This window comes from Embleya sp. NPDC005575, from assembly GCF_040605455.1.
GTDB lineage: Bacteria > Actinomycetota > Actinomycetes > Streptomycetales > Streptomycetaceae > Embleya.
On record NZ_JBEXCV010000028.1, the window covers coordinates 1 to 54,938 of the forward strand.

Annotated in this window: 60 protein-coding genes; 21 read left to right on the forward strand and 39 right to left on the reverse strand. The window is 70.7% G+C overall.

All coding sequences use genetic code 11. From position 1 onward, the window contains the following. Nucleotides 1-26: 26 nt before the first annotated feature. From ABZS54_RS12425 to ABZS54_RS12450, 6 genes are all read right to left on the reverse strand, one after another. The gene (locus ABZS54_RS12425; protein ID WP_355533960.1) at nucleotides 27-1,310 is read right to left on the reverse strand and encodes a TQO small subunit DoxD; all 1,284 of its coding nucleotides are present in this window, start codon (nucleotides 1,308-1,310) and stop codon (nucleotides 27-29) included. An 83-nt stretch (nucleotides 1,311-1,393) separates the two neighbouring features. Then, nucleotides 1,394-2,371, reverse strand: coding sequence for a 23S rRNA (guanosine(2251)-2'-O)-methyltransferase RlmB (gene rlmB, locus ABZS54_RS12430; RefSeq protein ID WP_355533962.1), 978 nt, complete (start codon nucleotides 2,369-2,371; stop codon nucleotides 1,394-1,396). Nucleotides 2,372-2,506: 135 nt separating this feature from the next. Further along, complete coding sequence (gene cysS, locus ABZS54_RS12435; protein WP_355533964.1) at nucleotides 2,507-3,916, reverse strand: cysteine--tRNA ligase; 1,410 nt, start codon at nucleotides 3,914-3,916, stop codon at nucleotides 2,507-2,509. Nucleotides 3,917-3,996: 80 nt separating this feature from the next. Continuing rightward, a complete protein-coding gene (gene ispF, locus ABZS54_RS12440) occupies nucleotides 3,997-4,494 on the reverse strand; it encodes a 2-C-methyl-D-erythritol 2,4-cyclodiphosphate synthase (RefSeq protein ID WP_355533966.1) in 498 nt (165 codons plus the stop codon). Continuing rightward, nucleotides 4,484-5,281, reverse strand: coding sequence for a 2-C-methyl-D-erythritol 4-phosphate cytidylyltransferase (gene ispD, locus ABZS54_RS12445; RefSeq protein ID WP_355533968.1), 798 nt, complete (start codon nucleotides 5,279-5,281; stop codon nucleotides 4,484-4,486). The genes ispF and ispD overlap by 11 nt, the downstream gene beginning before the upstream one ends. A gap of 57 nt (nucleotides 5,282-5,338) precedes the next feature. After that, nucleotides 5,339-5,821: a CarD family transcriptional regulator gene (locus ABZS54_RS12450; protein WP_020552233.1), complete on the reverse strand. Its 483-nt coding sequence runs from the start codon at nucleotides 5,819-5,821 to the stop codon at nucleotides 5,339-5,341. A 386-nt stretch (nucleotides 5,822-6,207) separates the two neighbouring features. Here ABZS54_RS12450 and ABZS54_RS12455 point away from each other — a divergent pair, with 386 nt between their 5' ends. Then, nucleotides 6,208-6,882 (forward strand): hypothetical protein, encoded by a 675-nt coding sequence (locus tag ABZS54_RS12455; protein WP_355533970.1) that lies wholly within the window; start codon nucleotides 6,208-6,210, stop codon nucleotides 6,880-6,882. 115 nt (nucleotides 6,883-6,997) lie between these two features. Here ABZS54_RS12455 and ABZS54_RS12460 read toward each other — a convergent pair whose 3' ends face one another. The 5 genes from ABZS54_RS12460 to mshA form a co-directional block, all read right to left on the reverse strand. Next, entirely contained in the window at nucleotides 6,998-7,678 is a 681-nt protein-coding gene (locus tag ABZS54_RS12460) for a response regulator transcription factor (protein ID WP_020552235.1), read from the reverse strand. Beyond that, complete coding sequence (locus ABZS54_RS12465) at nucleotides 7,675-8,865, reverse strand: ATP-binding protein (RefSeq protein ID WP_355533972.1); 1,191 nt, start codon at nucleotides 8,863-8,865, stop codon at nucleotides 7,675-7,677. Before ABZS54_RS12465 ends, ABZS54_RS12460 begins: the two co-directional genes overlap by 4 nt. Nucleotides 8,866-9,218: 353 nt before the next feature. After that, a complete protein-coding gene (locus tag ABZS54_RS12470; RefSeq protein WP_355533974.1) occupies nucleotides 9,219-9,977 on the reverse strand; it encodes a phosphoglyceromutase in 759 nt (252 codons plus the stop codon). Nucleotides 9,978-10,044: 67 nt separating this feature from the next. Beyond that, nucleotides 10,045-10,563 carry a YbjN domain-containing protein gene (locus ABZS54_RS12475; protein WP_355533976.1) on the reverse strand — a complete coding sequence of 173 codons (519 nt, stop codon included), beginning with the start codon at nucleotides 10,561-10,563 and terminating at the stop codon, nucleotides 10,045-10,047. Between the two features lie 19 nt (nucleotides 10,564-10,582). Continuing rightward, entirely contained in the window at nucleotides 10,583-11,902 is a 1,320-nt protein-coding gene (gene mshA / locus ABZS54_RS12480) for a D-inositol-3-phosphate glycosyltransferase (RefSeq protein ID WP_355533978.1), read from the reverse strand. A 228-nt stretch (nucleotides 11,903-12,130) separates the two neighbouring features. On the opposite strand from mshA, the gene ABZS54_RS12485 reads away from it, so the two are divergent. Together ABZS54_RS12485 and ABZS54_RS12490 are read left to right on the forward strand one after the other, a co-directional pair. Continuing rightward, entirely contained in the window at nucleotides 12,131-13,015 is an 885-nt protein-coding gene (locus ABZS54_RS12485; RefSeq protein WP_355533980.1) for a class I SAM-dependent methyltransferase, read from the forward strand. Between the two features lie 290 nt (nucleotides 13,016-13,305). Further along, nucleotides 13,306-14,652, forward strand: a complete 1,347-nt coding sequence (locus tag ABZS54_RS12490) for an NlpC/P60 family protein (RefSeq protein ID WP_355533982.1) — start codon at nucleotides 13,306-13,308, stop codon at nucleotides 14,650-14,652. A gap of 61 nt (nucleotides 14,653-14,713) precedes the next feature. Here ABZS54_RS12490 and ABZS54_RS12495 read toward each other — a convergent pair whose 3' ends face one another. Further along, on the reverse strand, nucleotides 14,714-15,229 hold the full coding sequence (locus ABZS54_RS12495) for an O-acetyl-ADP-ribose deacetylase (protein ID WP_355533984.1): 516 nt from the start codon (nucleotides 15,227-15,229) through the stop codon (nucleotides 14,714-14,716). Nucleotides 15,230-15,290: 61 nt separating this feature from the next. Between ABZS54_RS12495 and ABZS54_RS12500 the strand changes: the two genes are divergently transcribed. The 4 genes from ABZS54_RS12500 (at nucleotide 15,291) to ABZS54_RS12515 (ending at nucleotide 19,302) form a co-directional block, all read left to right on the forward strand. Continuing rightward, a complete protein-coding gene (locus ABZS54_RS12500) occupies nucleotides 15,291-15,755 on the forward strand; it encodes a MarR family transcriptional regulator (protein ID WP_355533986.1) in 465 nt (154 codons plus the stop codon). A 117-nt stretch (nucleotides 15,756-15,872) separates the two neighbouring features. After that, complete coding sequence (locus ABZS54_RS12505) at nucleotides 15,873-17,195, forward strand: SpoIIE family protein phosphatase (protein WP_355533988.1); 1,323 nt, start codon at nucleotides 15,873-15,875, stop codon at nucleotides 17,193-17,195. Nucleotides 17,196-17,233: 38 nt separating this feature from the next. Then, the gene (locus tag ABZS54_RS12510) at nucleotides 17,234-18,862 is read left to right on the forward strand and encodes an ATP-binding protein (RefSeq protein WP_355533990.1); all 1,629 of its coding nucleotides are present in this window, start codon (nucleotides 17,234-17,236) and stop codon (nucleotides 18,860-18,862) included. Then, complete coding sequence (locus tag ABZS54_RS12515) at nucleotides 18,859-19,302, forward strand: response regulator (protein WP_355533992.1); 444 nt, start codon at nucleotides 18,859-18,861, stop codon at nucleotides 19,300-19,302. Before ABZS54_RS12510 ends, ABZS54_RS12515 begins: the two co-directional genes overlap by 4 nt. A gap of 15 nt (nucleotides 19,303-19,317) precedes the next feature. Here ABZS54_RS12515 and ABZS54_RS12520 read toward each other — a convergent pair whose 3' ends face one another. From ABZS54_RS12520 to ABZS54_RS12535, 4 genes are all read right to left on the reverse strand, one after another. Beyond that, nucleotides 19,318-19,638 (reverse strand): DUF2516 family protein, encoded by a 321-nt coding sequence (locus tag ABZS54_RS12520; RefSeq protein ID WP_355534078.1) that lies wholly within the window; start codon nucleotides 19,636-19,638, stop codon nucleotides 19,318-19,320. A gap of 142 nt (nucleotides 19,639-19,780) precedes the next feature. Continuing rightward, nucleotides 19,781-20,278: a hypothetical protein gene (locus ABZS54_RS12525; RefSeq protein WP_355533994.1), complete on the reverse strand. Its 498-nt coding sequence runs from the start codon at nucleotides 20,276-20,278 to the stop codon at nucleotides 19,781-19,783. A gap of 8 nt (nucleotides 20,279-20,286) precedes the next feature. After that, on the reverse strand, nucleotides 20,287-20,727 hold the full coding sequence (locus tag ABZS54_RS12530; RefSeq protein ID WP_355533996.1) for a helix-turn-helix transcriptional regulator: 441 nt from the start codon (nucleotides 20,725-20,727) through the stop codon (nucleotides 20,287-20,289). A gap of 123 nt (nucleotides 20,728-20,850) precedes the next feature. Further along, on the reverse strand, nucleotides 20,851-21,372 hold the full coding sequence (locus ABZS54_RS12535; protein WP_355533997.1) for an ABC transporter substrate-binding protein: 522 nt from the start codon (nucleotides 21,370-21,372) through the stop codon (nucleotides 20,851-20,853). An 82-nt stretch (nucleotides 21,373-21,454) separates the two neighbouring features. Here ABZS54_RS12535 and dtd point away from each other — a divergent pair, with 82 nt between their 5' ends. Together dtd and ABZS54_RS12545 are read left to right on the forward strand one after the other, a co-directional pair. Then, complete coding sequence (dtd, locus tag ABZS54_RS12540) at nucleotides 21,455-21,880, forward strand: D-aminoacyl-tRNA deacylase (protein WP_020552251.1); 426 nt, start codon at nucleotides 21,455-21,457, stop codon at nucleotides 21,878-21,880. 122 nt (nucleotides 21,881-22,002) lie between these two features. Further along, nucleotides 22,003-22,191 carry a hypothetical protein gene (locus ABZS54_RS12545; protein ID WP_355533999.1) on the forward strand — a complete coding sequence of 63 codons (189 nt, stop codon included), beginning with the start codon at nucleotides 22,003-22,005 and terminating at the stop codon, nucleotides 22,189-22,191. A 43-nt stretch (nucleotides 22,192-22,234) separates the two neighbouring features. On the opposite strand, the gene ABZS54_RS12550 is transcribed toward ABZS54_RS12545, so the two are convergent. The 3 genes from ABZS54_RS12550 to ABZS54_RS12560 all read right to left on the reverse strand — a co-directional run bounded on the left by ABZS54_RS12550 (nucleotide 22,235) and on the right by ABZS54_RS12560 (nucleotide 24,245). After that, the gene (locus ABZS54_RS12550) at nucleotides 22,235-23,182 is read right to left on the reverse strand and encodes a glycine cleavage T C-terminal barrel domain-containing protein (protein WP_355534001.1); all 948 of its coding nucleotides are present in this window, start codon (nucleotides 23,180-23,182) and stop codon (nucleotides 22,235-22,237) included. A 46-nt stretch (nucleotides 23,183-23,228) separates the two neighbouring features. Further along, complete coding sequence (locus ABZS54_RS12555) at nucleotides 23,229-23,654, reverse strand: Fur family transcriptional regulator (protein WP_355534003.1); 426 nt, start codon at nucleotides 23,652-23,654, stop codon at nucleotides 23,229-23,231. Nucleotides 23,655-23,729: 75 nt separating this feature from the next. Then, nucleotides 23,730-24,245 carry an FABP family protein gene (locus tag ABZS54_RS12560; protein ID WP_355534005.1) on the reverse strand — a complete coding sequence of 172 codons (516 nt, stop codon included), beginning with the start codon at nucleotides 24,243-24,245 and terminating at the stop codon, nucleotides 23,730-23,732. Between the two features lie 241 nt (nucleotides 24,246-24,486). Between ABZS54_RS12560 and ABZS54_RS12565 the strand changes: the two genes are divergently transcribed. Next, nucleotides 24,487-24,849 (forward strand): DsrE family protein, encoded by a 363-nt coding sequence (locus tag ABZS54_RS12565; protein WP_355534007.1) that lies wholly within the window; start codon nucleotides 24,487-24,489, stop codon nucleotides 24,847-24,849. Nucleotides 24,850-24,873: 24 nt separating this feature from the next. Here the strand turns inward: ABZS54_RS12565 and ABZS54_RS12570 are convergent, their stop codons facing one another. The 7 genes from ABZS54_RS12570 to ABZS54_RS12600 form a co-directional block, all read right to left on the reverse strand. Further along, nucleotides 24,874-25,197, reverse strand: a complete 324-nt coding sequence (locus ABZS54_RS12570; protein WP_355534009.1) for a multidrug efflux SMR transporter — start codon at nucleotides 25,195-25,197, stop codon at nucleotides 24,874-24,876. 231 nt (nucleotides 25,198-25,428) lie between these two features. Continuing rightward, a complete protein-coding gene (locus ABZS54_RS12575; protein ID WP_020552259.1) occupies nucleotides 25,429-25,722 on the reverse strand; it encodes a DUF1416 domain-containing protein in 294 nt (97 codons plus the stop codon). Nucleotides 25,723-25,764: 42 nt separating this feature from the next. Continuing rightward, complete coding sequence (locus ABZS54_RS12580) at nucleotides 25,765-26,604, reverse strand: sulfurtransferase (RefSeq protein ID WP_355534011.1); 840 nt, start codon at nucleotides 26,602-26,604, stop codon at nucleotides 25,765-25,767. Nucleotides 26,605-27,027: 423 nt separating this feature from the next. Beyond that, complete coding sequence (locus ABZS54_RS12585; protein ID WP_355534013.1) at nucleotides 27,028-27,873, reverse strand: zf-HC2 domain-containing protein; 846 nt, start codon at nucleotides 27,871-27,873, stop codon at nucleotides 27,028-27,030. Beyond that, entirely contained in the window at nucleotides 27,870-28,502 is a 633-nt protein-coding gene (locus ABZS54_RS12590; RefSeq protein ID WP_355534015.1) for a sigma-70 family RNA polymerase sigma factor, read from the reverse strand. The genes ABZS54_RS12585 and ABZS54_RS12590 overlap by 4 nt, the downstream gene beginning before the upstream one ends. A 134-nt stretch (nucleotides 28,503-28,636) precedes the next feature. Continuing rightward, the gene (locus ABZS54_RS12595) at nucleotides 28,637-30,247 is read right to left on the reverse strand and encodes a hypothetical protein (protein ID WP_355534017.1); all 1,611 of its coding nucleotides are present in this window, start codon (nucleotides 30,245-30,247) and stop codon (nucleotides 28,637-28,639) included. Further along, a complete protein-coding gene (locus ABZS54_RS12600) occupies nucleotides 30,244-30,504 on the reverse strand; it encodes a MoaD/ThiS family protein (RefSeq protein ID WP_355534019.1) in 261 nt (86 codons plus the stop codon). Before ABZS54_RS12600 ends, ABZS54_RS12595 begins: the two co-directional genes overlap by 4 nt. 686 nt (nucleotides 30,505-31,190) lie before the next feature. Between ABZS54_RS12600 and ABZS54_RS12605 the strand changes: the two genes are divergently transcribed. The 10 genes from ABZS54_RS12605 to pstB all read left to right on the forward strand — a co-directional run bounded on the left by ABZS54_RS12605 (nucleotide 31,191) and on the right by pstB (nucleotide 42,557). Then, nucleotides 31,191-31,904: a response regulator transcription factor gene (locus tag ABZS54_RS12605; RefSeq protein WP_355534021.1), complete on the forward strand. Its 714-nt coding sequence runs from the start codon at nucleotides 31,191-31,193 to the stop codon at nucleotides 31,902-31,904. Nucleotides 31,905-32,100: 196 nt separating this feature from the next. Next, entirely contained in the window at nucleotides 32,101-33,120 is a 1,020-nt protein-coding gene (locus tag ABZS54_RS12610; RefSeq protein WP_355534023.1) for a LacI family DNA-binding transcriptional regulator, read from the forward strand. Between the two features lie 44 nt (nucleotides 33,121-33,164). Further along, nucleotides 33,165-34,106 carry a mycothiol synthase gene (gene mshD / locus ABZS54_RS12615; protein WP_355534025.1) on the forward strand — a complete coding sequence of 314 codons (942 nt, stop codon included), beginning with the start codon at nucleotides 33,165-33,167 and terminating at the stop codon, nucleotides 34,104-34,106. Between the two features lie 84 nt (nucleotides 34,107-34,190). Then, complete coding sequence (locus tag ABZS54_RS12620) at nucleotides 34,191-36,368, forward strand: RNA degradosome polyphosphate kinase (protein WP_355534027.1); 2,178 nt, start codon at nucleotides 34,191-34,193, stop codon at nucleotides 36,366-36,368. After that, nucleotides 36,355-37,338, forward strand: coding sequence for a CHAD domain-containing protein (locus tag ABZS54_RS12625; protein ID WP_355534029.1), 984 nt, complete (start codon nucleotides 36,355-36,357; stop codon nucleotides 37,336-37,338). Before ABZS54_RS12620 ends, ABZS54_RS12625 begins: the two co-directional genes overlap by 14 nt. Next, nucleotides 37,331-38,143 carry an NUDIX hydrolase gene (locus ABZS54_RS12630; RefSeq protein ID WP_355534031.1) on the forward strand — a complete coding sequence of 271 codons (813 nt, stop codon included), beginning with the start codon at nucleotides 37,331-37,333 and terminating at the stop codon, nucleotides 38,141-38,143. Before ABZS54_RS12625 ends, ABZS54_RS12630 begins: the two co-directional genes overlap by 8 nt. A 287-nt stretch (nucleotides 38,144-38,430) precedes the next feature. Beyond that, nucleotides 38,431-39,576 carry a phosphate ABC transporter substrate-binding protein PstS gene (gene pstS / locus ABZS54_RS12635; protein ID WP_355534033.1) on the forward strand — a complete coding sequence of 382 codons (1,146 nt, stop codon included), beginning with the start codon at nucleotides 38,431-38,433 and terminating at the stop codon, nucleotides 39,574-39,576. Nucleotides 39,577-39,613: 37 nt separating this feature from the next. Then, the gene (gene pstC, locus ABZS54_RS12640; RefSeq protein WP_355534035.1) at nucleotides 39,614-40,609 is read left to right on the forward strand and encodes a phosphate ABC transporter permease subunit PstC; all 996 of its coding nucleotides are present in this window, start codon (nucleotides 39,614-39,616) and stop codon (nucleotides 40,607-40,609) included. Beyond that, on the forward strand, nucleotides 40,606-41,715 hold the full coding sequence (gene pstA, locus ABZS54_RS12645; protein WP_355534037.1) for a phosphate ABC transporter permease PstA: 1,110 nt from the start codon (nucleotides 40,606-40,608) through the stop codon (nucleotides 41,713-41,715). Before pstC ends, pstA begins: the two co-directional genes overlap by 4 nt. A 65-nt stretch (nucleotides 41,716-41,780) precedes the next feature. Beyond that, nucleotides 41,781-42,557, forward strand: a complete 777-nt coding sequence (pstB, locus tag ABZS54_RS12650) for a phosphate ABC transporter ATP-binding protein PstB (RefSeq protein WP_355534080.1) — start codon at nucleotides 41,781-41,783, stop codon at nucleotides 42,555-42,557. A gap of 143 nt (nucleotides 42,558-42,700) precedes the next feature. Here pstB and ABZS54_RS12655 read toward each other — a convergent pair whose 3' ends face one another. Both ABZS54_RS12655 and ABZS54_RS12660 read right to left on the reverse strand, forming a co-directional pair. Continuing rightward, nucleotides 42,701-43,696 carry an inorganic phosphate transporter gene (locus tag ABZS54_RS12655; RefSeq protein ID WP_355534039.1) on the reverse strand — a complete coding sequence of 332 codons (996 nt, stop codon included), beginning with the start codon at nucleotides 43,694-43,696 and terminating at the stop codon, nucleotides 42,701-42,703. Nucleotides 43,697-43,700: 4 nt separating this feature from the next. Beyond that, a complete protein-coding gene (locus ABZS54_RS12660; protein WP_020552276.1) occupies nucleotides 43,701-44,321 on the reverse strand; it encodes a DUF47 family protein in 621 nt (206 codons plus the stop codon). A gap of 395 nt (nucleotides 44,322-44,716) precedes the next feature. Here ABZS54_RS12660 and ABZS54_RS12665 point away from each other — a divergent pair, with 395 nt between their 5' ends. Beyond that, on the forward strand, nucleotides 44,717-45,097 hold the full coding sequence (locus ABZS54_RS12665; RefSeq protein ID WP_355534041.1) for a metal-sensitive transcriptional regulator: 381 nt from the start codon (nucleotides 44,717-44,719) through the stop codon (nucleotides 45,095-45,097). On the opposite strand, the gene ABZS54_RS12670 is transcribed toward ABZS54_RS12665, so the two are convergent. From ABZS54_RS12670 to ABZS54_RS12720, 11 genes are all read right to left on the reverse strand, one after another. Next, nucleotides 45,054-45,296, reverse strand: a complete 243-nt coding sequence (locus tag ABZS54_RS12670; protein ID WP_355534043.1) for a hypothetical protein — start codon at nucleotides 45,294-45,296, stop codon at nucleotides 45,054-45,056. The genes ABZS54_RS12665 and ABZS54_RS12670 overlap by 44 nt on opposite strands. A 121-nt stretch (nucleotides 45,297-45,417) precedes the next feature. Next, a complete protein-coding gene (locus ABZS54_RS12675) occupies nucleotides 45,418-46,290 on the reverse strand; it encodes a hypothetical protein (protein ID WP_355534045.1) in 873 nt (290 codons plus the stop codon). Nucleotides 46,291-46,379: 89 nt separating this feature from the next. After that, nucleotides 46,380-47,093, reverse strand: coding sequence for a GntR family transcriptional regulator (locus ABZS54_RS12680; protein ID WP_355534047.1), 714 nt, complete (start codon nucleotides 47,091-47,093; stop codon nucleotides 46,380-46,382). A gap of 28 nt (nucleotides 47,094-47,121) precedes the next feature. Continuing rightward, on the reverse strand, nucleotides 47,122-47,757 hold the full coding sequence (locus ABZS54_RS12685) for a phosphatase PAP2 family protein (RefSeq protein ID WP_355534048.1): 636 nt from the start codon (nucleotides 47,755-47,757) through the stop codon (nucleotides 47,122-47,124). Nucleotides 47,758-47,806: 49 nt separating this feature from the next. Further along, the gene (locus ABZS54_RS12690) at nucleotides 47,807-48,652 is read right to left on the reverse strand and encodes an ABC transporter ATP-binding protein (protein ID WP_355534081.1); all 846 of its coding nucleotides are present in this window, start codon (nucleotides 48,650-48,652) and stop codon (nucleotides 47,807-47,809) included. 13 nt (nucleotides 48,653-48,665) lie between these two features. Then, the gene (locus ABZS54_RS12695; protein WP_355534050.1) at nucleotides 48,666-49,586 is read right to left on the reverse strand and encodes an ABC transporter permease; all 921 of its coding nucleotides are present in this window, start codon (nucleotides 49,584-49,586) and stop codon (nucleotides 48,666-48,668) included. Nucleotides 49,587-49,643: 57 nt separating this feature from the next. Beyond that, nucleotides 49,644-50,480: a glycosyltransferase family 2 protein gene (locus tag ABZS54_RS12700; RefSeq protein ID WP_355534083.1), complete on the reverse strand. Its 837-nt coding sequence runs from the start codon at nucleotides 50,478-50,480 to the stop codon at nucleotides 49,644-49,646. A gap of 80 nt (nucleotides 50,481-50,560) precedes the next feature. After that, a complete protein-coding gene (locus ABZS54_RS12705; RefSeq protein ID WP_355534052.1) occupies nucleotides 50,561-51,343 on the reverse strand; it encodes a CDP-alcohol phosphatidyltransferase family protein in 783 nt (260 codons plus the stop codon). Continuing rightward, on the reverse strand, nucleotides 51,321-52,391 hold the full coding sequence (locus tag ABZS54_RS12710) for an iron-containing alcohol dehydrogenase family protein (protein ID WP_355534054.1): 1,071 nt from the start codon (nucleotides 52,389-52,391) through the stop codon (nucleotides 51,321-51,323). The genes ABZS54_RS12705 and ABZS54_RS12710 overlap by 23 nt, the downstream gene beginning before the upstream one ends. Then, complete coding sequence (locus ABZS54_RS12715) at nucleotides 52,379-53,146, reverse strand: phosphocholine cytidylyltransferase family protein (RefSeq protein WP_355534056.1); 768 nt, start codon at nucleotides 53,144-53,146, stop codon at nucleotides 52,379-52,381. Before ABZS54_RS12715 ends, ABZS54_RS12710 begins: the two co-directional genes overlap by 13 nt. Next, nucleotides 53,143-54,915, reverse strand: coding sequence for a DUF5941 domain-containing protein (locus tag ABZS54_RS12720; RefSeq protein ID WP_355534085.1), 1,773 nt, complete (start codon nucleotides 54,913-54,915; stop codon nucleotides 53,143-53,145). The genes ABZS54_RS12715 and ABZS54_RS12720 overlap by 4 nt, the downstream gene beginning before the upstream one ends. Nucleotides 54,916-54,938 lie beyond the last annotated feature (23 nt).

Genomic DNA, 54,938 nt, shown 5'->3' on the forward strand with positions numbered 1-54,938 from the left:
CCCTGCGGCACGTCGTGCTTGCGAGGTCAGCCGAGCAGGCCGCCCAGCGGCCTGCCGCCGCTGCCGGCGGGCCGGGGCGCGCCACCGGAGGAACCGGCGGTCGAGCCCGTGGAGCCGGCCGACCCGGCGACCGACGTCGAGGGACGGGCCGACTTCTTCTCCGTGCCACCCTCGGGCGAGGCCGACCTGGCCGCGCCCGTGCCGGTTTTGCCGGTGGGCGAGGGCGTGCTCGTCGCGCGCGGCGCGCTCTGCGGCTGCGCGTTCTCCCGGCCCGGCACGGGCGCCGTCGAGGGCTCGGTCACCGGCGGACGCGGCTGGGTGGCCACCGCACCGCCGTGCTGCCCGGCCTCGGGAGCGAGCGGGGCGGTGGAGGCGGCGGGCTGCTCCAGGTCGCCGACCCGCCCGGTGTCCGACTCGTCGAGATGCCGGTGACCGCCGCCGAGCAACGAGCCCGCGAGCAGCGTCGTGCCGACCCCCGCGCAGGCGAGCATCGAGCCGTAGCCGAGCTTGCGTCGCCGGGCCCGCACCGGCGTGATGATCGGACCGCGCCAGGTGCGCAGCGACAACCACGCGTCCGCCGAGTACATCGGCGCTCCCGCCAGCGCCAGCGGGCTGAACGCGGCCAGGAACACCACGTAGGGCGCGTGATAGGGCGAGGACCCGGTGCCCACCGCGATCAGCACGCCCAGCGACAGCAGCATGCCGAGCAGGCCCACGAGCCGGGTCCACAGCCCCAGCACGATCGCGAAGCCGACCACCACCTGCCCGAAGGCGAACAGCAGGCCGGCCCCGATCGCGTGGTCGGCGGCCAGGTCCATCACGGACGGCGACAGACTGCCGTCGCGCAGCACCCCGATCCGATGCCCGAACGAGTCGGTCGAGCTCGGATCCAGGAAGCCCGGCGCGTAGAGCTTGCGCAGCCCCTCGACGAGGAATGCCCCGCCCAGGAACAGCCGCAGCGGCAACAGCACCGTGCCGCCCTGGAGGGTCGCCCGGCGCCCGTGCGCGGGCACCGGCGTCGCGGTGCCGTCCCGCTCGCGCCCGGCGCCCGGGTCGCGACGCGCGGGCGGCACCCGCCGCCGGGGTGCGTCGTCCCGGATCACCGGCAGTCGCGTGGTGGCGTCGTCCGCCGGCCCACGCACTCCGGGCACGGGTTTGCCGGTGCCGCCGGTTCCGGGACCGGCGATCACCACCCGCAGGGTCTTCGAGGGGGTGGCGACCGACGCCGGATCGCCGGGGTCGCGCACCGCCGAGGGCGAGGGCAACAGCCCGACAGCACCGCCGAAGCTGCCTTCCGTTCTGGTGTCCACGCATCAATAACCGCGCGAGGTCCCCCGAGGATGCGGTCCTTCGCGTATTACCCGATGCGGGCCCGCTCAGCCCCCGCGCGGCGCTACACTGCGCGGCGCCTGGCCACCTCGTAGAGCACGATGCTCGCCGCGACACCGGCGTTGAGCGACTCGTTGCCGCCCGCCATCGGGATCCGCACGGTGATGTCACAGGTCTCCTGGACCAGCCGGCCCAGGCCCTTGCCCTCGGAACCGACGACCACCACGATCGGGTCGGTCGCCGCCGCCAACTCCTCCAGCGAGATGTCCCCGTCGGCGGCGAGGCCGACCACGGTCAGGCCCGCCTTCTTGTAGGCCTCCAGGGCGCGGGTGAGGTTGGCCGCCCGGGCCACCGGCACCCGCGTGGCCGCACCCGCCGAGGACTTCCAGGCGCCCGCGGTCATCCCGGCCGCACGCCGCTCCGGTACGACCACGCCGTGGCCGCCGAAGGCCGCCGCGGAGCGGATCACCGCCCCGAGGTTGCGCGGGTCGGTGACGCTGTCGAGCGCCACGATGATCGGCGTCTCGCCCCGGTCGTGCGCCTCGACCACCAGGTCGTCCGGATGCGCGTACTCGTACGGCGGCATCTGCAGGACCAGGCCCTGGTGGATCGCGCCGTCGGTCATCCGGTCCAGTTCGGGACGCGGGATCTCCATCAGCGGGATGCCCCGGACGTTGGCGATCTTCATCGCCTCGCGCACCCGGTCGTCGCTGTCGATGTACTGCGCGATGAACAGCGACGTGGCCGGCGCGTCGGCGCGCAGCACCTCGAGCACCGAGTTGCGGCCCGCGACCAGCTCGTTCGAGCTCTTGCCGCCGCGCCCGGGACGGCCACCGGGGGCTCGTCGAGCGGCCGGCGTCGCGGCCTTGCGCTTGGCGGCGGCGTTGGCGGCGCGCTGCTTGGCATGCCCCTTGCGCATCTCCGCGGGCGGCGTCGGCCCCTTGCCCTTGAGCGCCCGGCGGCTGTGCCCACCAGTACCGACCGAGGGCCCCTTCTTGCTTCCCTCGTTGCGCTTGTTACGGCGCTCCGTGTTGCCGGCCATGACGGGTACATCCCTTCGTTGCGATCCCCGGCCGCTCCGGAGGGCGACCGCACTACAACCGTACGGCCGGCCCGCCACCTCGTGGCGATCCGGCCGTACGGCACGTTCTCGTCGGGCGCTGGGGCCCTTGCGGACTCAGTCCCGGTGCAGCGTCCACCGGGGGCCGTTGGGGGTGTCCTCCACCACGATCCCGGCGGCCGTGAGGCTGTCCCGGACCGCGTCCGCCGCGGCGTAGTCCTTGCGGGCCCGCGCCGCCTCGCGCTGCTGGAGGGCGAGCTTGACCAGGTGGTCGACCACCCCGCGCAGCTCGTCCGAACGGCCGGCCGAGGCGCCCGCCGTCCACTGCTCCGACAGCGGGTCCATGCCGAGCACACCCAGCATCGCCCGGACGTCCGCCGCATGCCGCACGACGGCGTCCTTGTCACCCGCCGCCAGTGCGGTGTTTCCGTCGCGCACGGTGTTGTGCACGACCGCCATCGCCTGCGGCACGCCCAGGTCGTCGTCCATCGCCGCCGCGAACACCGCCGGCACCCGCGCCGCCGGTTCGATCGCCCCGGTCTGCTCGCCCGCGCGCTCCAGGAATCCCTCGATCCGCCCGAACGAGACCTCGGCCTCGCGCAGGGCCTCCTCGCTGTACTCGATCATCGACCGGTAGTGCGGGGTGGCCAGGTAGTACCGCAGGACCAGCGGCGACCAGCGCTTGAGCATCTCCGTCACGAGCACGGAGTTCCCGAGCGACTTGCTCATCTTCTCACCGCTGAGGGTGACCCAGGCGTTGTGCATCCAGTAGTTGGCGAACGGGTCGCCCGCCGCCTTGGACTGGGCGATCTCGTTCTCGTGGTGCGGGAACACCAGGTCCAGCCCGCCGCCGTGGATGTCGAACGCGGGCCCCAGGTACTTGTGCGCCATCGCGGAGCACTCCAGGTGCCACCCCGGACGACCCTGCCCCCACGGCGTCTCCCACGAGGGCTCGCCGGGCTTGGCCGACTTCCACAGCGCGAAGTCGCGCCGATCCCGCTTGCCGGCCGCCCCCGCGCCCGCGTCCTCCGCCTCGCGCATCGCGTCCGGCTTCTGCCCGGAGAGCGCGCCGTAGGCGGGGAACGAGGAAACGTCGAAGTACACGTCGCCACCGGACGGGTAGGCATGCCCTGTCGCGATCAGCCGCTCCATCATCGCGATCATCTCGGGGATGTGCCCGGTAGCCCGGGGCTCCACCGTCGAGGGCAGGCAGCCGAGCGCGGTGTAGGCGTCCGCGAAGGCGCGCTCGTTGGTCTGCGCGAGCTGCCAGGACGGAATCTCCTGCGCGCAGGACTTCGCGATGATCTTGTCGTCGATGTCCGTGACGTTGCGGCAGAACACGACGTCGTTGCCGCGGTGGGCGAACCACCGGCGCAGCACGTCGAAGTTCAGCCCCGATCGAATGTGCCCGATGTGCGGCGGCGCCTGCACGGTGGCACCACACAAGTAGATCGAGACCTGTCCCTCGACAAGCGGCACGAAGTCCCGGACCGTGCGGGTGCTGGTGTCGTACAGGCGCATGCTCACACGCGCAAGCTTAGAGCGTCGCGGCGGCGTGGCGTTCCCCGTTATCCCTCGGTTCGGACAACGATCACGGCCGGTGCGGCTCAGGCCGCGACCACGAGCGCGGTGGCGATCGCGGCCACCCCCTCGGCCCGCCCGGTCAGGCCGAGCCCGTCGGTGGTGGTGCCGGACACCGACACCGGCGCACCGACCGCGGCCGACAGCGCGGCCTCGGCCTCGGCCCGGCGCCGGCCAACCTTCGGCCGCACCCCGATCACCTGCACCGCGACGTTGCCGATCTCGAACCCGGCCGCGCGCACCAGCCGCGCCGCCTCGGTCAACAAGGTCACCCCGGACGCCCCCGACCACTGTGGCCTCGAGGTACCGAAGTGCGCACCCAGATCGCCGATCCCGGCCGCCGAGAACAACGCGTCACACGCGGCGTGCGCGACCACGTCGGCGTCCGAGTGTCCGGCCAGCCCGGTCTCCCCGGGCCAGTGCAGACCGGCCACCCACAGCTCGCGGCCCTCCTCGAAGGCGTGCACGTCCACCCCGATCCCGGTGCGGGGCAGCACGACGCGGGGAGTGTGTTCACCGGGCAACGTCGATCTCCGTACTCTCCACGCCGGTCGCCGGCCCGTCCGCCGCCTCCGCGCGGCGGGCCAACAGCGCGCCGGCGAGCAACAGGTCGAACGGGCGGGTCACCTTGAACGCCTCTTCGGAACCGGGCACCACCACGACCGTGCCGCCGAGGCGTTCGACCATGCCCGCATCGTCGGTCGCACCCTCCCCGCCGAACTCTCCGGCCTCGGCGTGCGCGCGCGCCAGCACGGCCCGCCGAAAGCCCTGCGGGGTCTGAACGGCGCGCAGCAGCGACCGGTCGACCGTGCGCACCACCGTCTCCGCGCCGTCGGCCGAGGAAACCTCTTTGACCGTGTCCACCACGGGCAACGCGGGCACCACCGCGTCGGCCCCGTCGGTGACGGCGGCGATCACCGCCTCCACCACCCGGGCCGGCACGAACGGCCGCGCGGCGTCGTGCACGAGCACGACGTCGTACTCGGGCGACACGGCAGCCAGCGCCAATCGCACCGATTCCTGGCGTGTCGCACCGCCGGCAACCACCCGAACGGGTGATTTCGCCGGCAAATGCGCACGCAAAAGATCCCCGACACCGGCGACACCGTCCGGCGGTGCGGCGACCACGACCGCGGTTACCCCGCGGGCGGCCAACAGCGACCGGACGGCGTGCACCAGCATCGGGATGTCCCCAAGCTCACGCAACGCCTTGGGCGCACCGGGACCGAGCCGTTCACCACGCCCTGCAGCGGGCACAAGGACCGCAGCGTTCAACGAAGTCCCCTCAAACCACCCGGGCGCCGACGCCACATGGCGTCGACACCGCACCGGCGGATTCGTCCGTCATCGACGGGCGGATCCTACGGCTCAGGAAGCCAGAACCTCGTCGAGAATGGCCTCGGCCTTGTCCTCGTTCGTGTTCTCGGCAAGCGCCAACTCGCTCACCAAGATCTGCCGAGCCTTTGCCAGCATGCGCTTTTCGCCTGCCGACAGGCCGCGGTCACGCTCGCGGCGCCATAGATCGCGCACGACCTCCGCGACCTTGATAACGTCACCGGAAGCGAGCTTTTCCAAGTTCGCCTTGTAACGTCGTGACCAGTTCGTCGGTTCTTCGGTGTGCGGAGCGCGCAGCACCTCGAAGACGCGGTCGAGCCCTTCCTGGCCCACCACGTCCCGGACACCGACGAACTCCGCGTTGTCCGCAGGCACGCGGACGGTCAAATCACCCTGGGCGACCTTCAGCACCAAATAGGTCTTGTCCACACCCTTGATCGTGCGCTGCTCGATCGCCTCGATCAGCGCGGCCCCGTGATGGGGGTAGACCACGGTGTCGCCAACCTTGAACGTCATGTGACAGGTACCCCTTCCGTGGCTTTCTAGGGTAACACGGGACACGCCCCTACTGAATGACGTTTGCGCAGGTCAGAGCCTTAGCCGGGGCTTGACAAGGGGCCCGTGGCCGTGCTGGGACAGGGAACCCCACACCCGCAGGACTCGAACAAGTAGGACAAATAGCTTTTCCTGGTCGCGAGCCGGCCGCTCTCGGGCGACCCATATGTCACACGGGTCCCAGTGGTGTCGATCCCGCGTTCGAGGTCATCGCGCCGACCCGGCCAGGTCGAAGCCGAACTGCGGCGCGGTGAGCCGCGTACAAGTCGTCAGCTCGGGCTGAGTACGCTGTCCCCGGTCGTCCTGACCGGTCCTCGATCCAAGATCTTCAAGGAGATGCCGCCGCCGTGAGCCGCAGCCTTCGACGCGGCGCCCTCGCCGCCACCGTCGCCGTCGTCCTTCCCCTGGCCGCGGGCTGCGCCAGTGGCAAGGACGCCGAGACCAACAAGATCCAGCCCGACACCGTCAATGCGGCGTTCGGCTCGCTCAAGATCCAGAACGTCCAGCTGGTGACGGGCGACCCGGGCAAGCGCTTGGTCGCGCTCGGTGGTGCGCTGTTCAACGAGGGCACCACGCCCGAGACGGTCACCAAGGTGACGGTCGACGGCGCGGGTCAGGCGCTGGGCGGTCCGCTGACCATCCCGGCCGGCGGCGCCGTGTACATGGTCGACCCGCCCAAGGGTGTGGCCCCGAACAGCCCGCAGGGCAAGGCATACCTCGGCCCGTTGGTCTTCCCGAACGCCAATGTGGAAGCCGGCACGTTCCGCCGGGTGACCTTCGCGTTCGGCGCCGCCGGCGAGACCTCGGTGGACGTGTCGGTGCACTCGCCGTCGAGCTACTTCGCGCAGCTCAAGCCGACCCCGGCGTTCACCTCGCCGCCGCCGGCCCCGCCCGCCCTGCCGACCCAGGCGGCACCCACCACAGGTGCTCCCGGCACCGGGGCTCCCGCCAACAGCGCGGGCAACGTTGGTGCGACCGGCACCCCGCCGCGCAACAGCTCGTCGGCCCCGGCCGGCGGCTGACCGCACCCCGTACTCGTACGACGGGCACATACGACGGCGCCCGCGCTGCCCCCCGGACAACGGTGGGCGGCGCGGGCGCCGTCGTATGGAGGGGGCGGTGCCGCCCCCGGCCCGGTCAGGGCTCGAACTTGTACCCCAGACCGCGCACCGTGACCAGGTAGCGCGGGGCACCCGGGTCCGGCTCGATCTTGGCGCGCAGCCGCTTCACGTGCACGTCCAGCGTCTTGGTGTCGCCGACGTAGCCGACACCCCACACCCGGTCGATCAGCTGCATCCGGGTCAGCACTCGGCCGGCATTGCGCAGCAGCACTTCGAGCAGGTCGAACTCCTTGAGCGGGAGGTCGATCCGCCGACCCTCCACGGTGACCCGATGCGCCTCCACGTCGAGCCGCACCGGCCCGGCCTCGATCGCCCGGGGCTCGTCGGTGGGTTCGCCGCCCTGGCGCCGCAGCACGGCGCGGATCCGGGCGATCAGCTCGCGCGTGGAATACGGCTTGGTGACGTAGTCGTCGGCGCCGATCTCCAGGCCGACGACCTTGTCCACCTCGCTGTCCTTGGCCGTCACCATGATGACCGGCACGTTGGACTTGGCCCTGAGCCCGCGGAACACCTCCGTGCCGGGCAGCCCGGGCAGCATCAGGTCGAGCAGCACCAGGTCGGCGCCGCCCTGGTCGAACAGCTCCAAGGCCTCGGGTCCGGTGGCGGCGACGGCCACCTCGAAGCCTTCCTTGCGAAGCATGTACGACAGCGCGTCGCTGAAGGACTCTTCATCTTCGACGACGAGCACACGGGTCATCGTGAAGCCTCCATGGATGGGGTCGACGATGTCATCGACATCGATTGAGAGGTACTGGACTTGAAAGGCAGCACCAGGGTGAAGGTGGAACCCACACCCTCCAGGCTGCGCACGGTTACCTCTCCCCCGTGGCCCGCCGCGATGTGCTTGACGATGGACAGACCCAAACCGGTACCGCCGGTGGCCCGCGAACGGGCCGGATCGACGCGGTAGAACCGCTCGAAAATTCGGTCCAGGTCGCGCTGGGGAATGCCCAGCCCCTGGTCGGAAACGGTGATGACGGCCATCCGCGCCTCGGCTCTGACCTCGATGTCGACCCTCGTCCGCGCGGGACTGTAGTTGACCGCGTTCTCGACGAGGTTGCCCACCGCCATCACCAGTTGATTGTGGTCCCCCGGCACGATCAGCTCGCGATCTCCGCCGATGGCCAGGGTGATCTGCTTGGATTCGGCGGCCTGTCGGCAGCGGTCGGCGGCCTCGGCCACCAACTCGTCGAGCGGCACCGGACCCACGTGATGCAGCGGATGGTCGTTCTGCACCCGGGACAGATCGATCAGCTCCTGCACCAGGTTGGTCAGCCGGGCCGACTCGATCTGCATGCGACCCGCGAAGCGGATGATCGCCTCGGGGTCGTCGCTGGCGTCCATGACAGCCTCGGCCAGCAGCGACAGCGCGCCGACCGGGGTCTTGAGCTCATGGCTCACGTTGGCCACGAAGTCGCGGCGCACCGCGTCCACCCGGCGGGCCTCGGTACGGTCCTCGACCAGCAACAGCACCAGCCGCGACCCCAGCGGCGCGACCCGGGCGGACACCTCGAACTCGTGCGCCTCGCCGTCGGCGCGGGCCAACAACAGATCGCGCTGCCTTATCTCGCCGTCGCGTCTGGTCTCCTTCGCCATCGCGAGCAGATCGTCGGGCACCAGCTGGTCCCCGCGGACCAGGCCGAACTTGTAGGCCGCCGAACTCGCCTTCACGACGGTGTCGAACTCGTCCAGGACCACCGCCGAGGAGCGCAGCACGGACAACACCGTGGCCACTCCGGGCGGCAGCGACGTGGCAGCGGCGGCCGCCGCGGCCGTGCCTCTGCCCTGGGCTCGCTCACTCCAGCGGAAGGCCAGGGTGCCGGCCACACCCACGGCCAATCCGGATACAGCGGCCAAAGCAGCAGCAGCAACGTTCACGTCCACGTGTTCCAGGGTAGAGCTGCCCCGAACGGGTGAAACCGTCCAGAGGGTCCATCGTGCAGATCTTCATGTGTCGTTCATCCGTGCGCCACGCCTGTCACCGGTGATCGTTCGGAGGTCGTCATGTCCGACCCGCAGACCCCACCCCAGCCGCAGGCCCCCGCGCCGGGCTGCAACTGCCCGTCCAGCTGTGGCTGTGGCTGTAAGTCCGGTTCCGCATGCAATTGCGGAGGCAGTTGCGGTCGCTGAACCGGCGCTCGGGCCCACAAGCCCGGCGCGTGCGGGGCGCCCGACCCCTTCCGTGACAGGTGGGCGCCCCGTACGGAGCCGATGGGATGTTCACCCGATGTTCGTGTCTACTTGCGGCCCTGGTTCTTGACCGCCTCGATCGCGGCCGCGGCGGCCTCGGGGTCGAGGTAGCGCCCGCCCGGGGTGAGCGGGCGCAGGTTCGCGTCCAGCTCGTACAGCAGTGGGATGCCGGTGGGGATGTTCAGGCCCGCGATGTCGGCGTCCGAGATCTTGTCCAGGTGCTTGACCAGGGCGCGCAGCGAGTTGCCGTGCGCGGCGACCAAAACGGTGTCGCCGGCGAGCAGGTCCGGCACGATCGCGTCGTACCAGTACGGGAGCATGCGCTCGACGACATCCTTGAGGCACTCGGTGCGCGGCCGAATCTCCTCCGGCAACGACGCGTACCGGCGGTCGGCGAACTGCGAGTACTCGTCGTCGTCCGCGAGCGGCGGCGGCGGAGTGTCGTAGGAGCGACGCCAGAGCATGAACTGCTCCTCGCCGAACTCCTCAAGAGTCTGCTTCTTGTCCTTGCCCTGGAGGGCACCGTAGTGCCGCTCGTTGAGCCGCCACGAGCGACGCACCGGCAGCCAGTTCAGGTCGGCCACGTCCAGCGCGAGCTGGGCGGTGCGGATCGCGCGGCGCTGCAGGGAGGTGTGCAGAACGTCCGGCAGCACGCCCGCGTCGAGCAGCAGCTGCCCGCCGCGCGCGGCCTCCTTCTCACCCTTGTCGGTCAGGTCGACATCGACCCAGCCGGTGAAAAGTCCGGCTTCGTTCCACTTGCTTTCGCCATGCCGCAGAAGGATCAGTTTGTAGAGAGCATCAGCCATGCCCAGGAGCCTAATCGAGGCGATCGGGCACCCGGGCACGACCTTTGTGCCGTGGTCGGGCGGTTCGCTATTCGCGGTTCTCCGGGGCCGCGAAGCGGGCGAAGGCTTCCAGGTTGCGCAGGGACTCGCCGCGTTCGACGCGCCAGTCCCATTCGCGGCGGATCGAACCGGCGAAACCGATCTCCAGAAGGGTGTTGAAGCTGTCGTCGGCGGCTTGGAGCACGACGCCCAGGATCCGGTCGACCTCGTCGACGCTGACTGCGGCCAGTGGCAGCCGGCCGTTCAGGTAGACGTCGCCGAGGTTGTCCACGGCGAAGGCCACGCCGTACATCCGCACGTTGCGCTCGAGGAGCCAGCGGTAGAAGGCGGCGTGGTTCTCGTCCGCGTGCCGGATCACGAACGCGCTCACCGCCAGGGTGTGTGCGCCCACCGTGAGCGAGAGCGCCGTCTTGAGCTTGCGTGTGCCCGGCAGCACCGCGACGAACGTGGTCGGCGCGGACTGCTCCCATTCGATGCCGGCGTCCTTCAGGGCCGCGCGGACGGTCTCCGCGGCCCGATCCTGTTCGGCTTCCACGACGTACCCCATTCGTCTCGACGCCTCGACGCTACTGCCCGCCCACGACCCGCCCACGCGGGGCCGCGCTGCGGGCCAGCGTGTCGGCGTAGACCTCGGCCATCGAGGCCGCCGCCGAGGACCACCCGAAGGCCGCCGCGTGCCGGACCGCGCCGTCCGAGTAGTCCTCGCGCAGTCGGGGGGCGCGGATCAGGTCGCGCAGGGCCAGGCCGTAGTCCACCGGGTTGTGGCCGCGGACCAGGGTGCCGGAGACGCCGTCGCGCACGGCGGTGGGCAGGCCGCCGACCGCCGCCGCGACCACGGGGGTCCCGCAGGCCTGGGCCTCGATGGCCACCAGGCCGAAGGATTCGTTGTAGGAGGGCACCACCGCGACGGTGGCCGCGCGGTACCAGTCCGCCAGCACGTCCTGCCGGACCGGCCGCTGGAACCGGACCACGTCGTGGATGCCCAGCGTCGCGGCCAGTTTGTGCAGGTGTTCCGGCGCCGCCATGCCGTTGCCGCTGGGCCCGCCGACCACCGCGACCACGAGCGAGTCGCGCAGCGCGGGGTCGGCCTGCAACAGGTGGGCGATCGCGTACAGCAGTACGTCGGGGGCCTTGAGCGGCTGGATGCGACCGGCGAACAGGATCACCGTGGCGTCCACCGGCACCCCCAGCCGGCGGCGCGCGTCGGCCATGTCACCGGGGCGAAACGTCTCCAGGTCCACGCCCGGGTTGACCACCGCGACCTGCTCGGGGGCCGCGTCGTAGAGGTCGATCAGTTGATCGGCCTCCTCGATCGTGTTGGCAACCAGCCGGTCGGCCGCCTCGACCACCTGGGACTCGCCGATCACCCGGGCCCGGGGCTCGGGGGCGTCGCCGCCGGCCAGCGAGGCGTTCTTGACCTTGGCCATCGTGTGCATGGTGTGCACGAGCGGCACACCCCAGCGTTCCTTGGCCAGCCAGCCGACCTGACCGGAGAGCCAGTAGTGCGAGTGCACGAGGTCGTAGTGCCCCGGGTCGCGCATCGCCTCGGTGCGCAGCACCCCGGAGGTGAACGCGCACAGCTGGGCCGGCAGGTCCTCCTTGGACAGGCCCTCGTACGGCCCGGCGGTGACGTGTCGGACCAGGACCCCCGGTGCCATCTCGACCACCGGCGGCAGGTCGCTGCCGGTGGCGCGGGTGAATATCTCCACCTCGATGCCGAGCGCGGCCAGCCGCTTGCTCAGTTCGACGATGTAGACGTTCATGCCACCGGCGTCGCCGGTGCCGGGTTGGTGCAGCGGGGAGGTGTGAACGCTCAGCGTCGCGATTCGACGAGGTGCCCCCCGGCGCGCTCCCAATGTGATCGCGCGCTGGACGTGGTGGCTCACTCGTTGACCTCCCAGGCCGGCCCCGTGTCGTGTTGTCCGGTGTACAGAGCTACCACGTGTACACAGAGCTACTAGTTGTACCGAGCTACTACCGATCGTGGACCGCCCGTCCGTCATTGGCGGCCCAACTCAGGAACCAACCCATCGTGATGGAAGGGGATTCCCCCGGCGGAGTGTGATCCGGACCGCTCGCGGGGGCGGGTGGGGGTGTTCCCTTACCCTGCGAGCATGGGTACGCGCGGCATGTCGGGATTCGACACCCCGGGAGCGGGCGGCCGAGCCGTGTCCCGGACGCGGCCCAGCGGGGTGATCACCCGGGGCACCACCAATGCGAACCGGCTGCGCCGGGTGGACCGGTGGTTGACCGGGGTACACGGGCGGCTGCTGCGCGGCGCGGCCGATCCGCTGGTGGTCGACGTGGGCTACGGCGCATCACCGGTGACCACGCTCGAGATGCTTCGCCGGCTGCGCACGGTGCGCAGCGACGTCGCGGTGGTCGGGTTCGAGATCGATCCGGAGCGGGTGGCCGCGGCGCTCCCCCATGCCCAGGACGGGCTGAGCTTCGCCCGCGGCGGCTTCGAGGTGCCGCTGCCGGCCGGCCGGTCGGCGACCGCGATCCGCGCGTTCAACGTGCTCCGGCAGTACGAGGAGGACGCGGTGCCGGCGGCCTGGGCCCGGATGTGTGCGCGGCTGGCCCCGGAGGGGGTGCTCGTGGAGGGCACGTGCGACGAGTTGGGCCGGCGGGCGGTGTGGCTGGGCATCGGGTCGGACGCGCGGCCGCGCACGGTCACCTTCGCCACCCGGTTGTCCGGCTTCGGGCGCCCGTCCGAGTTGGCCGAGCGGCTGCCGAAGGCGTTGATCCACCGCAACGTGCCGGGCGAGCCGGTGCACGCGTTCCTGGCCGCGTTCGACCGGGCCTGGGATCTGCACGCGCCGCTGGCCGCGTTCGGCGCCCGACAGCGTTGGCTCGCGGCGACCGACACCCTGGCCCGGGACTGGCCGGTGTGCGATGGGCCGGCGCGTCGGCGACAGGGCGAGGTGACCGTGGCGTGGGCGGCGGTGGCTCCGCGCGGGGCCGAGATATCGACCCGCGCCATTGACGCATTCCGGTGACTCGTGTCCGATCCGGAACGGCGCATGAAATCTTGAGCACACCACGTTCACTTGATTGTGGTTCGGCTCGGCGTGTCGTCCGTGAATAGCCTGATTCGTCCGTTCCGATAACCGGACGATCACGAATTCTCCTCTGCCCATCGTCGCCGGAACATGCAAGGATCCGACGCTGAGTCGGGTCCTTGGGAACTGCCTTCCCGAGAACACCGGTTCCGGTTCGAGTCGACGTCGTCGGATGGAATCGGCCCGATACGTCGCAGGCGAGCATCGAGTTCCGAAAGGGCGAAAGCATGGTGAAACTCGGGGGCCGAATCGGCCTGCGAACCCGGGCTGTGACCAGCTGCGGCGCGGCGCTGTTGTGCGCGGCCCTGTTCGGCGGGAACGCGTGGGCGGACCCGGGTGTTCCGCCCGTACCGCCGGCCAATACCGCGATCACGTCCGTGCAGGATCTGCTGGCCGCCCAGGCCCGGGTACAGGAGTTGTACCGCCAGGCCGAGCAGGCCACCGAGCGCTACAACGCCACCACCGAACAGCTCGCTCGCACGCAGGTCAAGGCCAACGACGTCAACGCGGGCGTCGTGTGGGCCCGGCAGAACGTCGAGAAGGCCAAGGACGACCTCGGCCGGCTGGCCCGGTTGCAGTACACCACCCGCGGGATGGACCCGCTGCTCACCCTGATGTTGTCCTCGAACCCGCAGGGCTTCCTGCGCGACGCGCCGGCGTACGAGCACATCTCGCAGACGCAACTGGACACCATCACGCGGGCCAAACAGGCCGAACTCCAGCTCACCGCGATGCAAAAGAGCGCGGACACCCAGCTCGCCGAGAGCCGTCGGCTCGAGCAGGAGGCCGCCTCCAGCCGGGCCGACATCCAGACCCGGATCGCCGAGGCCGAGAAGATACTGGCGGGCCTGACGCCCGAGCAGCTCACCGAACTGGCCCGGATGGAGGCGCTGTCCGCGGAGGCCGGCCAGGCCCAGCTGAACACCCTGATCGGCAAGCCGGACCAACAGACCACCGCCAAGGCCGCGTTGGCCATCGCATTCGCGATCGACAAGATCGGCAAGCCCTACATCTGGGGCGGCGTGGGACCCGTGGGCTACGACTGCTCCGGTCTGACGTCGAAGGCATGGGCGTTCGCGGGGGTGCCGATCCGCCGCACCTCTCAAGAGCAGTGGGCGTCGCTGCCGCGCGTGCCGGTCGCCGACATGCGCCCGGGCGACCTGATCGTCTACTACTCCGACGCCAGCCACATCGGCATGTACCTGGGCAACGGCAAGATCGTGCACGCGCCGCGACCGGGCCGCACGATCACCGTGGCCAACGCCGGCTCGATGCCGATCCTCGGCGTGGTGCGTCCCGACGCGGGCGCGGGCACGGTGAACGCCCCGGCGATCCCCAACGTCCCGGCCCCGCCGCCGGCCAAGCCGCCGGCCAAGCCGCCGGTGACGACACCTCCGGTCACGCCGCCGGTGACCACTCCGCCGGTCACGACGCCGCCGACCACCGAGACGCCCACGACGCCGCCGCCGAGTTCGAAGCCGCCCACCTCGACGCCGCCGTCGACCGGCACTCCGAGCAGCTCGAAATCGGGCTCCCCGTCGGGCAGTGCCAAGGCCTCCGCGACCGGCACCTGACGAGATCCCGACATGCGGGTGGGCCGGATCTTCGGGTCCGGCCCACCCGCATGTCCGGGGCCTACAGCGCCGCGACCGCCTGCTCGAACGCGACGTACGCACGCGCCTCGAACAGCACGAAGCGCGCCTGTGTCACCCCCGACGGCGTCGCCTGCACGGTCTCGACCGCGATCCGCGCCGCATCCTCCAGCGGCCAGCCGTAGGCACCCGCGGAGATCGCCGGGAACGCCACCGAGGTCGCGCCGAGGCCGTCCGCCACCCGCAGCGCCTCGCGATAGCAGGACACCAACAGCGCGGACCGGTCCTCGGTGTGGCTGTACACCGGACCCACCGTGTGCACGACCCACCGCGCCGGGAGTCGACCCGCGGTGGTGGCCACCGCCGCGCCCGTCTTCAGACCGCGCCCCAGCTTCGCCGCACGCAGCGCCCGACACTCGGCCAGGATCTCCGGGCCGCCCTTGCGGTGGATCGCGCCGTCGACCCCGCCGCCACCCATCAGGGACGAGTTCGCCGCGTTCACGATCGCATCCACGTCCTGCTCGGTGATGTCGCCGCGAACCAGCGTTATCCGTGTCATGGGCATCAGCCTGCCGGCCCGGACGTGGCGCTCCCACTCCATTAGCCGGCACAGTGGCCGGATGTCCGTGGCCCGAGGAGAAGGGGACCTACCCGCGGAACTGCTCGATCGTGTGGACGCACTGTGCGAGTGGATGGCCGCGGTACACACCCACGCACACGGCGATCTGGGCGGACGGGTATCGCCGTCCCAATTGCGGGCCCTGCTCGTGGTCGCCGACCACGACGGCATCAACCTGAACATGTTGGCCGCCCGACTGCGGGCCATGCCGTCCTCGGCGAGCCGTTTGTGCGATCGCTTGGAGGGTGCCGGCCTGCTGGCGCGCGAGCTGAGCGCGACCGACCGCCGAGAGGTGGTGCTGCGGCTGGCGCCCGACGGGGTCGGGTTCGTGGAGGAGCTTCGATCGGCGCGACGACAGGCCCTGGCCAAAGTTTTGATTCACCTGGAGGCGGACGACTTGGACTCGCTCGTGCGGTCCCTCGCGGTGCTGCGCGACGCGGCGCATCGGGCCGGCGGCCGGGACTGAGTCGGGCTCGGGCCGCGCCACGTACGGTTACCCGCTCACACCCGGCCGCGCTATCGTCCTTTTCGATTGCCGAACGACAACGATTCGTGCGGCGACATCAATCCCGGAGGTGGTGGCGTGCGCCCCGCGTACGGCGGCGACGGCAACGCGGTCGAACGGACCGGCTACCGCGCGGTACCGATGCCGGCCACCGCGGCATCGGACCCGGCCGCCGCGCATCCGCTGCGCGTCCTGCTCATCGAGGACGACGCGGGGGACGCCTTCCTGGTCGAGGAACTGCTCGCCGACTCGCCGGATCCGATGGAGATCGTCTGGGCCCGGTCGATGGGCGAGGCCATGGTCAAGCTCGGCGAGGACATCGGCTGTGTCCTGCTGGACCTGGGGCTGCCCGACGCCGAGGGGCTCAACGGGCTGCATCGGCTGCTGCTGTTCGCGCCGCGGACCGCGGTGATCGTGCTCACCGGCCTGTCCGACGCCCACCGCGGCTCGGCCGCGGTGGCCGCCGGCGCCCAGGACTATCTGGTCAAGCAGGAGATCGACGGTTCGTTGTTGTCCCGGGCGATCCGCTACGCCCTGGAGCGCAAGCGGGCCGATGAGTCGCAGCGCCGGCTGGTCGAGTCCGAGCTGCGCGCGCAGGAGAACGCACGCCTGGAGCGCGGGCTGCTGCCCGCCCCGATCCTGCGCGACCCGTCGCTGGACTTCCGGGCGCGCTACCGACCCGGGCGACAGCGCGCGCTGCTCGGCGGGGACCTGTACGACGCGGTACAGACCGCCGACGGGCGGGTGCACGTGATGATCGGCGACGTCTGCGGCCACGGCCCGGACGAGGCCGCGCTCGGAGTGAACCTGCGGATCGCCTGGCGCTCACTGATCTTCGCCGGCCTCACCGGCGGCGAGTTGCTCACCACGCTGGAGCGGATCTTCGAGCACGAACGGCGCTCGGACGAGATGTTCGCCACGTTGTGCATGACCATCATCGAGCCCGATCGGCGGCGCGGCCGGGTCTACCTCGCGGGCCATCCCGCCCCGCTCCTGCTCACCCCCAACGGCATCGCGCCGCTGTCCGAGAGCGCCACCGGCCCGGCGCTGGGCCTGTTCCCGGACGGCCGGTGGAGCCACGAGTCGATGGAGCTGGGCACGGACTGGTCGCTGCTGCTGTACACCGACGGGCTGATCGAGGGCCGGATCGGCCCGGGCCCGGAGCGACTGGGCACCGACGGCCTGTTGCCGCTGATCGGCCGGCTGCTGGCGGACGGGCGTTCCGGCTACGACCTGATCGATTCGGCGGTCGCAGCGGTGGAAGACCTGCACGGGGGCAGTCTCAACGACGACGTGGCGGTATTGCTGCTGCGGCACGACCCGGATCGCCCGCTGTACGGCGTGCAGGGCGGACATCCGGTGCTGCCGGGCCAGACGACGGGCGAGGACGGTACGGCGTGAGCGAAGACCGCACGCGAGTGCGACAGGGCGGACCACGTATGCGCCAGGTCGTCGCCCTGGGCTTGGGCCTGTTGGCGCTGGTGATCGTGCTTTCCGCGGTGGTCGGCGCGCTGGCGATATCCCGGCTGAACGACTCGCGGCACACCGTGCTCGACCGCCTGGAACCGGCCGCGAACGCCGCGTTGCGGCTGGAGAACGCGCTGATCGACCAGGAGACCGGCGTCCGGGGCTGGATCATCAGCGGCGACCCGAGCTTCCGCGAGCCGTATGCGCAGGGCCGGGCCGACGGGGACCGGGCGTACGCGAGCCTGGCGCGGTTGTTGGCGGGTTCCGCGAAGGGCGACCGGCTGCGGTCCGACCTGGCCGAGGTCGGCGCCCGGGCGCGGACCTGGCGGGAGGCCTACGCGGAACCCGCGCTCGCCGACCGAGCGGCCACCGCCACGGGCGCGATGCCCGATCAGGGCAAGCAACTGTTCGACGCGGTGCGCGCGGCGACCACGGCCCAGCAGGCCGATCTGGACCGCGAACGGACTCAGGCCCGGAACGAACTGGCAAGCGACGCCACCATGTTGACCGCGACGCTGATCGCGGTGGCCGCGCTGTTCGCCGCGCTGGTCCTGCTGATCGCACTGCTGTTTCGGCGGATGGTCACCCGCCCGCTGGAGCATCTGGGCGAGCAGGTCCGCCAGGTCACCGAGGGCCGATACAGCCTGGTGCTGACCGGCCGGGGACCGGCCGAGATCACCGCGCTCGCCCGCGACGTGAACTCGATGCGTGACCGGATCGTGGAGGAGTTGCACAGCACCGAGGCGGCCCGGGTACTGATCGACGAGCAGGCCGAGGATCTGCGTCGGTCCAACGCCGAGTTGGAACAGTTCGCCTACGTGGCCTCGCACGACCTGCAGGAGCCGCTGCGCAAGGTGGCCAGCTTCTGCCAGCTGTTGGAGAAGCGGTACAAGGGCCAACTGGACGATCGCGCCGACCAGTACATCACGTTCGCGGTGGACGGCGCCAAGCGCATGCAGACGCTGATCAACGACCTGCTCGCGTTCTCCCGGGTGGGCCGGTTGGACACCGAGCAGGGCGACGTCGACATGCGGGATTGCCTGGATCACGCGCTGCAAGCGCTGGCCGTCGCGCGCGAGGAGAGCGGCGCGCGGATCACCGCCGACCCGCTGCCCACGGTGCCGGGCGACGGGCTGCTGCTGGGCCAGTTGGTGCAGAACCTGGTCGGCAACGCGATCAAGTTCCACGCCGAGGAGGCCCCGTGCGTACATCTGGGAGCCCGCTGGGACGGCGAGCAGTGGGAGTTCTCCTGCGCCGACAACGGCATCGGGATCGAACCGCAATACGCTGATCGGATCTTCGTGATCTTCCAGCGGTTGCACCCCAAGGACGCCTACGGCGGTACCGGCATCGGCCTGGCGATGTGCAAGAAGATCGTCGAGTACCACGGCGGCCGGATCTGGCTGGATGCCGAGGTCACCGACGGCACCACGATTCGCTGGACGCTGCCCGGCCCGCCGCCCGTCGAACCGCCGGAGCCGCACGAATTGGCCCCGGCCCCGGATATGCCGGAGTCCGCGCCGGATCCGGAACCGAAGACATCCGAGCCGCAGTCCCAGGGACCGGCCGAAGAAGAAGCGGCACGAGGGAGCAACGCATGACCCATCCCGTCGCGGGAGCCATCGAGGTCCTGTTGGTCGAGGACGACCCGGGCGATGTACTGATGACACGCGAGGCGTTCGAGGACAACAAGGTGCGCAACTCGCTGCATGTGGTCAGCGACGGCGTCGAGGCGGTGGCATTCCTGCGGCGCGAGGGCGAGTACGTCGACGCGCCGCGCCCCGACCTGATCCTGTTGGACCTCAACCTGCCGCGCAAGGACGGGCGGGAGGTGCTGGAGGAGATCAAGGCGGACGAGGACCTGCGCCGGATCCCGGTGGTGGTGCTGACCACGTCCGAGGCCGAGGAGGACGTGCTGCGCAGCTACCACCTGCACGCGAACGCCTATGTCACCAAGCCGGTGGACTTCGAGCAGTTCATCCACGTGGTGCGGCACATCGACGAGTTCTTCGTCTCGGTGGTCAAGCTGCCCACGCGCTGAGTGCGGCGGGGCGGTTCACCAGGGGCCGTACGGCCCCATGTTGCGACCGCCCCCGCGACCGCCGGCGACCTCCTTGAGCGCGGGACGCACGTCGACGAGGTAGACGATCGCCGCGACCAGCCCGGCGAGCATGAGCATCAGGCCCAGGCCGGTGGGCAGCACGTCGACCACGACCGCGACACCCAGCAGGATCAGCCAGAAGGACTTCTTCTTCTTGTCCGCGGCGCGGTACGCGTCCTCGCGCCGGAAGGCGGCGTCGAACAGGCAGAACACCTTGAGCAGCAAGATGCCGAGGAAGAGCCAGGTCAGCAGCTGGTCGAACTTGGCCGTCAGCAGACCATCGGCCATGGCCAGTTCCATCGATCCTCCTCTGCGCGGCCGCCGCGTGCCGCCGCGTCGTGCGGGATTCCAGTCTGGCATGCCCGATGCCGCCTCGGGGGTTGCCGAGGCGGCATCGGGTGGATCGGTATGCCGAGGCTCAGGCGTTCGAGACGCCGGCCGGCTTGCTGCCCGAGTCGCCGACCTTGCGGGCGGCCTGCTCGACGGCGTTCGCCGCGGCGTCCGCGGCCTTGCCGGCGGCGGTCGCCGCGGACTTGGCCTGGGTCTTGGTATTGGCGACCCCGCGCTTGGTCGCGGTCGTGGTCGCCTTGGCCTTGCTCTCGGTCGTGCGCACGGCCGTCTTGGCCCGCTTGGTGCTTTCCTGCCGGTCGACCCGCTTGACCAGCTTCTCACCGCGCGCGGCGAGGTCCTCGTAGAGCTCCTTGGCCCTGTCCACCTGGGACTTGGCGAAGGTCTGGGTGCGGTCGGGGAGCGTCTGGAGACGCTCGCGCAGCACCTTCGGGTCGGTGGTGACCTCGGTCCGGAAGCGCTCGGGCAGCTCCCGCAGCTTCTCCACCACCAGGTCGCCGGCGCCGGCGACGGCGTACAGCGGGGTGGTGTCGGTCAGGGTCTTCTTCAGTTCCGTGGCGATAGCCATGGTGTTCCTCACTCCTCGGGATCGAGGTGGTCGGTTACGGCCCGGCCGGCCTTGCCGTTCACGGTTCCGTCGGCGGCGCCCCGTTCGTCCCGCACGCCACCGTCCTGTGTGTTCTCCTTGCGGAATGCCTCGTAGATCTCTATGAGGACCCGCTTCTGGCGGTCGTTGATCGCCGGATCCGCCATGATCGCGGTGCGCACCTCACGGTCACCCTCCTCGCGTTCGTCGAGGATGCCCGCCTGCACGTAGAGCGTCTCGGCCGAGATACGCAGCGCCTTGGCGATCTGTTGCAGGATCTCCGCGCTGGGCCGCCGCAGGCCGCGCTCGATCTGGCTCAGATAGGGGTTCGAGACCCCGGCCGCCTCGGCGAGTTGCCGAAGCGAATATTGCGCGTTGCGGCGTTGCTCCCGGATGTACTCACCCAGCGAGCCGACGTTCAGACCAGCCATGGCTTCAGCATGCACACACCGCGCTTGCTATTGCAAGCACACTGCTTGCAGCCGTATGCAAAGAGGCGCCGAACGGGGGAACCGGGGGCCGGGCGATCGGATCGGGGAGTGCCGTCGAGGTGGTCATCGACCCGACAGCAGGTCCTCCACCTTCGCCTCGCCCTCGCGGTAGCGACGGGTGATCTCGGCGGCGCAGTCGTCGGCGGTGCGCTGGAGGCGATGCCGACGCGAGGACACCTCCTGTTCGTGGGCGCCGAGCTTGTCCAGCGCCTCGCCCAACTCCGTGTCGGTGTGCGCGGCGAGGTCGGACAGGCCCACGTCGGCGAGCAGTTGCTCGATCCAGCTGCGGTAGCGATCGGTGCGCGGCGGCTGGACGTTGACGTGTCGCGCGCCGCGGGTGGGTGGTCTGGACTCGGACAGGATCTCGGGCAGCCGGCCCACCACCGGCGAGGTCGGCTCGGCACCGTCCCGGCCGGATCGCCGGGCCAGTTCGGCGCGCAGGATGTCGATCCGCCCCTGGAGCAGCCTCCGCAGATAGGACAGATCGTTCTCCTCGCGCTGAGCGTCGCGCATGAGTTCGCGAACCCGACTCAGCGTGAGTGCGCGGATGGCCTCCGGGGCCACTCCGTCGGGAAGATCCACCATGAGACGCATCGTGTCATGTCGGGCAGACCACCGCGTGCCACATGCTGCGGAATCGGTCCGGACGGGTGTGCAGAATGGGCCCATGCGTGCCGTCCTGCAGGTCGTGACCGAAGCATCCGTGACCGTCGAGGGGGAGGTGGTCGGCTCGATCGTGGGCCCCGGACTGTGCGTCCTGGTCGGCGTGACGCACACCGATACTCCCGAGATCGCCCGCCGACTGGCCGCCAAGCTGTGGAGCCTGCGCGTCCTGGACGGCGAGAAATCCTGCTCGGACCTGTCCGCGCCACTGCTGGTGATCAGCCAGTTCACCCTGTACGGCGACGCCCGCAAGGGTCGTCGGCCGACCTGGAACGAGGCCGCGCCGGGCCCGGTCGCCGAACCCCTGGTGGCCGAGGTCGTCGCGGCGCTGCGCGCGCTCGGTGCCGAGGTGGCCACCGGCGTGTTCGGGGCCGACATGAAGGTCGCACTCGTCAACGACGGCCCGATGACCCTCGTCGTGGACATGTGACCTCGGGGCGCGAGTGCGAGAACCCGCCCGGGATTCACCGGTTCCGGGGGTTCTCCCCATGTTCCTCGGCCGAACGGGGAAGGAGAATGGGCCTCGGGTACACCGACCGAAGGGGTTGGACCATGTCGCACCGCGGGCCGTACATCGCGGCCGGGATCGTCGTCGCCATCATCGCGCTGATCGTGCTGCCCTCGTGGATCGCCTGGACCATCGTGGCGGTCGCGATCGGCCTGCCGGTCGTCGCCTACTTCGCCCTGGACCGCTCGCAGCGGCGGCGCCTGCACCGCATCCGCCGCCGCGAGATCCGCTAGGTCGAAGCCGGGGGCTGGAGCGAAGAACCCGCAGGCCCCAAGGTCACGCGGGGACCACGACCTCCTGGGTCGCCGGCACACCGCCGGCCAGGAGCTCGGCGTCCACCGCGGTGTTGCGCTTGATCAGCGCCAGCGCGATCGGGCCGAGTTCGTGGTGGCGCACCGAGCTGGTGACGAAGCCGACCTGCCGGCCCGCGAGTTCGACCGGCGCGCCGTGCTCGGGCAGTGCTTCCGGGGTGCCGTCCAGGTGCAGGAAGACCAGCCGGCGCGGCGGCCGACCCAGGTTGTGCACGCGCGCGACCGTCTCCTGGCCCCGGTAGCAGCCCTTGTCCAGGTGCACCGCAGTGTCGATCAGGCCCAGCTCGTGCACGATCGTGCGGTGGTCGGTCTCCAGACCCAGTCGAGGCCGGTACGCGGCGATCCGCAGCGCCTCGTAGGCCCACATGCCCGCCGGGTGCACGTGCTCGCGCCCATACCGCTCGAGCCGCTCGCGCGGCAGGAACAGCTCGCGCCCGTATGCGGTCTCGCGCACCAGCACGTCCTCGGGCGCGTCGCCGGCGCCCGCCTCGTGCATGATCGCGAAGTCGGCGGACACGTCCGCGACCTCGACCCGCAGCATGAAGCGCATCCGGTCCAGGAACTCGACCAGGGCCGGCGCCTCGCCGGGCTCCAGGTGCGCCCAGAACGCCTCGCCGTCGTCGACCCCGTACAGCGCGTGCTCGATGTGCCCGTGCGGGCTCAGCACGAGTGTCAGCGTCGCCTCGTGCGGCTTCAGCCCGATCAGGTGCTGCGTGGTCAGCGAGTGCAGCCAGCTCAGCCGATCCGGACCGCTCACCTTGATCACGTCGTGGTGCGAGAGATCGACGAAGCCCTCGCCCGCTTCCAGCCGACGTTGTTCACGCAGGGGATCGCCGTAGTGCGCGGCGACACCGGCGTCGGGGGCTTCCGCGGCGACCGCGCCGGGCAGGGACAACAAAGGGCTCGTGGGCATGTCCCCACAGTACGAGACCGGCCCGGCCGTTGCCGTTGCCGTTGCCTCAGGAAACCCGGGCGGCGGTGCACTCCGCGCAGCGGCCGAAGATCGCGAAGTGCGCGAGGTCGATGTCGAACCCGTGCTCGGCGCGCAGCCGCTCGCCCATCGCGGCGGCGATCTCGGTGCCCACCTCGATCACCCGCCGGCAGTCCCGGCAGACCAGGTGCAGGTGGCCGCCGACGTCCGCCGGGTGGTAGGTCGGCGCACCGTGGCCCAGGTGGGTGTGGGTGACCAGGTCGAGCTGTTCGAGCAGTTCGAGGGTGCGGTAGACGGTCGAGATGTTGATCCCACCGGCGGTTTTGTGCACCTCCACCAGGATCTCGTCCGGTGTCGCGTGGCCCAGGGTGTTCACCGCTTCGAGGACGAGTTGGCGTTGCGGCGTGAGCCGGTAGCCCTTCTCCCGAAGTTCGTGCTTCCAGTCAGTGCTCACACATGGAAGTTTACGAGGGCGAACCGGCCCCCGGGCCACTGCGCGCGGTCGCGTCCGGTTCGGCGGCGTCCAGCGCTATTCGGCCGCGAGGTCCGCGTCGACGCGCTTGAGTTGGGCGGAGACGTGGGCCTGCAGCGGGTGACCCATCGCGGCCATGTCGTACGCGTACATCAACTCGCCCTTGACCAGGCCGTACAGCCGGTGGCCGGCGGTGTACTCCTTCGCGTCCTCGGTGCGCGCGACCACGTCGGTGCGCATCTCCAGCCGCGGGCCGTCCACCTTGCCGAGCCAGATCTCCACGATTCCGGTGGGGTGGGCGAGGGTCACGTCGACCGAGCCGTCCAGCTTCGAGCGCCAGAAGCCGGTCTCGGTCGCCAGCGGACGCACCCGCTCACCCTCGTCGTCGAGGAGCCAGGTGCGCGAGGTGTAGGTGAGGAACGGCTTGTTCGCGATGTAGCCGAAGGTGACCTGCTGGCCGAAGCGGAACGCCTCGATGGTCGGGTAGTCGCCGACACCGGCGCCTTCCCAGGTGCCGAGCAGGAACGCGAGCGGGACGGCGTCGAAGTGCAGGTCGTCCGGGATTTCGATCATGGTGGGGCGGCCGCTTCCGGGGTCGGGTACGGCGGGTCAGCCTACCGGGCTCGGCGTCAGTTCTGGCCCTTGTACAGCTTGGACACGGTCAGCGCGGCGAACCACGCGACGAGGACGCCGACCACGGCCAGCAGCGCAATGAAGAAGATGTGCATCGCCCGGGTGCTCCTCGTGCTTCGTACGGGTGGGCCAGGTCGACCTGGCCGGGTGCCAAACGGCCTCAGTGTATAGGCTGCGAGCCGTGAAGCGATCTCTCGTGGTCAAGGTCACCGCAGGTCAGGACGCGCCGGAGCGCTGCTCCCAGGCGTTCACGGTGGCGTCGGTGGCGCTCGCGTCGGGCGTGGACGTATCGGTGTGGCTCACCGGCGAGTCGTCCTGGTTCGCGCTGCCCGGGCGCGCCGCCGAGTTCGAACTGCCGCACGCCGCGCCGCTGCCGGATCTGCTCGACGCGCTGATCGCGGGCGGCCGGGTGACCCTGTGCACGCAGTGCGCGGCGCGCCGGGAGATCACCGGCGACGACGTGCTGCCCGGGATCCGGATCGCCGGGGCCCAGGTGTTCGTCCAGGAAGCGCTCGCGGACGACGCCCAGGCGCTGGTGTACTGACGGTCCGCCCGCACGGGCCCGGGATCAGTGGCTGATCCCGGAGATGTTCAGGCCGATCACACCGAGCAGGACCAGGCCGATCGAGATCAGCTTGAGCGGCGACGAGCCCTCGTTCAGGAGCCAGATGCCCACCAACGCGGTGCCCGCCGCGCCGATTCCGGTCCACACCGCGTACGCGGGGCCGACCTCGAGCGACTTGAGCGCATAGGTGAGCAGCCCGAAGCTGCCCAGTGCACACGCGGCGAAGCCGACCGTGGGCCACAACCGGGTGAATCCGTGGCTCTGCTTGAGCATGATGGCGAAGCCGGTCTCCAGGATTCCCGCGATGATCACGATCATCCATGCCACGTGTTGCCTCCCGGCGTCGCGCGTTGCTTCCGGTGTCCCCTACTCCGAAAGGTCTGCCCCCCGGCGGATCCACCGAAGATACGGAAACCTTTCTGCCCCTGCGACCTTGGACACACACCGAACGACTCCACCCCTCCCCCGAGCACGTGGGGAGGGGTGGAGCCGTTTTGCCGCCGATCGGGCTGCGGGGTCCGAGGGTGTACGTCCGAAGGAGACCCGCCCCCGTCGGGGTCAGACCGCGATCTCGACCTCGGCGACGGTGCCCTTCTCGGACACCACGACGCTGCGGTCCACGGTTGCGCCGGGGACGAGCGCCCGCACGGTCCAGTTGCCCGGCGCCGCGAAGAACCGGAACTGGCCGGTCGCGGACGTGGGCACCTCGGCGGTGAAGTCGCCGCCCGCGTCGAGCAGGCGCACGTAGCCGTTGATCGGCTGCCCGCCCTTGGTCACCGCCCCCTGAATGATGGTTTCCTTCGCCACGTCAACTCCTGCCAGATCCGGGCCGCCGGCCTTCGCACCGCACATCGTTCTTGCTCCCTGAAGTCGGGTAGGTGGTGTAGCCGTCGGTCACTTGCCGTCGCCGAGCTCGATCGGCACGCCTACCAGCGCGCCGTACTCGGTCCACGAGCCGTCGTAGTTGCGGACGTTGCCCTGCTCCAGCAGCTCGTGCAGGACGAACCACGTGTGCGCCGAGCGCTCGCCGATCCGGCAGTAGGCGATGGTGTCCTTCGCCAGGTCCACGCCCTCGCCCTCGTACAGCGCGGTGAGCTCCTCGTTGGTCTTGAAGGTGCCGTCGTCGTTGGCGGCCTTCGACCACGGGATGTTCTTCGCGGTCGGCACGTGGCCGGCCTTCTGCGACTGCTCCTGCGGCAGGTGCGCCGGGGCGAGCAGCTTGCCGGAGAACTCGTCGGGCGAACGCACGTCGACCAGGTTCAGCGAACCGATCGCGGCGAGCACGTCGTCGCGCCAGGCGCGGATCGAGGTGTCCTGCTCCTTGGCCACGTAGTTCGTCGCGGCGCGCTCGGGCACCTCGACGACCAGCTCGCGCGAGTCGAGCTCCCACTTCTTGCGACCGCCGTCGAGCAGCTTGACGTCGCCGTGGCCGTAGAGCTTGAAGTACCAGTAGGCGTAGGACGCGAACCAGTTGTTGTTGCCGCCGTAGAGCACGACGGTGTCGTCGTTGGAGATGCCCTTGGCCGAGAGCAGCGCGGAGAAGCCGGCCTCGTCGACGAAGTCGCGCTTGACCGGGTCCTGCAGGTCGTCGCGCCAGTCGATGCGCACCGCGCCGCGGATGTGGTTCTTGACGTAGGCGCTGGTGTCCTCGTCGACCTCGACGAGCACGACCTTCGGGTCGTCCAGGTGGGCCTGGACCCAGTCGGCGTCTACCAGAACGTCGGAGCGGCTCATGGGGATACCTCCGGTGCAGAAGTGCGCGGGCTTGCCGCGGATGTGGGGGTACGCGGTCTCGGGGTACACCCGGTCGTGCCGCGGCGCCGCGGCAGGCGGGGGTGTGGGTGTGTCCGTGGTGGCTACGCGGGGGCCGGGTGCCCGTTCCACCGCGTCGTCACACGGTTCGGGTCCCGGGTCCGACGGTCGGTCGCGATCCGCCTCGGGCGGATCGCCGATCGACGACTGTCGGCAAGTCAGTCAGCGCAACACAGGCAGGTCTGCGTGCGGCACAGGTCCACTGCGCGCCGCTTGGTGAGGTCATCCGCCTGTCGCTTCACAACATCGATCGTAGGGAGCTGAGCCACCCGTGTCATGCCTGGCCCACGATGTGAGACAAAATTGTCCGCCCATTGAGATGGACGGACAATTGGCACCGATTTGTCATGGTTGCGAGGGCGGAATCTCCAGCAGTTGTTCGCCGTCGCCGACCGTTTTGACGGCGAACCGAGTGATCTCACCGACCGGGATGCTGGTCGCGCCCCGAATCGGATCGCCGGGTCCGTACTCGCCGTTCGGGACCACCCACGAGGACGCCGTCTCCACCCGGCCCCGGGTGCCGTAGACGTCCAACTGGCAGCGGGTACCCGGCCGGATGCCGGACAGCGACAGGTCCACGCTGCTGCCCCACGCGGTGGCGGCGTAGCGCAGTTCGGCGCCCATGCCGGAGCGCGGGTCGCCGCCGCGGGCGACCCGACCGCCCGGCTGCCCGGGCGGCGGCGCGGTACCGGCCGGCCCGGCCGTCGCGGATGGGTGCCCCGGCGCCGCGGTCTTCGGCGGTGCGGCGGCCGTGCCGCCGGTGTCCGAGGAGTCCCCGAGGGCCCAACCGGTGAACCCCGCGAGGACCATCAGCACGGCCGCCGCGGCGGCCACCGCATGGCGCAACCGGCGGCGCCGATCCGCCTGCCGGGCCGCGGCGAACAACACGCGTGCGGGCGCGGTGCCGTTCGCGGCCGCGCCGCTGGCCTCGGCCTCGGCCTCGGTCAGCCGGGCGAGCAGGGCGGGCAGGCCCGCGAGTTCCTCGTATTCGGCCCGGCAGCGCGGGCACGTGGCCACGTGTTGCCGGACTCGGGCGGCCTCTCCCTCGCCGAGGGCGCCGACCACGAACGCGCCGAGGTCCAGGCGGGCCACCGCGCAGCTCAGCCGGGCGGGTGGGCCCGCCGGCTTCGGCGGATGCGCATCGGGAGCGGCGCCGTTCGCCACCGCGTTCTCGTCCCCGGTGTCCGTCACGGGACCAACCCCCTTTCCTCGAAGGCCACGCGCAGCGCTCGCAGCGCGTAGTACGTCCGTGATTTGACCGTGCCCTCGGGCACACCCAACGTCTTGGCCGCGTCGGCCACCGAACTGCCCCGGTAGTAGGTCTCCAACAGCACGGCCCGGTGTTCGGGGCTCAGTGCGGCCATGGCGTCGGCGACGTCCCACGCGAGCACGGCCCGGTCGAACTCGGCCTCGGCGCCCTCGTCCGCCACCGTCGCCGGCACCGCGTCGCCGGTCTCGGGCGGTCGGGCCCGACGGGCCCGGCCGACGTCGATCACCACGTTGCGGGCCACCGTGCACAACCAGCCCCGCACCGAGCCCCGGGCCGGGTCCAGCGCCTCGGGATGACGCCAGGCACGCAGCAGCGTCTCCTGGACCACATCCTCGGCCAAGGCCCGATCGCCGCCGGTCAGGCGCAACGCGAAGCCGAGGAGCGGGCCGCCGTGTTCGAGGTAGAGCGTGCGGATGACCGCTTCGTCGGCGGTCGATATTCGCGAGGCCGAGTGCAGCGGGTCGGCGGCGGGCCGCTCGTCCCCGGCGGGGGGCCGGGCCAGGAAGGCCCGGGCCGCCGCCGGATCGGCCTGGGCCTCGACGCCGAGCACTTTCGAACGTTGCGCCACACCCTCTGCACGGGTGGGCGGGTCCGGCGGTTCATCCCGGCTCCCGGGACGGGACCGGCGGTGTATCCACGGCATGGCCGCATCCTCCCGTGGCGGAGCCGCCGCCGCACGGTTAATCAGCCGATCATGACCCTGCCCAGCAAATACGCCGCCGGAGCGGCGAGTGCGAGCGGCAGGGACACACCGGCGGTGAAGTGAACGAACCTGGACGGATGGTCGTATCCGGCGACCCGTCGGCCGAGCAGCCCGAGCGCCGAGGCCGCGGCGCCGAGCAGCGCGGCGTACGGGGCGTCGCCGCCGAGAGCAATGCCCGCGGCGGCGCCGGCCGCAGTGCCGAGCAGCCAGGACGGGATCGGCGCGACGGCCGGCGGCAGCGGCACCGCCCGCACCAGCGTGGCGACACCGGCCGCGAGCGCCGCGGACACCACTGCCGCGCCCGCGTCGATCGGACCGTCATGGAGTTCGCCCGCGACCAGGTAGGCAACGTCGAAAGCGGTGATCAGCGCAGCGGACGTGGTCACCGTGAGCGCGGGCAACAACTCGCCCGGCCGGGCGCCGCTCCGGGCCTGGAGCGCGAGCATCACCAGCAACGTCCCGGCGAGCACGGCGGGCACGCTCGCCAGGCCCTGCTCGCCCTTGGCGTACACCGCGATGTCGGTACCGAACGCGGCCACCACGACCAGCGCGATGCCCTGGCGCGCGGGCCACATGCCGTTGAGCCGGAACCACCCGACAGCGGTGAGCACTTGCAGGAACGCGACGCCGAGCACGAGGGCCGGCTTCCCGGCGACCGCGGTCACCGCCAGGACGGCGGCGAGGCCGACTGTGCACAGCGCCGGCAACATGCCCGGCGGATCCCAGATCGGCGTCCGGGCCGAGCGCGTGGACACCTCGCCGGTGCGCTGGGCCGGCACGCGGGCGAGGCGGCGCCCGGAGTCGGGGAGGTCGTATTCGGCGGGGGCGTCGTATATGGCGGGCGCGTCGTCCGGGTGGTCGCCGTCGTAGGTGAAGTCGGCGGCGAAGTCGGGGTGGTTCTGCTCGTGGTCGAAGGCGGCCCGGTCGACCGACTCGTCCCGCAGATGGGCGTCCTCGGGTCGATACCCGCCGTACGAATTTGGCCCGGACTCGGGAACCGGCTCGACGATGGCCGGCAGCATGCTCGTCGCACCGTCCCGGTCCGCGTAGCCCGAGCCGTAACCGTCCCGCCCGGGTTCGGCGAGCGCGGGCAGCACCTCGGTGGCGTCCGGGTAGCCGTATCCGCCGGCGGGCGCGGTCGGCACGGGTTCGGCGTACGCCTGGGGTGCCTGCGGGGCTTGCAGGGCCTGCGGAGCCTGCGCATAGGCGCCCTGGGGGTAGGGCTCCTGCGGGTAGGACTCGTGCGGGTAGGGCTCCTGGGCGTAGGTGTCCTGCGGGTAGGTCTCGTGTGGCCGGGGTTCCGCCGGATACGGCGTCGCCGGGTAGCCGTGCGAGCCGTGGTCGCCGGCGGCCGGCTGTGCGTACTGCCCGGGCTCGGCGTAGCCGCCGTGCCGTCCGTCGTACGACGCGGCGGCCGGTGCGTCGTACGGCTCGCCGTAGTACTCGCCGGGCGGCGCAAACGCCTGCTCGCCGTAACCAGGTCCCGACAGGCTCGGGTCGAACGGGGCCTCGCCCGGGTGGATCGCCCCGGGGTCGTAGCCGCCCGGTTCCTCGTATCGGTCGCCCGCCGGGCGCCCGCGCCGGCCGCTCATCCGCCGGCGAAGGGAGGGAGGACCTCGACGGTGCCGCCCTCGGTCAGGGTGATCGCCGTGTGGTCGCGCCGCCCGACGGGGTCGCCGTCCACGACGAACGAGCAGTTCGCGACGACCGCGCCGAAGCGGATCGAGTCGCCGTGCCGCTCCCGGGCGCGCCGCAGCGCCTCGGCGAGAGTGGCCGCGTCGTACGGCTCCTCGGCCGTGCCCGCGGCTTCCTTCGCCGCGGCCCAGTACCGCATGGTGCCGACCGCCATCGCGCGCCCTCCCGTGTGTCCGTGTGTGCGTCGCAGCCTCCGGTACCGGCGGCCCCGAAGTGTGCAGCATCCATGATGACGCCTCCGCACCGACCACTCGGCCCAGGCGCCCCCGGGATCATCCTCCGGCGTACGTTCACCCCGACGCGCGGCGACCGGCCCGCGGTAGCCGCGAAGCGGACAGGCGCCACGCCCCGGAAGCACACGGCCCACCCCACGCGAAACGGACTCGCCCGACACCGGCCACACCCCACCGGGTTGCTCGCGCAACGCGGCCGGGTGCCCTCCACGCCGCGCGCTCCTTCCGGGCGTGCCACGAATCGGTGAACCCATGGGTGGTTGTGGGGGCTCGATCGGGTGGGTCGGAATCGGCTTCCGGGTGTGTGTCGCGCTGGTCCGAGCGGTGGTGTCGTGGGTGGAGCGGGAGGTCGGGTGCAGGCATTCCGGTGAAAACCGGGTCCGTTGGGTGTCCGCAGTGCGGGAAGATCCACGGGTAGGTCGGTTCCCGGAGACATGTTCGCTATCCTGACTTCGCAGGCTCACCTTCGATGACGGGCACACCCCAAGGACCCCAGAAGTGGTTCCCGAACGGTTACGAAATCGGACGAGTCGGCGACCAATGAAGGATCCGGGCGACGATGCCCCGGGTCCTTTCGTGTTTTGTGCCTGTTTTGGGAGGTGTCCCGTTGAGTGCACTGCTGCTGCTCACGAACGCGCTCCAGCCGTCGGCCGAGGTGCTGCCCGCGCTCGGTCTGCTGCTGCACCAGGTACGCGTGGCCCCGGCGGAGGCGTCCGCGTTGGTCGACGCGCCGGCTGCGGACGTCATCCTGGTCGACGGTCGGCGTGACCTCCCCCAGGTGCGCAGTCTGTGTCGGGTGTTGCGGACCACCGGGGTCGGTGCCCCGCTGGTGCTGGTGGCCACCGAGGGCGGGCTGGCCGCGTTGACCGCGGACTGGGGCGTCGACGACGTCCTGCTGGACACCGCCGGCCCCGCCGAGGTCGAGGCGCGACTGCGGCTGGCGATCGGCCGGCTCCAGGCGGCGCAGGGGGCCGAGGACGAGCCCACCGAGATCCGCAACGGCGACCTGAGCATCGACGAGGCCACCTACAGCGCGAAGCTGCGCGGTCGGGTGCTTGACCTGACGTTCAAGGAGTTCGAACTGATCAAGTACCTCGCGCAGCACCCGGGCCGGGTGTTCACCCGGGCCCAGTTGTTGCAGGAGGTGTGGGGTTACGACTACTTCGGCGGCACCCGCACGGTGGATGTGCACGTGCGCCGCCTGCGAGCCAAACTCGGGCCCGAGCACGAGTCGTTGATCGGCACGGTGCGCAACGTCGGCTACCGGTTCGTGGTGCCCGATCGGGGCGTCGGCGAGCCCGCGCTCGCCGAACGCTCGTGACCCGCGCGTACGTGACCCGTGCGTACGTGACCCCTCGCTCGGCACCGGCCCCGTCGGTGGAGCCGACGGGGCGTCATATCCCTTACATAGCAGTGCAAAGCAGACGTATCCGGAAGAACGCGGAGGACCATCGCGTCCCCCGTCCAGGTTGTGAACTCCCGTGAGTCGCGCCGGTCCCCATCCCTACAATGACCGCGTGCCCAAAGTGACCCGCGACGACGTCGCCCGCCTCGCGGGGACCTCCACCGCGGTGGTCTCCTACGTCGTCAACAATGGCCCGCGCCCCGTCGCGCCGGCCACGCGCGAGCGTGTGCTCGCCGCGATAGACAAGCTGGGCTACCGGCCCGACAGCGTGGCCCAGGCGATGGCCAGCCGCCGGACCAACCTGATCGGCCTGGTGCTGCCCGACGCCCGGCAAGCCTTCTTCGCCGAACTCGCGCACACCGTCGAACAGGCCGCGTTCGAGCAGGGCCGGCTGGTGTTGATAGGCAATTCCGACTACGAGGACGACCGCGAACTGCACTACGTGCGCGCGTTCCTCGGCATGCAGGTGTCCGGGCTCGTGCTGGTCAGCCAGGGTCCCTCGGAGCGCGCCGCGCGCGAGATCGCCACCCGGGACGTGCGGGTGGTGCTGATGCACCGTCAGCCCGATGCGCTCGGCGGTGACGCGGTCATCCTGGACGACGTCCAGGGCGCCTACACCGCGGTCCGCCACCTGCTCGACACCCACGGCTTCACCCGGGTGGACTGCCTGGGCGGTCCGGCCAGCACGCCGGACTCGGGTGACCCGGTCACCGACCACGTAACCGGCTGGCGGCGGGCGATGACCGAGCGCGGGCTGCCCACCGAGGGTCTGCTGCACGAGGCACCCTTCGGTCGGTTCGGCGCCTACCAGGTCGCGCTGTCGCTGCTGACCGGCCCGGATCGGCCCCGGGCGCTGTTCTGCTCGACCGACGACCAGGCGATGGGCGTCCTGCACGCGGCCCGCGAGGCGGGCGTGCGGGTGCCGGACGACCTCGCGGTGGTGGGCTTCGACGACATCGCCGAGGCGGCCATCGCCGATCCGCCGTTGACCACGGTGACCTCCGACCGGCCGGGCATGGCCCGCGCCGCGGTGGAGCTGGCGCTGGAGCGCGAACCGGCCGCGGCCGGCGACCCGCGGGTGCGTACCTTCCCGTCCACGCTGGTGGTCCGCCGCAGCTGCGGCTGCGGCTGACGGCCGCGTAACCACCCACGGCGCCGCTCAGTACCGTGGAGGCCATGGACCTCGCGGATGTGTCGATCGAGACGGTGAATCGGGCCTCGGCGGAAGACGCCTCGGCCGTGTCGGCCCTCGCGGAGGCGACGGCCGGTGTCGACGGCGCCTCGCCGCTGTCCGAACAGTCCCGGCTGGAGCTGCGGCACGGCGCACCGGCGGCGCGCGAGGTGCTCGCCCGGGACGGCGCCGCCATCGTCGGCTTCGCACACCTGGACGGCTCGGATCTCGTGGACGGCCCGTCCGCCGAACTGTTCGTCGCTCCGGCCGCGCGCGGCGCGGGCCTGGGCCGGGCGCTGCTGGAGACGCTGGTGACCGAGGCGGCCCGGATCGACGAGGCCGGCCGGTTGCGGGTGTGGGCGCACGGCAAGCTGCCCGCGGCCCAGCGGCTGGCCGCGGCGCTGGGCTTCGCCGCGTTCCGCGAGTTGTGGCAGATGCGCCGCGCGGCCGCCACCCCGGTGCCCGACCCGGACATGCCCGCCGACGTGCGGCTGCGCACCTTCCGTCCGGGCGTGGACGACCAGGCCTGGCTGGCGCTCAACGCCAAGTCCTTCGCGCACCACCCCGAGCAGGGCGCGTGGACGGCGGACGATCTGCGCCGCCGGTTCGCCGAACCGTGGTTCGACCCGGCCGGTTTCTTCCTCGCCGAGGACCCGAACACCGGCGAGCTGCTCGGCTTCCACTGGACCAAGACACACCCCGCGACCGCGGACTCGGGCCCGCTGGGCGAGGTGTACGTGGTCGGTGTCGACCCGGCGGCGCAGGGTCGCGGGCTCGGCGCGCTGCTGACCTCGGTGGGCCTGCGGCACCTGGCCCAGCGCACCGTGGATGGCCGTCCGCTCACCGAAACCCTGCTCTATGTGGACGCGGACAACGAGGCGGCGGTCAAGGTGTACACCCGTCTGGGCTTTCGCATACACACTGTCGATGTCATGTACCGGCGCTGAACACCGTGTGAAACCTGGCGAACATCTGTTTCGGGTCGGGGTCGCACAGGTGCGCATAGACCGCCGCGAAATGACAATGGTCTGATGAACGCCGAGACCCCTGCCGCTCGATCCTCCCGACACCTGACCGTGGCCGTGCCACCGGCGAAGGCCGGCGGCACGAACTCGGCGGCCGCGGCCCCGCCGCATCCGGAGGACGAGTTGCCGCCGGACCGGTTTCTGGACCGGGAGGGCAGCTGGCTGGCGTTCAACGAACGCGTGCTCGAACTCGCCGAGGACCCGAGCACACCGCTGCTGGAGCGGGCGCGATACCTGGCCATTTTCGCGTCCAACCTCGACGAGTTCTTCATGGTTCGGGTGGCCGGTCTCAAGCGCCGGATCGCCACCGGTCTCGCGGTGCGCGCCGCCAGCGGCCTACAGCCGCGCGAGGTGCTGGAGAACATCTGGTCGCGCAGCCGCGCACTGATGGCCCGGCACTCCACGTGCTTCCACCACGATGTGCTGCCCGCGCTCGGCGAGGCCGACATCCAGTTGCTGCGCTTCGACGACCTGACCGACGGCGAGCGGCAGTCGTTGTACGCGCTCTTTCGCGAGCGGGTCTTCCCGGTGCTCACCCCCTTGGCGGTCGACCCGGCGCACCCGTTCCCGTACATCTCCGGCCTGTCGCTGAACCTGGCCGTGATCGTGCGCAATCCGCGCTCGGGCAACGAGCACTTCGCCCGGGTCAAGGTGCCGCCGCTGCTGCCGCGCTTCGTGGAGACCGCGCCGGCCCGCTTCGTGCCGCTCGAGGAGGTGATCGCCGAATTCCTCGGCGACCTGTTCCCGGGCATGGACGTGCTGGGCCACCACGCCTTCCGGGTCACCCGCAACGAGGACCTCGAGGTCGAGGAGGACGACGCGGAGAACCTGCTCCAGGCACTGGAGCGGGAGCTGATGCGCCGCCGGTTCGGTCCGCCGGTCCGGCTCGAGGTCGAGGAGACCATCGACCCGCACGTGCTCGACCTGCTGGTGCGCGAGCTGGGCGTGGGCGAGAAGGAGGTCTACCCGCTGCCCGGCCCGCTCGACCTGACCGGTCTGCATGCGATCGCCGACCTGGACAAGCCCGAACTCAAGTTCGGCCGCTTCGTCGCCGGCACCCATCGCGACCTGGCCGAGGTGGAGACCGCGCAGGCCGCCGATGTGTTCGCCGCGATGCGCAAGCGCGACATCCTGGTGCACCACCCCTACGACTCGTTCGCCACCTCGGTCCAGGCCTTCCTGGAGCAGGCCGCGGCCGACCCGGACGTGCTCGCGATCAAGCAGACCCTGTACCGCACCTCGGGCGACTCGCCGATCGTGGACGCCCTGGTGGACGCGGCCGAGGCCGGCAAGCAGGTACTGGTCCTGGTCGAGCTCAAGGCCCGCTTCGACGAGCACGCCAACATCACCTGGGCGCGCAAGCTGGAGCAGGCCGGCTGCCATGTCGTGCACGGCGTGGTGGGGCTCAAGACGCACTCCAAGCTGAGCCTGGTGGTCCGCCAGGAGGGCGACACGCTGCGCCGCTACTGCCACATCGGCACCGGCAACTACAACCCGAAGACGGCCCGGCTCTACGAGGACCTGGGCCTGTTGACCGCCGACCCGCAGGTCGGCGAGGACATGTCGAACCTGTTCAACCGGCTCTCCGGCTACTCGCGCGCGCAATCGTTTCGGCGGTTGCTGGTGGCCCCGCACTCGTTGCGCAACGGGCTGGTCGAGCGGATAGAGCGCGAGGTGGCCAACCACGAGCAGGGGCTGCCGGCGTACGTCCGGCTCAAGTCGAACTCGCTGGTCGACGAATTGGTGATCGACGCGCTCTACCGTGCCTCGCAGGCCGGCGTCCCGGTCGATCTGTGGATCCGGGGCATCTGCGCACTGCGCCCGGGCGTTCCCGGTCTGTCCGAGACCATCCGAGTACGCAGTATTCTCGGGCGTTTTTTGGAACACTCGAGAGTGTGGGTGTTCGCCGGCGGCGGCGAACCGGAGGTGTGGATCGGCAGTGCCGACCTGATGCACCGCAACCTGGACCGCAGGGTCGAGGCGGCGGTGCGGTTGCGCGGTGACCGACACCGCGACGAGATGACGTCCTTCATGGACCTGGGGATGAGCGCGGAGACCGCGTCCTGGCACCTGGACCGGGACGGCACCTGGACCAGGCACGCGACCGCTGCCGACGGCAGCCGGCTTCGTGACGTGCAGGAGCACCTCATCGAGACCCGGAGGCGCAGACGTGGGCCGGACTAAGCAGGAGACCACCATTCCTCGGCAGCGCGCGGCGGCCGAGGACACTTCGGCCGGCGCGATCCTGCTCGCCCATCTGGTCGGGGAAGCCGGTGCGTTCATCGACGAGCTGCCCCGGCTGAGCGCGGGCGAGGAGGAGGCCGCGCACAACGCGCGCGTGGCCGCCCGACGGATCCGCAGCGCGCTGGCCACGTGCGGGCCGCTCGTGGCGCCGGAGCCCGCCGCACGACTGCGCACCCGGTTGCGCGACGCGGCGGACGCCCTCGCGGGCGAGCGGGACGCCGAGGTGCTGCTGGAGCGCCTGCTGGCCGACCTGGACACGCTGCCGGAGCGCCCCGGCTCGGCTCGGGCCCGGGCGATCGTCACCCGCCGAATGCGCGGCGATCTGGGCGCCGGTCGGGCCCGCGCGCTGACCGCGCTCGGTACGGGAGTGTTCACCACGCTGTCCGCGGACCTGGTGGAGCCGGCTCTGGGCCTGACCTTCACCGAGCGGGCCGCGGCGCCGGGCGCCGAACTCGTGCCCAAGCTGGTCGCCCGGACGCTGCGCCGGCTGGACCGCGCCGCCGACGCGCTGCCGCTGGCGGAAGCGGGCGTGCCCTATCCGGCCGACCACGCCGGGTTCACCCCGTACGCGGGCACCGACGACGATGCCTGGCACCGGGTGCGGATCCTGGCCAAGCGGGCCCGCTACGCGGCCGACATGTGCGTGCCCGCGTTCGGCCCGCCGGCCGCTCGGCTGGCCCGGCGGCTCAAGGCGGTGACCGAGGTGCTCGGCGTGCACCAGGACGCGACCATCGCCGCCGACGCGGTCGCCGAGCTCGCGGCCGGTCCCCGGGTCGGCGGGCCCGCCGCCTTCGTCCTGGGCGAGTTGTACGCGCACGAGCGGCGGGTCGCCACGGCTCAGCGGTACGCGTTCACGCGGGTGTGGCCCAGGGCCGGCACCCCGGAAGCGCGGGCGTGGCTCGATGGATGACCCGCCCGGGGTCGCGCCCGCCGACCACCACCCGGTACTCGCCGCGGGCGGGGTGTTGTGGCGTCGGGCGGGGGACGCGGTGCAGGTCGGATTGGTGCATCGGCCGCGCTATGACGACTGGTCCTTCCCCAAGGGCAAGCTGGAGCCGGGCGAGCCCGCGGTGGTGGCCGCGGTCCGCGAGATCGCCGAGGAGACCGGGTATCGGGCCATCCTGGGACGCGAGCTGGGCGTGCGCAGCTATCCGATGCGCTCGCGCGATCGAATCAAGATCAACCGCTACTGGGTCGCCGAGGCGGTCGCGGGCGAGTTCGTCGCCAATCACGAGGTGGACCGGATGTGGTGGGGTCCGCCGGAGCAGGCCGCGACGCTGACCGGGACCCCGGAGTACACCGCGTCGCTGACCGACGCGTTTCGCACCGGGCCGCCGCCCGCGACGGTGCCGGTCCTGGTGTTGCGCGCGGGCCCGGCGTTCGCCCGGGATCTGGTGCCGATGCTGGCCGCGTTCGGACCGGTCGAGGTGTACGGCTGCGCGGAGTCGGCCGCCGCCGCGACGGTGGCGCCCTATGTCGCGGCCGTGGGCGCGCGGGTCCGGGCAACCTCGTGCTCGGTGGCCCAGGCGCTGCGCGGCGGCCGGCCGACCCTGCTGTGCGCACCCGTTCCGGACCTGCCCGGCGCCGGCCCCGGGATGAGTGCCACCCGGCTGGCCGTCGAGCCGTTGTTGCCCGGGGAGTTCGCCGTATTGCACGCGTGGGCGGGTCGAGTTGTGGCCATGGGCCGTTACGCTCCCTACCCGACGGGAAGCTGAGCACTTGGTCAAGCCGTGATCACGGTTTACCCAACGTCACACTGCGCGTATCTGAACATCCGATGAACACGATTCGGCCGGTGCGCCAAAGCCCCAGTTCACGGGTAGTAAATGCGCACATGGACGGACAATTCATCCAGCGGTCGGCTTATCTGACTCGACCGTTCGAGTTCACCTTCGGTTCACTTTGCGCGGCGGATCGCTTCATTCTCACGGCCTAACTTCATGGATGACGGCGACCATTCGGAACGCCGCACACGAGTTGAGTTCGATCGAAAGGGAGCGCCGTGACCATTCGGCCCCGCAGTGTCCGTCGCGGTATCGGCTTCACCGGCCTGGCACTCGCCGGCGCGCTCACGCTGGCCGCGTGTGGCTCCGACGACAACAGCTCGGGTGACGACAAGAAGTCGTCGACGAAGGGCGCGGCGGCCCCCGGCGCCGAGACCCCCAAGGGTGACTGCGGCACCGGCAAGCTCGCCGCCGCCGGTTCCAGCGCCCAGAAGAACGCGATGGACGAGTGGATCAAGGCGTACCAGGCCAAGTGCTCGGGTGCCTCGATCGACTACGCGTCCTCGGGTTCGGGCACCGGCCGTCAGTCGTTCTTCGACAAGCAGGTCACCTTCGCCGGCTCCGACTCCGCGCTCAAGCCGGAAGAGGTCGCCAAGGCGGGCGCGGCGTGCGCCCCCGGCCAGGCGATCAACCTGCCGATGGTGACCGGCCCGATCGCGATCGCGTACAACGTCTCCGGCGTCAAGGACCTGACCCTGGACGCGAAGACGATCGCCGGCATCTTCTCCGGCAAGATCACCAAGTGGGACGCCGCCGAGATCAAGGCGCTGAACCCGAACGCGCAGCTGCCCGCCACCGCGATCCAGACCGTGCACCGCTCGGAGGCCTCGGGCACCACCGAGAACTTCACCAAGTACCTCAAGGCCGCGGCCGGCGCCGACTGGACCTTCGACGCGGCCCAGGACTGGAAGGCCCCGGGCGGTCAGGGTGCCAAGGGCAGCGAGGGTGTCGCTTCCATCGTGAAGTCGACGCAGGGCGGCATCAGCTACATGGAGCAGTCCTACGCGGAGAACTCCGGCCTGGGCATCGCGCAGATCAACACGGGCGCGTCGGCCCCGGTCAAGCTCACCCCGGAGGCCGCGGGCAAGGCCGTCGAGGCTGCCAAGATCGTGGGCGAGGGCAACGACCTGAAGCTGTCGGTCGACTACGCGACCAAGGCCGAGGGCGCCTACCCGATCATCCTGGTCACCTACGAGATCGTTTGTGAGAAGGGCACCGCCGCGGACAAGCTCCCGCTGCTGAAGTCCTTCCTCAACTACACCTCCAGCGCCGAAGGCCAGAAGGTCCTCGCGGGCATCGGCTACGCGCCGCTCCCGACGACGGTCGCGGACAAGGTCCGCGCCGCCGTGGCCGGTCTGTCCTAGTCCGAGCCCGCTGAGCGACCGACTCGTACGGAGAGAGATGTCCACCACCACTCCCACCGCACCGGCGGAACCCGAGCGCAAGGCCCCCTCGGCCAAGCGCACCAAGGTTCGGCCAGGCGACCGGATCTTCTCCGGTGCCGCCCGCGGCGCCGGCATCAGCCTGCTCGCCATCATGGCCGCGATCGCGATCTTCCTCGTGGTCAAGGCGACGGACGCACTGTCGAAGAACCAGGGCAGCTTCCTGACCGACCAGGGTTGGGACCCGAACACGGCGAAGCCCGCGTTCGGTGTCGTCACTCTGGTGTTCGGGACGGTTGTCAGCGCCACCATCGCGATGCTCATCGCGGTGCCGGTCGCGGTGGGGGTGGCGCTGTTCATCACGCACTACGCCCCCCGGCGGATCGCCCAGACACTCGGCTACGTCATCGACCTGCTGGCCGCGGTGCCCAGCGTGGTCTACGGCCTGTGGGGCTACATCTTCCTGGCCCCCAAGCTGCTCGGCCTGCACGCGTGGTTGTCCGACTACCTCGGTTGGATCCCGCTGTTCGACAAGGAGCAGGCGGGCGTCACCGCCCGCACGCTGTTCACCGTCGGCATCGTGCTGGCCATCATGATCCTGCCGATCATCGCGGCGGTCACCCGTGAAGTCTTCCTCCAGGTACCCCGCGCCCATGAGGAGGCCGCGCTCGCACTCGGCGCCACCCGCTGGGAAATGATCCGGGTCGCGGTGCTGCCCTACGGCAAGCCCGGCATCATCAGCGCGTCGATGCTCGGCCTCGGCCGCGCGGTCGGCGAGACCATCGCGGTCGCCATGGTGCTCTCCCCCAGCTTCAACGTCTCGATCCACATCCTGGACCCGGGCAACAACACGATCGCGGCGAACATCGCGAACCAGTTCGGCGAGTCCAACGACATCGGCCGCGGCGCGTTGATCGCCTCCGGCCTGGTCCTGTTCATCATGACGCTGCTCGTCAACGGTGCCGCGCGCATCGTCATCAACCGGCGCAAGGCGTTCTCTGGAGCGAACTCATGACCGTCCTGGACACGGGCGACAAGCGCCCGGGCATCGGTACGGACGCGGTCGAGACCGATCGCGCCGGTCTGGCGGACCCGCGCGCGGCCTCGCTGACCCGTCGCACCCTGCCGCGTCAGGTGCCGTGGGCGATCGCCGCCGGCGGCGTGTTGCTGACGATCGTGTTCAAGCTGACCCTGGACAACTGGGGCCTCGCGGTCTTCCTCGGCGGAGTGGCCTTCATCGTCGCCCTCTCCGCCGTCTCGTGGCGCTTCGAGGACAGCCGTCGGGCCCGGGACCGGTTCGCCACCAGCCTGATCTCCACCGCGTTCGTGCTCGCCGTGCTGCCGCTGGTCTCGCTGCTTGGCTACACGATCCAGCGCGGCGCGGACAAGCTCACCCCGTACTTCCTGTCCCACTCGATGCGCGGCGTGGGCGCCCGGGACGACACCGGCGGCGTCTACCACGCGATCATCGGCACCCTGGAGCAGGTCGGCCTGGCCGCCCTGATCGCGGTCCCGATCGGTCTGCTCACCGCGATCTACCTGGTCGAGTACGGGCGCGGCCGGCTGGCCAAGACGATCACCTTCTTCGTCGACGTGATGACCGGTCTGCCGTCGATCGTCGCGGGTCTGTTCATCTACGCCTTCTGGATCATGATGCTCGGCTTCGAGGCCTCCGGCTTCGCCGGGTCGCTGGCGCTGATGATCCTGATGTTGCCGACCGTGGTGCGCTCCGCCGAGGAGATGCTGAAGCTGGTCCCGAACGAGCTGCGCGAGGCCAGCCTGGCCCTTGGCATCCCGATGTGGCGTACGGTGCTCAAGGTGGTGCTGCCCACCGCGTTCGGCGGCATCGTCACCGGCGTGATGCTCTCCATCGCCCGCGTGATCGGCGAGACCGCCCCGCTGCTGTTGCTCGTCGGGCTCACCCAGTCGATCAACACCGACCCCTTCTCCGGGTGGCAATCGGCACTGCCGCTGTACGTGTTCGACCAGAACCACGCCGGCAACCAGTTCGCCGAGGAACGGGCCTGGGCCGCAGCGCTCACGCTGATCATCATCGTCATGATCCTGAACCTGGCGGCGCGGTTGATCGCCCGCTGGAAGGCACCGAAGGCGGGCCGATGAAGCCCACGACGACGACCCGAACGGCCGACCGCGGCACCGACATCCGTACCGATCTCGAGGCAGGAATGACCAAGCGCATCGAAGTTGCCGGACTCAACGCCTACTACGGCTCGCACAAGGCCGTCGAGGACATCTCGATGACCATGGAGCCGCGTTCGGTCACGGCCTTCATCGGTCCTTCCGGCTGCGGCAAGTCCACCTTCCTCCGCACGCTGAACCGGATGCACGAGCTGATCCCGGGCGCCTCGGTGGACGGATCGGTCGCGCTGGACGGGCAGGACCTGTACGGCAGCGAGATCGACCCGGTCGCGGTCCGCCGCACGGTCGGCATGGTCTTCCAGCGGCCCAACCCGTTCCCGACCATGTCGATCTACGACAACGTCGCGGCCGGGCTCAAGCTCGCGGGCATCAAGCGCAAGGGCGACCTCGACGCGATCGTCGAGCGCTCACTGCGCGGCGCGAACCTGTGGACCGAGGTCAAAGACCGACTGAGCAAGCCCGGCGCGGGCCTGTCCGGCGGCCAGCAGCAGCGGCTGTGCATCGCGCGCGCGATCGCGGTCGAGCCGCAGGTGCTGCTGATGGACGAGCCGTGCTCGGCGCTAGACCCGATCTCCACGCTCGCGATCGAGGACCTGATCGCGCTGCTCAAGGAGCGGTACACGATCGTGATCGTGACCCACAACATGCAGCAGGCCGCGCGCGTCTCGGACAAGACCGCGTTCTTCAACCTGGCGGGCCCGGGTCAGCCCGGCAAGCTGGTGGAGATCGGCGACACCGAGACGATCTTCTCGGCGCCGACCCAGGAATCCACGGCGGACTACATCGCCGGCCGGTTCGGCTGACGGTCGAGAGTCGGCGGATCGCCGAGATGGACATGCAAGAGGGCCCACACCGGGACGGGTGTGGGCCCTCTCGTTCGATATGTCGCCTGCGAGCCGTGTGCCCCGTACGTCCTGCATTACGTACGCGGCGCGTGGTCCGCGGATCAGCCCACGATCAGGTAGGTGATCCAGTACACGCCGGCCGCGACCAGGCCGGCGGCCGGCATCGTGGTGAACCAGCCGATCAGGATGTTCTTGGCGACACCCCAGCGCACCGCCTTGACCCGCTTGGTCGCGCCCACGCCCATGATCGCCGAGGTGATGATGTGCGTGGTGGAAATCGGCGCCTTGAAGACGTAGGCCGTGGTGTACAGGATCGAGGCGGCCGTGGTCTCGGCCGCGAAGCCCTGCGGCGGGTCCAGCTCGATGATCTTGCGGCCGAGCGTGCGCATGATCCGCCACCCGCCCGCGTAGGTGCCCAGCGACAGAGTGATGGCGCACGCGAGCTTGACCCACACCGGGATGCTGTCGCCCTGCTGATGGCCGCTGATCACCAGCGCCATCACCACGATGCCCATCGTCTTCTGGGCGTCCTGGATACCGTGCCCGAGCGCCATGCCGGCCGCCGAGACGGTCTGCGCCAGCCGGAAGCCGCGCTTGGCCTTGTGCGGGTTGGACTTACGGAACAGCCAGATGATCCCGACCATCACCAGGTAGCCGGCGACCAGGCCGACCACCGGCGACAGGAACATCGGGATGACGACTTTGTCGATCACACCGTTCCAGTAGACGGTGCTGGAGCCCGCGAGCGCGGCGCCGACCAGGCCACCGAACAGCGCGTGCGACGAGGACGAGGGCAGGCCGAAGTACCAGGTCAGCAGGTTCCAGAAGATCGCGCCGACCAGCGCCGCGAACAGGATGACCAGGCCATCCTTGCCTTCGGGGGTGGCGATCAGCCCTTCGCTGACGGTCTTGGCGACGCCTTCGCCGAGGAAGGCGCCCGCGAGGTTCATCACCGCGGCCATGGCCAGCGCCGCTCGCGGAGTCAGAGCCCGAGTGGACACCGAGGTCGCGATGGCGTTGGCCGAGTCGTGGAAGCCGTTGGTGTAGGTGAAGAAGAGCGCGACGCCGATGACGATGATCAGACCAGTGAGTTCCACTGGGTCAGGACTCCTTGACGGCGATCGTCTCGACCGTGTTCGCCACGTGCTCGAACCCGTCGGCGGCCTCTTCGAGCACGTCGACGATGCCCTTGAGCTTGAGCACGGTCAGCGCGTCGTACGCGCCACTGAACAAATGGGCAAGGAGCTTGCGGTGGATCTGGTCGGCCTGGTTCTCGAGTCGGTTGATCTCGATCCAGTACTCGGTCAGGTCCTTCATGGTGCGCAGCCGGGGCATCGCCTCGGCGGTCAGTTCCGAGGCCCGGACCAGCACCTCGATCTGATCCGCGACCTGCGGCGGGAGTTCGTCGAGCTGATACAGCACGACCAGGTCGACAGCCTCTTCCATGTAGTCCATGACATCGTCCAGTTGCGAGGCGAGGGCATAGATGTCCTCGCGGTCGAACGGGGTGATGAAGGAGGCGTTGAGCTGGCGCATGATCGCATGCGTGGTGTCGTCACCGGCATGCTCGGCCGCGCGCATCCGTTCGGCGATCTCCGGACGAGCGGAGACCTCTGCGCCGAGCAACTCCGTCAGGAGCTTGGATGCGGTGACCAGGTTGCTCGCCGCTGCGGCGAACATGTCGTAGAAGCTCGTCTCCCTGGGGGTCAGACGCAATCGCACTGGAGGTCTCCGGGATAATGAAAGTGGTCGGCGTCGATGCTAGGCGCTCCGGCGGTCGTGCACGCAAACCGGGGAGTCGACGCGAACCGCGACCGTACCCGGCGGTAGTGAGACGCGCGCTCACAGCGACGAACGGGCATGCGGAATCACCCGTTCCGCCGCCTAGGACGCCCGTCACACGGCCAGAGTATGGGCCAGGGCACCATTCGAGTGACAGTGCGTCCTACGCTCGATCCATGTCGCCCACATCACATGAACGGATTCGGGGGATCGATCGGGACGTCCGCGGATGAGGCGGGCGTGTGCGATCGACACCGCAGGCGCGTGATCGGAATGTTTGCCGGATATACCCCCCAGGGGTAAATTCGGGTCATGGACGGCCACCCGATCGGGCCATGGACACATGGGGAACGGCCGCAGAGATACGGGAGACGACGGTGGAACAGGATCCGCAGACGCCGGATACGACGGCGACGCCCGGCGCATCGGGGCACGGGCACGGCTACAGCGGGCGCAAGGACGAGCACCTCAAGCGGCTGCGCCGGGTCGAGGGGCAGGTCCGCGGGTTGCAGCGGATGGTCTCCGAGGACGAATACTGCATCGACATCCTGACGCAGGTCTCGGCGGCCACCAAGGCACTGCAATCGTTCGCGCTCAGCCTGCTGGAGGAGCATCTGGCGCACTGCGTCGCGAACGCGGTGGAAAAGGGCGGCCCGGAAGCGGACGAAAAGGTCAAGGAGGCGTCCCAGGCGATCGCACGCCTGGTGCGCTCCTGAGGCTGCGGCGACGGGGGCCGGCCCGAGTGTGGGCCCCCGCACCCCAGCCGCCGACGAGTCCGAGCACGGCGTCGATCTGAGCCTGCGTAAGCGGACCCTCACTCGCCGACGCCGCGATCATCAGGTCGCCGTAGAGCTCGATCTCGTCGAGGACGACGTGGTCGTGTACACCGCGATCGGAGAACCGCGACACCCACATCACCTCCTCGTGCGCACCCCGGACGGGCCTCGGCCCATCCAGCCTAGGGGTGGCTCCGCGGCGCCGACATGGCACGCCTGGGTCATATGGGGACCGCCCGGAACGGCTCCACGCGAGTGACTCAGCCGCGTCCCGCGGGTGTCCCGGACGGGCTCGGCGCGACGTACAGGTCCTTGGCCTCGGGCGGCTTGACGCCGACCACCACGCCGAAGTCGTACAACTCCGCCGCGGAGAGCACCTTCGCGGTCGGCGTCGCCTTGCCCTGGTCCGGACCCATCACGAACGCGAACGACTCCTCGACCTTGCGCAGTCGGCCGGCGTCGTCGAGGTAGGCGTCGAACGGGATCGGCGCGCCGTCGAAGGTCTTGAGCGCGGCGGCCAGCGGGCCGCGCACCGCCGGTGCGGTCAGGTCGTGCGCCTTGCGGATGTCGAGGGTGCCCCGGTAGTGCCGCACCTGGTCCGCGCCGAACTTCTCGGTGCCCACGAGCACCACGTCGTCGTTGACCCCGCGCAGTATCTCGAAGGACGTCCCGGGGTCGGTGGCACCGCCGCTGACCAGGTTGCCGTCGGCCAGCCCGTCGATCGCCAGCCGCACCCACTTGTCCTTGGGCACGCCCGGCGACCCGTTCTTCATGTAGAGCGCGTCGGGGGTGAGGATCTCCTGGAGCGGGCCGGCGATGCCGGAGTCCTTGGGCGCGTCCACCGTGAGCGAGCCGATGTGCCGGACGTAGTCGAACATGCCCTGCCCGGTGAGCTTGACCACCCGGTCGGCGTTTTGCATGGTCATCGTGGTGCGGGTGCGCGAACTCTTGGCCCCGGTCGTGACATCGGCCGCCTTGCGGACCGCCAGGACCGCCTCGGACGGGCCGGTCGCGGCCCCGGAACTGCCCTTGACCTGCACTCCCTGGGGTTGCACGTCGTCGTCCTGACAGCCGGTGGCCCCGGCCAGGAGGAGGGCGCAGCAAACACCCGTGAGCGCGGTACGGACCAACATGTGGGGTTCTCCCGGATGCTCGGAATCCTCGCGTGACGGTCGGCCACGCGGCGGCGGCACGACGGGACAACGAGCGAGGCGACGCCGGGTTACGGCCGTTCGGGGGACGGCGGGTCGGCGGGCGCGGGCAGCGCCTCGGGGGCCGGGCGGCGCGACCAGGCCAGGTGACGCCGGGTCAACTCCTCGGCGCCGGCCCGATCACCGGCCTCGATCAGGTCGAGCAACCGGTGGTGCTCGGCGGCGATCACGCTCCGGTCGGCCGGATCGGCCAGCGGGCGCGGACCGTACAGCCGGGTCTGGGCCCGCAGTTCGGCGACCATCCGGACCAGACGCGGGTTGCCGGCCAGGCCGAGCAGGTGGGCGTGGAAACGATCGTCGGCGTCCACGTAGGCCGGCGCGTCGACGCGGGCGACCGCGTCGGCGAGTTCGTCGACCAGCGCACGCAGGGCCGGCAGCGCGGAGGCGCAACCGTCCTCGGCGATCCGCCCGATGATCGGTATCTCCAGCAGTTCGCGCAGGTCGTGGATGTCGTCCAGGTCGGCGGCGGACATGCTGCGGACCCGAAAGCCCTTGTTGCGGACCGGCTCGACCAGACCGTCCTTGGCCAGATCGAGCAGCGCCTCGCGGACCGGCGTCGCGGACACCCCGAATCGGGTGGCCAGGGCGGGCGCCGAGTAGACCACACCGGGCTGCATCCGACCCGCCACCAGCGCGGCCCGGACCGCGCGCGTGACCTGCTCGCGCAGGCTCAGCCGCTCGCCCAGGCGCCCGGCGTCGCGGCCGCCCTCGGTGTCCGTCCCCATCGTCTCCGCCCCCTCGGCCGCGTCGCCGTCATCCGGCCGGGCGCGGCTCGGCCGTCACCAGCGGACGCAGCGGCCCGCGTTCGACCAGCCGCACCACCGGTTCCAGGACACGACCCATGAACATCGAGCCGACCAGGGCGACCAGCGCGCCGAGTGCGAACCCGGCGAGCACGTCGGTCGGGTAGTGCACGCCCACGTACAGCCGGGCGAAACCGGTGAACACCGACGCGAGCACCGCCAGGATCCCGATCCGGCGGTCCACCAACAGGATCCCGACCGCCAGCGCCATCGTGGTCAGCGCGTGGTCGGAGGCGAAGGACGGATCGGTCTTGCCCTCGACGAGCACATGCAGCCCGTCGTGGCTCAGGAACGGGCGCGGCCGGTTCACCCAGTCGCGCAGCGGCGCGTTCGCCAACTCGGCGACCAGGGCCGCGAGCGGGGCCCATACGAGACCGGCCACGGCCGCGGTGTGGTCGGCCCGGCCCCGGGCCCGCCACCACGCGAGCAGGGCGAGCACGGCGAGTACGGCGAACATGCCGTACTCGCCCATGAACTCCATGCCCCCGTGTGCCCATGAGGTGTGTTCGGTGAGTCCATTGACGTCCCGCAGGACCTCGATGTCGAGGTTGTCGTCGGTACTCTCCGCCAGAACCTGCAAGGACACCGGTGAACCCCTTCGCGTGGTGCATTGTGGTGCGGATGGTGCGGTGCTGCTACTTGCCCTCGTAGGCGTCGACGACCTGGGCCATCGGCCCGTCCATCTTGATCACGCCCTGATCGAGCCAGATCACCCGGTCGCAGGTGTCCCGGATCGACTTCATGCTGTGGCTGACCAGGAAGACCGTGCCGGCCTCCTTGCGCAGCTCGCGGATCCGGGCCTCGCTCTTGAGCTGGAACTCGCGGTCGCCGGTGGCCAGCGCCTCGTCGATCATCAGCACGTCGTGCGTGCGCGCGGCGGCGATGGAGAACCGCAGCCGGGCCGCCATGCCGGACGAGTAGGTGCGCATCGGCAGCTTGGTGAAGTCCTTGCCGTTGTAGTTGTTGAGGCCGGAGAACGTGGCGATCTCGTCGTAGTTGTCCTCGGCCTCCTGCTGGGTCATGCCCATCGCCAGGCAACCCAGGATGATGTTCCGCTCACCGGTGAGGTCGTTCATCATCGCCGCGTTGACACCGAGCAGCGACGGCTGGCCGTCGCTGTAGATCTTGCCGGTGGTCGGCGGCAGCAGGCCGGCGATGCACTTGAGCAGCGTGCTCTTGCCGGAGCCGTTGCGGCCGATCAGACCGATCGCCTGGCCCTTGTACGCGACGAAGCTGACGCCGCGCACCGCGTGCACCTCGGTGACGCCGGTGGCCTTCTTGCGCAGCGCCAGCCGGGACAGCGCGGAGGTCGCGCTGCCCTTGCCCGAGGAGGCGCCGTGTACCCGGTAGATCAGATGCACGTCGTCGACCACGACCGTCGGCGGGACCTCCTCCTGCTGCGGAGCCTGCTTCGGTTCGTGCGGTTGGCTCTGTTCGGGCACCTCGACCTCGGGCTTCTCGGTGACCTCGCTCCAATTCATGATTGCCGGCTGCTCAGCCACGGCCGTACCTCTCTTCCGCCTTCCAGAAGTACACGTAGCCGCCGAAGCCCATCACGATTGCCCAGCCGACGGCGTAGCCCCAGATGTGCGGGGGGACGTTGGGGTGCGTGTCGATGAGCGCGTCGCGCACCAGCTCGATGTACACCGCACCCGGGTTCGCCTCCAGCAGACGGGCCACCCACGTCGGCGCCTTCTGGGTGTAGTTGTCCAGGCTGTAGAAGACGCCGCTGAGGTACAGCCACGTGCGCAGGATGAACGGCAGCAGCTGCTTGATGTCCACCATCACGGCGCCGATGCGGGCCAGCACCAGGCTCAGGCCGACGTTGAAGATGAACTGCAGTATCAGCGCGGGCAGGATGAGCAGCCACTTCAGGCTGAGCGGCTCACCGGTGCCCAGCACGATCGCGCACAGCACGATCATGGAGAAGAGCAGCTGCTGAAGCTGCACGATGGTGAACGAGATCGGCAGGCACGCGCGCGGGAAGTGCAGCGCGCGGATCAGGTTGAGCTGGTCGCTGATCGCCCGGCTGCCCGCGAGGACCGCGCTCTGCGTGAACGTGAACACGAAGACGCCGGTGACCAGGAAGGCGACGTAGTTGTCGATGCCGCCCTTGGTCTTCACCAGGTAACCGAAGATCAGGTAGTACACGGCCGCGTTCAGCAGTGGGGTGAGCACCTGCCATACCTGGCCGAGTTTGGCGGTGCTGTAGGTCGCCCGGGTCTTCGCGTTGGCGAAGGCCACCACGAAGTGGCGCCGAGCCCAGAGCTGCTTCGTGTACGAGAGCAACCCCGGTCGGGCGCCGCTGACCGTCAGCTTGTAGCGGGCGGCGAGATCCGCCAGAGGTTCGGACGAACCGGGGGACGCCGACGTCCCCTGTGGGCTCAGGGTGTCGGCCTGCGCGCTGTTGGCCACGTTGACACTTTCGTCTGCGTCGGATCGAAATCGAAACGGTACGAGAATTCCAGCCTGTCAGATGACGGGCGGGCGACCGAGCCTGGTCATCCGCCAGACGGTCCGCCAGGACATCGGCTTGCGCGGGCCGCTCGGGGTCTTCCACCCCTCGCGGAAGCCGGCCAGCCAGGCCTGGGCGTTCTCCCCGGACGGCCGGCGGGCGGCGGTGAGTACGACCCAGGTGCCCAGGTAGGCGGGCACGATCGGCCACGGCAGGTTACGGCGGGCCAGGTAGACGCGGTTGCGCGCGTTCATCCGAAAGAATGCCGCGTGCCGCGCCGGGCTGGTCTTGGGGTGCTCCAGCACGACGTCCGCGCGGTACTCGATCTCCCATCCGGCATCGAGCGCGCGCCACGCGAGGTCGGTCTCCTCGTGCGCGTAGAAGAAGTCGTCGGGCAACCCGCCGACCTCCTCCAGCACGGCCGCACGGACCGCGCTCGCGCCGCCGAGGAAGGTGGTCACCGGACCCGAGCGCAGCGGGTCGCCGACCCGGATCCTGGGCACGTGTCGGCGCTGGGTCTCGCCGCTCTCCGGGTCCACGATCCGGAAGCTGACGATGCCCAGGCGCGGGTTCGCCGCGAACGCCTCGCGCAACAACCGACCGGCGTCGGTCCCGCCGAGGCGGCCGTCGTCGTCGAGGAAGAGCACCACGTCGGTGCCGGCCGGCAGGCCCGCGGTGCCCACATTGCGGCCGGCGGGGATGCCCACGTTCTTCGGCAGGGGGATGCCCACCGCGCCCTCGGGCAGCTCCGGCAGCGGGCCGCCGTTGGCCACCACGACCACCGCCATCGGGTCGCCGACCTGGTCGGCGACCGAGCGCAGCAGCCGGTCCAGCTCGACCGGGCGGTCGCCCATGGTCAGCACGACCGCGCCGAGTGTGATGCGATCCGCACCGGCGACGTCGCCGGTGCGCTGCCCCTCGGCAGCCTCGGCGTTCACCGGAGCCTGCTCGACATGAGCACGCTGACCAGGTGCAGCACGGTCTGCAGGAGCGCGATGGCGGCGAGCGCACCGACCGCGATCCTGCTGTACAGCAGGCCGCCGTCGTCGGCCACCAGGTCGAGCACGCCCGCCAGAAGCAGGAAGATCGACGCCTCGACGGCGCCGACCAGGCGGTGGAACTTGAGCGAGGCGACCAGCTTGCGGGCCGATGCGGCGCCCGAGGAGCGCGGCACGGCGGCGGCGTCCTGCACGGGCGGCAGGCCGCTCTTGGCCCGGGCGCCGTCGACCAGGTCGGTCTCCGACTTGATCAGGATCGCGCCCAGCGCGGCGACCACACCCAGCGTCGCGTAGCCGTTGAAGCCGCCGCCGTCCAGGACGCCCGCGGCGTGCAGGCCGGCGCCGGAGAGCAGCGCCGCCTCGGAGAGGTAGTGGCCGACCCGGTCGAGGTAGACACCGGTGACCGAGGTCTGCCGACGCCAGCGGGCCACCTCGCCGTCGACGCAGTCGAGCAGCAGGTAGAGCTGCACCAGGATCAGCGCCGCGAGCGGCCCGGCGATCCCGGGCAGGATCAGCGCGGCGCCCGCGGCGATGCCCGCGAGGATCATCATGTAGGTGAGCCCGTTGGGCGTCACCCGGGTCCCGACTATGCGTCGGGTGACCTGGAGGGAGATCTGCCGCATGTAGATGCGGCCGGCCCAGTGTTCGCCACTGCGCCGGTCGAGCAGGCCCGCGGGGTGTACGACCGAGCGAAGCTCAGCCGCCGTAGGTGTGGACATATTCGGTCACCGAATCCCGGATGGCGTCATTGTCGAGGTCGAGATGTTCGAGGATGGTGAAGCGTCCCGGACGGGTCTGGGGCGCGTGACTCACCGCCGCCACGAATTCGTCGAGGGTCAAGCCGAGATGCTCCGGCACGACCGGCAGCTTGTGCCGATCCAGGGTGCTCGTCAAGAGCTGCGTCAGCTCGGCGTCGCCACGCAGGTGCGCGGCGAACGCGGCGCCCAGGCCGACCTGTTCGCCGTGCAGTCCATCGTGACCGTCGCGCTCGCCGTAGAGCAGGTCTATCGCGTGCGAGATCTCGTGGCACGCCCCGCTGCAGGGGCGCGTGGTGCCGGCCACGGACATCGCGATGCCGGAGAGTACGAGGCCCTCGGCCAGGGCCACGAGGAAGTCGTCGTCCTCGATGCCGCCGGGGCGGTGCAGTATCGAGTCGCCGGAGGTGCGGGCCAGCGCGACCGCCAGGCCGTCCACCGGCTCGCCGGTCTCGCGCTGGGAGAGTTCCCAGTCGGCGACCGCGCACAGGTTGGACAACGACTCGCCGATGCCCGAGCGCACGAAGCGCTGCGGCGCGGCGCGGACCAGGTCCAGGTCCACCACCAGCGCGATCGGTGTGGGCACGCCGTAGGAGCCGCGGCCCGCGTCGTTGTCGAGGATGCTCACCGGCGACGCGATGCCGTCGTGGGCGAGGTTGGTGGCGACCGCGACCATGGGCAGGCCCACGCGCGCGGCGGCGTACTTGGTCGCGTCCAGGACCCGGCCGCCGCCGAGGCCGACCACCGCGTCGTAGGCCCCGCCGCGCATCCGGTCGGCCAGGTCGACGGCGGCGGTCAGCGTGCCGCCGGCAACGCTGTACCACTCGGCGCCGGGCAGTTGCGGCGCGAACCGTTCGCGCAGCCGCGCGCCGGAGCCTTCGCTGACCACGACCGCGATCCGGCCCGAGGTGGAGACCCGGCGGTCGGCCAGGATGGCCGCGAGGTCGTCGACCGCGCCCGCGCGGATGTCGACGGTGAGCGGTGTGGGGACCAGTCGGGTCAGTACCGGCACGCGATCTCCCGCGCGACCATGAGGTCCTCGGTGGTGTCGATCTCGGTCCACGGCACCCGGGTGTCCGGCGCGCTGATCGGCTGTACGTCGACCCGACCGCCCCGGTTCACCAGCTCCTGGTAGCCGTCCTCGTAGTACAGCTGCGGGTCGCGCTCGAAGGTCGCCCGGAGCGATTCGATCAGCGCGGGCGCCGCGTGGCCCTCGATCAGCGTGACGCCGATGTACTCGCCGGCCGCGTCGGCCGGGTCCATCAGCTTGGTGATCCGGCGCATCCGGCCGTCCTCACCGAGGGTGACCTTCATTTCCTCGTCGGCGAGCGGCTTGGCGGTGTCCAGGGCCAGGATGATGCCCTTGGCGCCGTCCCGGGCGGCCAGCATCGTCTCCTGGACCGAGAGCGGGTGCAGCGTGTCGCCGTTGGCCAGCAGCACACCGTCCGCGAGGTGGTCGCGCGCGCACCACAGGGAGTAGGCGTTGTTCCACTCCTCGGCCTTGTCGTTGTCGACCATGTGCAGCTTCAGGCCGTACCGGCGCTCGAGCACGCTCTGCCGCTCACGGATCGCGTCGCCGCAGTAGCCGACCACGATCGCGGCCTCGGTCAGCCCGACCGCGGCGTAGTGCGACAGCGTGACCTCCAGGATCGACCGTTCGCTGTCCGGCGCACCGGGCGCGCCCACCGGCACCAGCGCCTTGGGCAGCGTGTCGGTATGCGGGCGCAGCCGGCGGCCGGCGCCGGCGGCGAGAACGAGGCCGATCATGAGAGGTCTCCAGTTCGATCGGAGGCCGCCGCGGCGGCCTCCAGAGGGCGGTACGACGACGTCGAGGCCGTGGGAGCCGGACCCACCGGAGTCGCGTCCTCGATGTCCGGGCGCGCACCGCGCACCCAGAACGTGACACTCTCGGTGAGCACGATCGCCGCGAGCACGACGGCCGTCACGATCAGGCCGGTGCGCAGGGTCTCCGAGCCCAGCGCGGCAAGCACGGTCACCAGGAGCACACGCCCCTCGTGACCCAGGACCAGCCACACCAGTGCCCGGGGCGGTGCCCCGTAGCCGCCACGCAGGCGGTACACCGTGTCGTAGTGATGGTAGGCCGTGGCCGCGACCAAGCCGAACGCCGCCGCCACCGCGGTGGGCGCCACCTTGGCGGCGAGGATGGTGATCGCGGCGTACTCGGCGGCCCGGAACACCGGCGGCACCACCCAGTCGAGCCGACGCACCAGCGGCCGGCCGATCGCCACGCCGGCACACAGCGCGTACACACCGGCGCCGGCCAGGCCCCACCACTCGCCCGCGCCGCCCGCAAGCAGTACGGCGAGCAGCGCGGCGGTGCCGACCAGCGCCGCGGCGGGAGCGGGCACACGCAGCCGCAGTCGGGCCACCGCCTCGGCGAGCGGGCCGCTGTCGGCGAGCGCGGCGAGGTGTTGGCCCACCTGCGGGACGAACGCCGCGCGGCGCGGCAGCGAGCGCAGGATCCGGCCCAGCGAGGTGTAGCAGGCGGCCAGCACACAGCCGACGATCAGTACGACGAAGGTGATCCGCGGCGTGGTGGTCGCGGTGAGCACGGCGATCAGCGCCCAGCGCTCGCCGATCGGCAGGATGATCATCCGCCGCGCCCACACGGTCCAACCGACCGAGTTCAGCTTGCCGGAGAGCTTGGCGCCCGCGCCGCCCTCGGCGCTGTCGTCGTCCCCGCCGCCGATGCCGCGTCGGGTCTCGTTGAAGGCGAAGTCGACGATGTGTCGGGTGGTCATCACGACCATGGCGACCAGCGCGAGGGTCCACACGTCGTCGTCGTGCCGGGCCGCGCCCAGGGCCAGGCCCGCGTAGACCGCGTACTCCTTGGCCCGGTCGAAGGTGGCGTCCAGCCACGAGCCGATCCGCGAGTAACTCACCGCGTAGCGGGCGAGTTGGCCGTCGGTGCAGTCCAGGACGAAGGACAGGTACAGGCCCAGGGCAGCGCCGATGTAGCCCGCCCGGGTGCCGGTGGCGGCGCCCGCGGCCGCGGCGATTGCGACGAACAGCGAGGCGACGGTGACCTGGTTGGGCGTCAGGCCCCGGCGGGCGCACCAGCGCGCGAGATGGCGCGACCAGGTGCTCACCGCGAAGGTGGTGAAGAACCCGTCGCGGGCCTTGACCGCCGAGTTCAGCCGGATCCGTTCCTCGTCCACGGCCGCCACTGCGGCCAGCGCGTGCTCGCGTTCGGCGCGATCGCGCGGGACCGCGGCGACCAGGTCGCCCAGCGGCACCTCGCGCACCGACACCCGACCGTCCGCGATCATCCGCTCGGCGATCGCGTCCGGCACGCTGATGTCGGCGGGCAGGCGCCCGAGTTCGGCGAGCACTCGGCCGGCCTCGACTCGCGCGTCGCCCTCGACGACGAGCACACCGGGCACGTGCGTGGCCGGAAAACGGGTGTCGGCGATCGCCAGCCGCAGTGCGTGGCGGTGCCCGACGAACCGGTGATCGACCAGGGCGACGCGGTCGGTGTCGGACGCGATCCGCAGGTCGAGCCCGGTCGCGGGCACGACGTCGACGTCGGGCACCGCCC

Bases quoted from the DNA above. Each gene is read 5' to 3' on its own strand.
- rlmB (WP_355533962.1), bottom strand. From the start codon at position 2,371: ATGGCCGGCAACACGGAGCGCCGTAACAAGCGCAACGAGGGAAGCAAG.
- ABZS54_RS12450 (WP_020552233.1), bottom strand. From the start codon at position 5,821: ATGACGTTCAAGGTTGGCGACACCGTGGTCTACCCCCATCACGGGGCC.
- ABZS54_RS12460 (WP_020552235.1), bottom strand. From the start codon at position 7,678: ATGACCCGTGTGCTCGTCGTCGAAGATGAAGAGTCCTTCAGCGACGCG.
- ABZS54_RS12470 (WP_355533974.1), bottom strand. From the start codon at position 9,977: ATGGCTGATGCTCTCTACAAACTGATCCTTCTGCGGCATGGCGAAAGC.
- ABZS54_RS12475 (WP_355533976.1), bottom strand. From the start codon at position 10,563: ATGGGGTACGTCGTGGAAGCCGAACAGGATCGGGCCGCGGAGACCGTC.
- ABZS54_RS12485 (WP_355533980.1), top strand. From the start codon at position 12,131: ATGGGTACGCGCGGCATGTCGGGATTCGACACCCCGGGAGCGGGCGGC.
- ABZS54_RS12490 (WP_355533982.1), top strand. From the start codon at position 13,306: ATGGTGAAACTCGGGGGCCGAATCGGCCTGCGAACCCGGGCTGTGACC.
- ABZS54_RS12495 (WP_355533984.1), bottom strand. From the start codon at position 15,229: ATGACACGGATAACGCTGGTTCGCGGCGACATCACCGAGCAGGACGTG.
- ABZS54_RS12500 (WP_355533986.1), top strand. From the start codon at position 15,291: ATGTCCGTGGCCCGAGGAGAAGGGGACCTACCCGCGGAACTGCTCGAT.
- ABZS54_RS12510 (WP_355533990.1), top strand. From the start codon at position 17,234: ATGCGCCAGGTCGTCGCCCTGGGCTTGGGCCTGTTGGCGCTGGTGATC.
- ABZS54_RS12515 (WP_355533992.1), top strand. From the start codon at position 18,859: ATGACCCATCCCGTCGCGGGAGCCATCGAGGTCCTGTTGGTCGAGGAC.
- ABZS54_RS12525 (WP_355533994.1), bottom strand. From the start codon at position 20,278: ATGGCTATCGCCACGGAACTGAAGAAGACCCTGACCGACACCACCCCG.
- ABZS54_RS12530 (WP_355533996.1), bottom strand. From the start codon at position 20,727: ATGGCTGGTCTGAACGTCGGCTCGCTGGGTGAGTACATCCGGGAGCAA.
- ABZS54_RS12535 (WP_355533997.1), bottom strand. From the start codon at position 21,372: ATGGTGGATCTTCCCGACGGAGTGGCCCCGGAGGCCATCCGCGCACTC.
- dtd (WP_020552251.1), top strand. From the start codon at position 21,455: ATGCGTGCCGTCCTGCAGGTCGTGACCGAAGCATCCGTGACCGTCGAG.
- ABZS54_RS12545 (WP_355533999.1), top strand. From the start codon at position 22,003: ATGTCGCACCGCGGGCCGTACATCGCGGCCGGGATCGTCGTCGCCATC.
- ABZS54_RS12550 (WP_355534001.1), bottom strand. From the start codon at position 23,182: ATGCCCACGAGCCCTTTGTTGTCCCTGCCCGGCGCGGTCGCCGCGGAA.
- ABZS54_RS12560 (WP_355534005.1), bottom strand. From the start codon at position 24,245: ATGATCGAAATCCCGGACGACCTGCACTTCGACGCCGTCCCGCTCGCG.
- ABZS54_RS12575 (WP_020552259.1), bottom strand. From the start codon at position 25,722: ATGTGCGGTGCGAAGGCCGGCGGCCCGGATCTGGCAGGAGTTGACGTG.
- ABZS54_RS12580 (WP_355534011.1), bottom strand. From the start codon at position 26,604: ATGAGCCGCTCCGACGTTCTGGTAGACGCCGACTGGGTCCAGGCCCAC.
- ABZS54_RS12595 (WP_355534017.1), bottom strand. From the start codon at position 30,247: ATGAGCGGCCGGCGCGGGCGCCCGGCGGGCGACCGATACGAGGAACCG.
- ABZS54_RS12600 (WP_355534019.1), bottom strand. From the start codon at position 30,504: ATGGCGGTCGGCACCATGCGGTACTGGGCCGCGGCGAAGGAAGCCGCG.
- mshD (WP_355534025.1), top strand. From the start codon at position 33,165: ATGGACCTCGCGGATGTGTCGATCGAGACGGTGAATCGGGCCTCGGCG.
- ABZS54_RS12620 (WP_355534027.1), top strand. From the start codon at position 34,191: ATGAACGCCGAGACCCCTGCCGCTCGATCCTCCCGACACCTGACCGTG.
- ABZS54_RS12630 (WP_355534031.1), top strand. From the start codon at position 37,331: ATGGATGACCCGCCCGGGGTCGCGCCCGCCGACCACCACCCGGTACTC.
- pstC (WP_355534035.1), top strand. From the start codon at position 39,614: ATGTCCACCACCACTCCCACCGCACCGGCGGAACCCGAGCGCAAGGCC.
- pstA (WP_355534037.1), top strand. From the start codon at position 40,606: ATGACCGTCCTGGACACGGGCGACAAGCGCCCGGGCATCGGTACGGAC.
- pstB (WP_355534080.1), top strand. From the start codon at position 41,781: ATGACCAAGCGCATCGAAGTTGCCGGACTCAACGCCTACTACGGCTCG.
- ABZS54_RS12665 (WP_355534041.1), top strand. From the start codon at position 44,717: ATGGACACATGGGGAACGGCCGCAGAGATACGGGAGACGACGGTGGAA.
- ABZS54_RS12670 (WP_355534043.1), bottom strand. From the start codon at position 45,296: ATGTGGGTGTCGCGGTTCTCCGATCGCGGTGTACACGACCACGTCGTC.
- ABZS54_RS12675 (WP_355534045.1), bottom strand. From the start codon at position 46,290: ATGTTGGTCCGTACCGCGCTCACGGGTGTTTGCTGCGCCCTCCTCCTG.
- ABZS54_RS12680 (WP_355534047.1), bottom strand. From the start codon at position 47,093: ATGGGGACGGACACCGAGGGCGGCCGCGACGCCGGGCGCCTGGGCGAG.
- ABZS54_RS12690 (WP_355534081.1), bottom strand. From the start codon at position 48,652: ATGAATTGGAGCGAGGTCACCGAGAAGCCCGAGGTCGAGGTGCCCGAA.
- ABZS54_RS12700 (WP_355534083.1), bottom strand. From the start codon at position 50,480: ATGGGCGACCGCCCGGTCGAGCTGGACCGGCTGCTGCGCTCGGTCGCC.
- ABZS54_RS12705 (WP_355534052.1), bottom strand. From the start codon at position 51,343: ATGTCCACACCTACGGCGGCTGAGCTTCGCTCGGTCGTACACCCCGCG.
- ABZS54_RS12715 (WP_355534056.1), bottom strand. From the start codon at position 53,146: ATGATCGGCCTCGTTCTCGCCGCCGGCGCCGGCCGCCGGCTGCGCCCG.